The organism is Schinkia azotoformans (assembly GCF_035811335.1).
GTDB lineage: Bacteria > Bacillota > Bacilli > Bacillales > Bacillaceae_J > Schinkia > Schinkia azotoformans.
Genome location: NZ_JARSMD010000017.1, coordinates 115,343 through 171,278, shown reverse-complemented (window position 1 = coordinate 171,278; position 55,936 = coordinate 115,343). Strand labels below are relative to the sequence as shown.

Below are 55,936 nucleotides of genomic sequence, written 5' to 3'. Positions count from 1 at the left end.
ACGTGCCAATTAGCAAGTAAAATGCTTGAAGTCGTGAACGAAACCATCTCATCTTTACAAATTAATAAATGCAACCTGAACTATTTTCCAGCTATTGCCGCCGAGTACGAAATCGAAAGTGTCCCTTGTTTAACAATATGGGAGGATAGTCAGATTGTCGAAAAAATATATGCGTTTAAGTCCGTAACGTACGTCTATGATATTGTGAATAGCTACTTATAATTTTGTGTCCTTCATACGAGTGGTGAAGGGCTTTTTCGTGTTTGTGGAAAAAAGTTTTGGTCCCAGGGCACCTTAATTTATGTTATAAAGAGTGAAGCGGGAAAAATTCGAGTATACCCAAAAAATAAAAAGAGCATTCGAATGTATATAGGGATCGAGGTGGAAACATGAGGCCTTTACGTATAAAATCATGGTTCAAAAATAAGCTTTCAAAATCAGATGGGGAAATTGAAAATCTGGTTTTAAAAGCACAAAGCGGAGATGAGCGGATACGTCACAATCTTCTTGAGCAATACAAGCCATTTGTGAAAAAAGTCGTATCTAAAGCGTGCAAACGATATATTTCCGAATCCATGGACGAATATAGTATCGGTTTACTTGCTCTGAATGAGGCCATTGACCAGTTTAATCAAGAGCAAGGCGGTAAATTTCTATCCTTTGCAAGTATCGTCATTAATAGAAGGATAATCGATCATATTCGTAAAGAAAGCAGACATAATCATATCCTTTTTTCAGATGAAGAGGACGAGGAAGGTAATATTCAGGAAAATTATATAGAACGAAAAACCTCTTTAGAAAAATACGTCATGGAAGAAGAACGTAAAAAGAGGGTAGAGGAAATAAAAGATTATCAACAGCTGCTGTTTAGTTATGGAATCACCTTTGAGGTGCTAAGCAGCGAATGCCCGAAACATATTGATGCAAGGGAAAACGCCAAAATTGTTGCTAAAACGATTGCCGATGATGTCGGACTACGGGGTGCATTAGTAGAAAAAAAGCGGTTGCCGATTAAGGAGCTCGAAGAACGGGTCTCGTGCAGCCGAAAAACGATTGAACGGAATCGAAAGTATATTATTGCTATCGCTTTAATCTATATTGGAGAGTTTAATGCACTAAAATCATATATTGCACCTGAGTAGGGGGGGGACTCACACTAATGAATCAAGGAATTGTTATGGAGATAAAAAATAAAAAAGCGATTGTTTTAACAAAAGAAGGTGCTTTCGAAACAGTCTCTCTAAAGAAAGGGCAACATGTTGAAATTGGCTCGGAAATTGATATCCCAGTATCTAAAATATATTTCAACTCCAATACAAAACGGATTTCAACGATCGTAGCAGTCGCAGCCGTTCTTGTTTTATTCTTCACTCAATATCCGTTTTTACAGAATAGTAATTTAGCAGTAGCAGCCTATGTAGGATTAGACATTAACCCAAGCATCGAAGTTGGAGTTAATGAAAAGTTGAATGTTGTTGAGGTCATTCCAATTAATAATGATGGAAAAATAATCGTCGATCAAATCGCTGACGACTACCGCAATAGACCTCTATCCAAATTCATTGACGACACGCTTGAACTAGCAAAAGCGGATGGATATTTAACGGAAAATAAAGATGTTCTACTAACAACAACAACAATAAATAAGGACGCCCAAGTAGAAATCGAAGAGAAAGTGAATGTAATAAAAAAGGAAATTGAACAAAGAGGAGTAGTCGTCACTACATTAAAAGGTGACGAAAATACACGAAAAGAAGCGAAAGACTTAGGGGTTTCGACAGGCAAGTATGTGATTTACAAGGAATCTAAAGAGACCTTAACAATTGAGGAAACGAAAGAGTTATCAGTCACACAAATCTATGAAAAACTAGACAAGGGTAAAAAGCAAAAAGATATAGAAAAGAAGAACAGTAAAATAGAGAAAAATAATAAAGAAGAGAAAAATAATAAACAAGAAAAAATGAATAAAGAAACTAAAAATGAACAAAAAGCTGGCAATAAACAGTGGAAATTTGAGGATAAAAAGAACAATAGAAACATAGACAATGTCCCTGTCAAAGCTGATAAAAACACTGATCATAACAAGGAAAGTGATCTCAATAATGAGCCCCCCGGCAAAAGCAAGGTAAAGGAAAAGGAAAATAATAGAGGCTACGAGAAAGCGAACAAAAATAGAACTGAAGATGAAGACAAAGACAGTCCTCCTAGAAATGAAAAATATTATAATAAAATAATAGAATCCCGCGATGACCATTCATCAAAAAACAAAAAGGAGTACTCTGGAAAACACGAAGATTACCAAAGGTCCATCAAAGATAAAAAAGAAGATAAACAAGACGACAAAAAATCAACAGATAATGATAATAGAGATAAGCAAAAAGATAAATATAATGGCGACAAAAAGGAAAATTAGACAATATTTCCCGGTAAATAAAGACAAACATTACTATCGACAGTAAAGTTTGTCTTTTTTTGATGTTAAAAACTTTGTGATTGTCGAACTAATATTCAAGGGAAATTCCTGTCCATAGAGAATACGTAAAAGGAGGGGAAAATGCGTTGAATAGGGTGTGAAAAAATGGGAGAGAAGGAATTTAATAAAGCGTTGTTTGATTTTATTAGTTGCCTAAAGTATGCTTCTCATGTTGTGCCTTTACTGGAAAATGAAAGTTTATCAGTAAAGTTTTGTTCACCTGACTACAATGGGATTACGATGTTCATTAATAAACAGGATGTCTGGCTTGATTATAAAAATTCCGAGAGGCCGTCGTTAATCATTAGCGGTGATGTCTCGAGCCTATTAGAACTTGTAGAAGGCAGAACAAGGCTACAGGTTCTAAAAAAAAGAGGGGAAATAAATGTTAAAGGAAAGTTCCGCAACATTTTAAAATTGGAGTCGCTAATCTATTGTTGTTCATTTGCAAAAACTTCCTAAAAAGATTAAAAAAGTATTTGACACAGCCTAAAAACGGTGATAGGATTACGTTAATCAAATATTACAAATTTTATAAGTTTTCTTATCCAGAGAGGTGGAGGGACTGGCCCTATGAAGCCCGGCAACCGATTTTTTATAAAACACGGTGCCAATTCCAACAGAGTATATTGCTCTGAAAGATAAGTAGAGAGTTTGACTATAGACCCCTCTTCTTATCCGAAGAGGGGTTTTCTGATTTACCTAAACAAGACATTATTAAAAATAAAAAAGGGGTTGTTTGTAATGAGTGGACAAAAAAAATATCGTATTGAAACATTAGGAATTCATGGTGGATTACAATTAGATGAAGGGACTCGTGCACAAGGAACAGCTATCTACCCTTCTAATGCATATTTATTTAAAGATGCAGATCATGCTGCTAATTTATTTAATTTATCTGAGCCTGGCTACATATATACAAGAATTCATAACCCTACTTGCACTGTTTTTGAGGAAAGAATTGCTCTATTAGAAGGCGGAGTTGGAGCACTTTCTGTAGCAAGTGGTTCTTCAGCTATTACATTAGCAATTCTAAATATTGCTGGTGCTGGCGATGAGATTGTTGCAGCATCCAATCTTTATGGTGGAACTTACAATCTGTTTGCTCAAACATTACCGAAATACGGAATTACTGTGAAACTAGTTGACCCAACTGATCCAGAAAACTTCAAAGCAGCGATTACAGATAAAACAAAAGCCATTTTCGCTGAAACAATTGGAAACCCTAGCTTATATGTATTAGACATCGAAGCAGTGGCAAATATTGCCCACGCGGCAGGTATTCCTTTAATCGTTGATAATACTTTTGCAACACCATACCTTTTAAGACCAATCGAATTTGGAGCTGATATCGTTGTTCATTCAGCAACAAAATGGATCGGTGGAAATGGTACGACACTCGGCGGAGTCATTATTGATGGAGGAAAATTTAATTGGAATTCACCGAAGTTCCCAGGCTTTACCGAGCCGGACCCAAGCTATCATGGTCTAGTTTACGCTGAAGCTATTGGTGCAGCTGCTTATATTATTAAAGCTAGGGTTCAATTATTGCGTGACATTGGTCCGGCATTAAGTCCATTCAATGCATTCCAACTAAGCTTAGGTTTAGAGACATTACATGTCCGTATGAAAGAACATATCGCAAACACTAGAAAAGTAGTGGGATACTTACAAAACCATCCTGCTGTTGAGTGGGTATTATATCCGGAACTGGAAAATCACCCTTCACATGCTTATGTTTCAAAATACTTACCAAAGGGTGCTGGTTCAGTAGTTGTATTTGGAATTAAAGGTGGACGCGAGGCAGGAAGAACCCTAATTAATAACGTAGAGCTTTGGTCGCACGTAGCAAATGTCGGCGATGCTAAGAGCTTAATTATTCATCCTGCAAGCACTACCCATTCACAATTAAATGAAGAAGACTTGAAAAAATCAGGTGTTTCTGAAGACTTAATCCGTCTATCAATTGGTATTGAAAATATTGACGATATTTTAGAAGATTTAGAGCAAGCAATTGAAAAAGCAACAGGAGTTACTTCAAGCCTAACTAACGCTGCAAAATAGTAAAATATGATTAATAGATGGAAACAGTTAACATTGACATAAAGTGGTTATCCATGCTAAACTTTCAAACATGCTAATATTTTAATATAATAAATCTTTAAAACTCTTATCAAGAGAGGTGGAGGGATGTGCCCGATGAAACCCGGCAACCGTCAAGTGACATGGTGCCAATTCACACAGATGAGAGAAAGGAATCTACCAAGCCTTTCTGCCCGTCTGCAGAAAGGCTCTTTTATTATAGCTCTCTTTAAGTTATATTTTAGTATTATGAGTGTTGAAAGGTGTATAATAGCATTTGGAAGAAGGTGAACGTTTAGCATGATAACTCTTAAAAATGTCGAAAAGATTTTTAAAACAAAAAATGGTGAAGTAAGAGCTGTTGATCATGTTGATTTACAAATCAACCAAGGTGAAATCTATGGAATTATCGGATATAGCGGTGCCGGAAAAAGTACGTTAATTCGGTTATTAAATAGACTAGAACAAGCAACAGCCGGTTCAGTCGAAGTGGCTGGGCAGGATTTGACAAAAATAAGAGGGGCTAATTTACGAAAAGCTCGTCAGGAAATTGGAATGATTTTTCAGCATTTCAATTTATTATGGTCAAGAACTGTAAGAGAAAATATTGCATTTCCTCTTGAAATAGCAGGTGTAGATAAAGCTGAACGAATGAAGAGAGTAGATGAACTGATTAAGTTGGTTGGTTTAGAAGGCAGGGAAGATGCCTATCCATCGCAGCTAAGTGGAGGTCAAAAACAAAGAGTCGGGATCGCAAGAGCTTTAGCCAATCGCCCAAAGGTTTTACTTTGTGATGAAGCAACTTCTGCGTTAGACCCACAAACAACAGATCAAATCTTAGACTTACTTGTGGATATTAATAAAAAACTAGGGCTAACCATTGTTCTAATTACTCATGAAATGCATGTGATTCGCAAAATTTGTCACAATGTGTCAGTCATGGAAAACGGTAAAATTGTTGAGCAAGGGTCTGTCTTGGAAGTATTCCGTAAGCCGCAACAGCCGATTACAAAACGTTTTGTTAATCAAGTGACAGAGCCTGAGGAAACAAAAGAAACAATTGAACATGTATTAAAGAAATATCCAGATGGTCAAGTTATCCAGTTAACATTTGTTGGGGATGATGCTGAGCAGCCGCTGATCAATCAATTAATCCGTAAATTTACAATTAATATAAATATTCTTCAAGGGAAAATTTCGCAAACGCAGAGTGGTGCATATGGGACATTATTTATCCATCTTGATGGAAGTCCGGATGAAATCAAGGAAGCGATCACCTTTATAAGAAGTCATAAAGTTGATGTGGAGGTGATTGACCATGCTTGAGACATTACTTCCGAATGTAAAATGGCCTAAAATGTGGGAAGCGACTGTCGAAACATTATATATGACAGGTATTTCAGTATTTGCTACATTTATTATTGGAATAGTCCTCGGTTTGCTGTTATTTTTAACTGCGAAGGGTAATATTTGGGAGAATAAAACGATTAACTCGATCGTAGCTGCATTAGTCAATATATTTAGATCGATACCGTTTATTATCCTTATTATATTACTGATTCCTTTTACAAAGTTTTTAATTGGCACAATGCTTGGTGCGAACGCTGCCTTGCCAGCCCTTATCATTGGTGCAGCCCCATTCTATGCAAGGATGGTGGAAATCGCCTTACGTGAAATAGATAAAGGGGTCTTAGAAGCAGCGCGGGCAATGGGAGCAAAAACAAGCACAATCATTTTTAAAGTATTATTACCGGAGTCCATGCCGGCTCTTATATCAGGGATTACAGTAACTGCCATTGCCCTTGTCGGATATACAGCGATGGCTGGTGTTGTAGGTGCAGGCGGACTTGGAAACCTAGCCTATTTGGAAGGATTCCAACGCAATCATAATGATGTAACTATTTTTTCAACGATATTAATTTTAGTAATTGTATTTATCATTCAGTTTATTGGTGACGTAGTCACTTCTAAAATAGATAAAAGATAAAATAATAGGAGGCAAATTAGATGAAGAAACTATTACTTTTAGTTACAACACTTTTTGTAGTTTTTGCTCTTGCAGCTTGTGGTGGAGGCAATGCTAAAAAGGAAGAAGCAACTGGGGGAAACCAAGAAGGAACTGCTGAACAAACAGAAAAAACTGAATTAACTAAATTAGTTGTGGGTGCATCAAACGTTCCACATGCTGAAATTTTAGAAGAGGCAGAGTCTATTTTAGCTGAAAAAGGAATCGAATTAAAAATCGTTCCTTTCCAAGACTATATCTTACCTAATAAAGCGTTAAATGATAAAGAAATTGATGCAAACTATTTTCAACATATTCCATACTTAGAAGCGCAAAAGAAAGAATTTGGTTATGACTTCGTCAATGCTGGTGGTATTCATATCGAACCAATCGGTATTTATTCTAAAAATTATAAGTCACTTGAAGAGCTTCCAGAAGGCGCAAAAATTATTATGAGTAACTCGATCCCTGACCATGGCCGTATTTTATCGATGCTTGAAGAAAAAGGCTTAATTAAGTTAAAAGAAGGTATTGAAAAAACAACAGCAACTTTAGATGATATTATTGAAAATCCAAAAAAATTAAAGTTTGTTGCTGATGTAGAACCTGGTTTATTGCCACAAGTGTATAACAATGGTGAAGGGGATGCAGCGTTAATCAATGCTAACTATGCATTAGATGCTGGCTTAGACCCTGCTAAAGACCCAATCGCTGTTGAATCACCAGAAAATAACCCATACGTTAACGTGATTGCTGTTCGTAGCGGTGATGAAAGTCGTGAAGAAATCAAAACTTTAGTAGAAGTTTTACAATCACAAGAAATTGCTGATTTTATTAATGAAAAATACCAAGGTGCAGTTATTCCTGCAAAATAAAAAAGTAAAAATAGGCATGAGGATGTTGAAACTATCCTCATGTCTATTTGTGCTGAATGCATGTTTTATCGAATATTACAAAAACTAGAAGAAATAGTGGAAATATACTTTTTAAACATTTTAGTATAAAAAGTATCATTAACAAAATAACTCATGGTTGATAAGTATTATCTTTTGGTATAGAATTAGAATGAGAATAGATTGAGAATGAAAGCTCCTTTTATAAAAACGTTGTAAATAAAGGGACTAGTATAATATGGAGGTATTAAAATGTCATCTACTTTATCAATTAAAGATCTACATGTTGAGATTGAGGGAAAAGAAATTTTAAAAGGTGTGAACCTTGAAGTGAAGGGTGGAGAGATCCATGCGATCATGGGTCCAAACGGAACAGGTAAATCAACCCTTGCCTCGGCAATCATGGGACATCCCAAATATACGGTAACTAAAGGTAGTATAACATTAGATGGACAGAATGTGCTAGAGATGGCAGTAGATGAGCGTGCTCGTGCGGGCTTGTTTTTGGGTATGCAATATCCAAGTGAAATCACGGGTGTTACAAATTCCGACTTTTTAAGATCTGCAATAAATGCTCGTCGTGGTGAAGGAAATGAAATTTCATTAATGAAATTTATTAAGTCTATGGACAAAACAATGCAGTTTTTAGATATGGATATTAATATGGCTCAACGCTACTTAAATGAAGGTTTCTCTGGTGGAGAGAAAAAGCGAAATGAAATTTTGCAATTAATGATGTTAGAGCCAAAAATTGCTATTTTAGACGAAATTGACTCTGGTCTAGATATTGATGCGTTAAAGGTTGTTTCAAAAGGAATTAACGAAATGCGCGGAGAAAACTTTGGCTGTCTAATGATCACTCACTATCAGCGCTTATTAAACTATATTACACCTGATGTTGTTCATGTTATGATGCAAGGCCGTGTTGTTAAAACTGGCGGTGCTGAACTGGCTGAGCGTTTGGAAGCAGAAGGATACGATTGGATCAAAAAGGAACTAGGAATCGAAGACGAAACAGTGGAGACAGAAGCGTAATAGCAGTGAGGAGGAATTTTGATGACAGTCGAAACTAAACTTCCATACGATGCTGAGTATGTAAGTCAATTTTCAAAAAATCTTGGAGAACCTGAATGGTTAACAAATATACGTCTTGAAGCTTTGCAGAAAGTAGACCAATTACCACTGCCAAAAGCTGATAAAACAAAAATTGATAATTGGAATTTCACAAACTTCAAGCATGGTTTAAAAAATGAAAAAATACAATCTTTAGAGCAATTACCAGAAGAAATTAAAGCATTAATTAATAGTGATCAAGCACAAAAACAAAATTTGCTTATTCAACGTAATGGCTCGTTAGCATATACTGTTATATCAGAAGAACTTAAAAATCAAGGTGTTATTTTCACGGATATTGCTACAGCAGCTTCTACCCATGGTGAACTACTACAGAAATATTTTATGACAAAAGCAGTAAAAGTGGATGAACATAAATTGACGGCTTTACATGCTGCTTTAATGACGGGCGGTACTTTTATTTATGTTCCGAAAAACGTTGAAGTGAAAGAACCGTTGCAAGTTGTTTATTTGCAAGATGAAGACGTGGCACTTTTCAATCATGTCATCGTAGTGGCAGAGGATAATAGTGCTGTTACCTATATCGAAAACTATTTATCATTTAATGAAACAGAAAATGTTGCTAATATTATTGCTGAGGTTATTGCTGGTACAAATGCAAACGTTCATTATGGTGCTGTTGATCACTTGGCAACAGGAATGACAGCCTATGTGAACCGTCGTGGTGTTGTAGGTCGTGATGGACGTATTGAATGGGCATTAGGACAAATGAATGATGGCAATACAGTTTCTGAAAACATTACGAATCTAAAAGGCGATGGTTCCTATGCAGATTCCAAAACTGTGACTGTTAGCCGTGGCGAGCAAAAACAGAACATTACAACGAAAATTGTTCATTTCGGTAAAAACTCAGTAGGCAATATTTTAAATCATGGTGTAGTAAAGGACGAGGCTACTTCCATTTTCAATGGAATTGGTAAAATTGAGCATGGTGCAACAAAATCGAATGCTGAGCAAACATCGCGTATTCTGATGCTAAGTGAAAAAGCTCGTGGCGACGCAAATCCAATTTTATTAATTGATGAAGATGATGTAATGGCAGGACACGCAGCATCAGTGGGACGAGTTGACCCAGTTCAACTTTACTATTTAATGAGCCGTGGTATTCAAAAAGTGGAAGCAGAACGCCTAATCATACATGGATTCTTAAGACCGGTCGTTAATGAATTAGCGATTGAAAATGTAAAAAATCAGCTAGTTGAAGTGATTGAAAGGAAAGTTCGATAATGAATATTCAAGAAATCCGTAAACAATTCCCGATTCTTCACCAGCAAGTTAATAATCATCCGTTAGTATACTTGGACAGCGCTGCTACATCGCAAAAGCCGGTACAAGTTATAGAGGCGGTAGACCGGTATTATCGTGAATATAACTCTAACGTTCATCGCGGTGTACATACACTAGGAACTTTAGCAACAGACGGATATGAAGGCGCACGCGAAAAGGTTAGAAAATTTATTAATGCAAAAGCAGTTCAAGAAATTGTGTTTGTTCGTGGTACAACGACAGGAATCAATACTGTGGCTGCAAGTTATGCTCGTGCAAACCTGAAAGAAGGCGACGAGATCGTTATCACGCCAATGGAGCATCATAGTAATATTATTCCTTGGCAGCAGGTTGCTAAGACTTCGGGTGCAACGTTAAAGTATATTCCACTTCAAGAGGATGGTACGATTGCCTTAGCAGATGTTGAAAAAACAGTGACGCCAAATACAAAAATTGTTTCAGTCATGTACGTTTCTAATGTGCTCGGGACAATCAATCCAGTGAAGGAAATTGCGGCCATTGCTCATAAAAATGGGGCCGTTATGGTTGTCGATGGTGCCCAAAGCACGCCACATATGAAAATTGACGTTCAAGATTTAGATTGTGATTTTTATGCTTTATCTGGTCATAAAATGTGCGGACCAACAGGAATCGGTGTATTATACGGAAAGAAAGCTTTACTGGAAAAGATGGAGCCGATTGAGTTCGGTGGAGAAATGATTGATTTTGTTGATTTGTATGATTCAACGTGGAAAGAGCTCCCGTGGAAGTTCGAAGGTGGTACACCCATCATCGCAGGTGCGATTGGTTTAGGTGCAGCGATTGACTTTTTAGAAGAGATCGGAATGGATAATATTGCTGAGTATGAGCATAAGCTAGCACAATATGCGATGGAAAAAGTGGGTGGAGTGGAAGGTGTAACGATTTATGGACCGAAAGAAAGAGCTGGTCTTGTTACATTTAATATTGATGATGTCCATCCACATGATGTGGCAACAGTATTAGATGCAGAGGGAATCGCCGTTCGTGCGGGACATCATTGTGCACAGCCATTGATGAAATGGTTAAAAGTATCGGCAACTGCTCGGGCTAGCTTTTATCTATATAATACTGAAGAAGAAATTGACGTCTTTGTTAAGGCATTAATAAAGACAAAGGAGTATTTTGGAAATGTCCTCTATTAATAAAAATATTGATTTGGATTCACTGTATCGCAAAGTGATTATGGATCATTACAAGAATCCGCGTAATCGTGGAGTAATGCAGGATGAAAGTGATATTAAGATTAATATGAATAACCCGACTTGCGGTGACCGAATTCAATTGCAATTGAAGGTTGAAGATGGAATCGTAACGGATGTTAAATTTGATGGAGAAGGCTGTTCCATTAGTATGTCATCTGCATCCATGATGAGTCAGGCTATTAAAGGGCAAAAGATTGAAAAGGCCCTGCGGATGGCTGATGTTTTTTCAAAAATGATGCTTGGTGAAGATTATGATGATACTGGTTTGGATCTTGGTGATATCGAAGCGTTGGCGGGAGTTGCCAAGTTTCCGGCTCGTATCAAATGTGCGACATTATGCTGGAAGGCAATGGAGAAAGGTCTTCATGAACACGAAGATCATGAACATTAAGAATCAGCTTTTCTCTTACACCCAATTTAGGAGGGGATATTAAGATGGCAAAGAAAATGCCGGAGATCGGCGATTATAAATATGGCTTTAAAGATAAAGACGTTTCTATTTTCAGATCGAAGCGTGGATTAACAGAAGAAATCGTAACAGAAATTTCAAAAATGAAAAAAGAACCACAATGGATGTTAGATTTTCGCTTAAAATCTCTAGAATTATTTTACAAAATGCCGATGCCACAATGGGGCGGGGATTTAAGCGAGTTAAACTTCGATGAAATTACGTATTATGTTAAGCCTTCAGAGAAGTCCGAGAAATCTTGGGATGAGGTTCCTGAAGAAATTAAGAATACGTTTGATAAACTAGGTATTCCTGAAGCAGAGCAAAAATATTTAGCAGGGGTTTCTGCTCAATATGAATCTGAGGTTGTTTATCATAATATGAAGGAAGACCTTGAAAAACTAGGTATTGTTTTTAAAGATACTGATTCTGCATTAAAAGAAAATGAAGATATCTTTAGAAAATATTTCGGAACAGTTGTCCCGCCTGCAGATAATAAATTTGCAGCCCTTAATTCAGCTGTATGGTCTGGTGGTTCCTTTATCTATGTACCGAAAGGTGTAAAGGTAGATACACCGCTGCAAGCGTATTTCCGTATTAACTCTGAGAATATGGGACAATTTGAACGTACACTCATTATCGTTGATGATGATGCATCGGTTCATTACGTTGAAGGCTGTACAGCACCAGTTTATACAACAAACTCCCTTCATAGTGCGGTTGTAGAAATTATCGTTGGTAAAAATGCATACTGCCGTTATACAACAATTCAAAACTGGGCAAATAACGTTTTCAACCTTGTTACAAAGCGTACAACAGTTGATGCCTACGGTACAATGGAATGGGTTGATGGCAACATCGGTTCTAAGCTGACAATGAAATATCCAGCCTGTATTTTGAAAGGTGAAGGCGCACGTGGTCTTACACTTTCAATTGCGATTGCTGGTAAAGGACAGCATCAGGATGCTGGTGCGAAGATGATTCACCTAGCACCGAATACTTCATCCACTATTGTTTCTAAGTCCATCTCTAAGCATGGCGGAAACGTAACCTATCGTGGTGTCGTACACTTTGGCAAAAAGGCTGATGGCTCTCGTTCAAACGTTGAATGTGACACATTGATTATGGATAATAAATCAAAATCAGATACAATTCCATACAATGAAGTTCATACAGAAAATATTTCGCTTGAACACGAAGCGAAAGTTTCAAAAGTATCAGAAGAACAGCTCTTCTACCTAATGAGCAGAGGTATTTCAGAACAAGAAGCTACAGAAATGATCGTAATGGGCTTTATCGAACCATTTACACGTGAACTTCCAATGGAATATGCGGTTGAAATGAATCGTTTGATCAAGTTTGAAATGGAAGGGTCTATCGGCTAAACTAAATATGTTTAACCAATTAATGTAAGACTCGAGGCTAATCAAATAGCCTCGAGTCTTGTTATATTCATAAGGTAATAGGTGGTGAAGTATGATGGAATGGATTATTTTGTTTTTTCTTGGTTTGTTTTCAGGGGTTGTTGGGAGTTTAATTGGTTTAGGTGGAGGCATCATTATTGTGCCATCGCTATTGTTTCTTGGCACCTATACAGACTGGATTAGCAATGTAACGCCGCAAATTACGGTTGGAACCTCTTCGTTAGTTATTATTTTTACCGGTTTATCGTCGACGTTAATGTTTATGAAGCATAAAACAGTCGATTATATCAGTGGCTTACTCTTTTTTATTGGGAGTGCTCCAGGGTCAATAATTGGGGCGATGACGAACAAATATTTAAATGCGGAAGAGTTTAGTCTTTATTTTGGACTTTTTATGATATTTATTTCGTTTACTTTAATGATTCGGGGGAAATTGAAGCCTGTTTCCGCTTCTACGAGCCGCTTTAGGATTAGTAGAACGAATGTGGATGTAAAAGGGAATACAGATACATATAGCTTTAATATCTTTTTTGGAATTTTTATATCTTTCGTCGTTGGTTTTCTAGGAGGAATATTTGGAATTGGTGGTGGCTCATTAATGGTTCCGGCCATGCTGTTAATATTCAGATTTCCTGCGCATATTGCAATTGCAACATCAATGTTTCTTATTTTTCTTTCTTCAACAGTCAGTTCATATACCCATTTTACGCTTGGGAATATAGACTGGCTGATCGCGATTGCCTTAATTCCGGGCGCATGGATTGGAGCAAAATTAGGAGCGATTATTAATCAACATTTAAAAGCTGAAACATTGGTTAAAGTTTTACGTGTTACTTTAATTTTGATTGGCATCCGTTTAATTTTATAATCCTTGAAAAAAAGGACAGACACCCATACCAATTCTTCAAATGATCATAAATTGATTATGGAAAGGATGTGGTATTTGGATGATTAAAACGGAGCCTATTTTCATAAATGATCACCAATTTACAGCTATTACAATTGCGCTGCCGAAAACAAATTTTATGGCGGTGACAAGTGATAAAGGATATATTATGTGCGGTGCTTTAGATGTAGCTTTATTAAATGAAAAGCTGAAGGAGAGAGGAATTATTGCAGGGAGAGCAGTAGGGGTTCGGACGATTGAACAACTGCTAGAAGCACCTCTCGAATCTGTTACGATCGAAGCTGAAAATCGCGGTATTACAGTGGGAATGCAAGGCAAGGATGCTTTGCTTAAAATGATCTGAAATGCTTGACTGAAGTGTCTGAGTCTGTATCCAGACACTTTTTGTTTTCAGCAAAATTCGATAAAATTCTATTTCTTCCGACTAAATTTTGGTATGATAATAATCAGTGAGAAGTAGTATTGATTATTTTTTAGTTAGATAGGGGTATGGTAGTTTTATGAGATTATTATCAACAAAGTCATTACAAAGGAATATGACACTCGCCAAACCTATCTATAATGGAAAAGGGCAGGTTTTGGTAGGTGAGGGAGTACCGCTAACTCCTCGAATAATTGATCGTCTCATTGAGTTAGGAATAACGTATGTTTACATAAGCGACCCTTTTACAAATGATATCGAGCTAAAATCACCAATCTCAGAAAAAACTAAGAAAGAAGCATTTCAGACAATTGAACAGACATTTGAAGTTGTAAAAAGTGGAAAATCGCTTTCAAATGTATTTCTTTTCGAACAGCTTGGTAAAAAGTTTTCGTTTGTAGTTCAAGATATTTTGAATCAAATAAAAAATCATACAGATGTCATTTCGTTATTATCTGAAGTATCAGCTTATGATCATTACATATTCACACATTCATTGAATGTTACGATTTATAGCCTTGCACTCGGTGTAGAACTGAAGCTGCCAGAGCGGAAGCTAGAAGAGCTTGGAATGGGAGCCATGCTTCATGATGTGGGAAAGATGCTCGTTCCATATGATATTTTGACGAAACCCGGGAAATTAACAAATGAGGAATTTTACGTTATACAGAAGCATGCTGAAGATGGCTTTAATATTTTGAGGAATATTCCTAATTTGCCGTTAGTTGCTGCTCACTGTGCATACCAGCATCATGAGCGGATGGATGGAAGTGGATACCCAAGGTCATTAGTCGGGGAAGATATTCATTATTATAGCCGTATTCTAGCGATTACGGATGTATATGACGCTGTAACATCCAATCGAGTTTATCGTCAAGCATTGCTTCCACATGAGGGTCTGGAAATTTTATATGCAGGTGCAGGGACGAAATTTGATTTAACTATGATTGAAGCCTTTCGGAGATCCATTGCCGCCTATCCAACAGGGTTATCAGTTCACCTAAATGATGGCCGAAAAGGGATTGTTATTAGACAAAACACCGGCACAAGCGAAAGACCGGTGATTAGAATTATTGAAGATCATGGAGCCCGTGTGCAAACACCATACGAATTAGACTTACTGAAAGAACTCTCCGTTGTTATTGTTGAAACAGATACAACCTTATTAGGAAAAAATGAAATAGTCCCGCCTAAACAAACATAGATTGTTGTTAAGGGGGGATTTTTTTGGCTAAATTCAGGCGGCGTTTTCCTAGGAGAGGACCCTTACCTACTAAAACTGTATTTATTATAACGTTTGTTATCTTTACCCTTTTTACTTTTCAAGGGTTATGGATTATAAATAAAGGCATTGAACCGACGTTAATGAGTATTGCTGAAAGCAAGGCAGAGCAATTTGCAACGTTAGCCATTAACGAAGCATTAAGAGAAAAAATTGCAGAGAGTGATAAGCAAATTGAGGATTTAGTCATTATCGAGAAATCAGAGGACGGCAGAGTCTCAACTATCGGATGGGATACGGCGCAAATAAGAAATTTTTTATGGGAATCAACACAAGTAGTGCAAGATTATTTGCATGCAATTGAAAGAGGAGAAATTCCTCCGTCTCGTTTAACGGGGGAACATATAACAATGGATCAAAAAGGGATAATTGCAGAAATTCCATTGGGTCAAGCAACTGGAAATGTGTTATTGGCAAACTTAGGTCCAAAGATCCCAGTTCGGTTTTCAATGGTTGGTGAAGTAAATACAGATGTAAAAAATGAAATGACTGAATATGGAATTAATAATGTCTTAATAAAACTATTCGTTAATGTAATCGTAAAAATTCAAGTGATAATTCCATTTAAATCAAATATGATAACCGTTTCAACAAATATTCCAATAGATATACGAAATATCAACGGAGAAGTACCGTACTTCTACAATAGTGGTGAAGGAGGAGAACCCTCGATAGAAGCACCGCTGCCTTAATATTATATTAATTTTGGGGGACGGCTGACCGCAAAAGAATTGCGGCAGCCCCTATTTTATTCTAATATTAATTTATTTCTTCTTCCTTTGCTGTCTTTCCTGTCTCTCCCAGTTACGCAACGAAGGATACGGATCAAAGGACCATTCTGTCATGCCGTTATCTTTATAGATTCCGTAATGCAAATGTGGCGGGAACTTTCCAGATGTACCTGGAGGGCCATAGCCGGAACTTCCAACGTAGCCAATCACTTCGCCGGCTTCAACTAATTGGCCAGGCTTTAATTTACCCTCAAAACCGGATAAATGGGCATAGTAGTGATAATTATTATTTAGATCACGAATACCGACTCTCCAGCCGCCGTATTTATTCCAGCCTTTTAGCTCAATGACACCATAACTTGTAGACCGGACAGGGGTCCCGTACCCGGCAAAAATGTCAGTGCCTTCATGGATGCGAATGCCGCCCCATCCTCTTCTGTCGCCCCATGTGCTTCGGTAGGAATAATTCCATCTTAATGGTACCGGAAAAGCATGTTTATCCACAATGTCTAAACCGTATTTTTCAAATAAAAGAGCATTGTTTATGATAATACCGACAGCTTTGTCTCGTTTGTAATACTCCCAAAGCGCAATTTTTATATTCTTTTTATCAAAACCAAAGTCAGCTATATAATTGGCAAATGTAAATAAAACATCCTCGTCATCATTTTGGTCTGCTAATCCATCTCCATTTCCATCCAAGCCAATGCCTCCGAAAAACTGAATTGTCTTTGCGTTCGTATCATTTAATTCTGGGTTTAGAGGGCCAGCCCATTGTCGTGGAGAAAAATATATTCCAATAAACCCTTGTTCCTTAGGGATATCCTTTCGAGCACGCCGGGTGCTCCGTTCATATTGGTCGATGGCACCTAAGTAGTACCAAGGGATTTGCGTGATGGCTTCTACTTTTTTATATAAGGCTAATCTTTCGTTATAAATATCTTCGGGTTTCTTTTGTGTATTTGCTTTTGTAAGGTCTGGATCTATACTCAGGCAAAATAAAAGTAAGAGTATAAAAATGACAGTCCGCTTCACAACGTCAAATTCCCCTTTCGCAAATGAATTACTATTTATAGTTTGCAAAAAAACCAAAAATTAATAGGTGGAAAATGGAGTCAAATATTCGAAAAGTAGAAAAGGTGAGTGCATTATGGTAAATTGAACACTATACAATCTATCGTTTGGAGTGATGTAAGTGAAAGACAATCATGTTCCTAATAGAAAACCTGAATGGCTAAAAATTAAGTTAAATACAAATGAAAACTATACAGAATTAAAAAAATTAATGCGGAATAAAGAATTACATACAGTTTGTGAAGAGGCAAAATGCCCGAATATCCACGAATGCTGGGGCGAAAGAAGAACAGCGACCTTTATGATCCTTGGTGATGTGTGCACAAGAGCATGTCGATTCTGTGCGGTTAAAACAGGTCTTCCAACAGAAACGGACTTGGAAGAACCAAAACGGGTTGCTGAATCAGTGAAAGTGATGAATTTAAAGCATGTTGTCATCACAGCCGTTGCCCGGGATGATTTAAATGACGGCGGTGCATTCATTTTTGCTGAAACTATAAGGGAAATACGAAAAAGTTCGCCATTAACTTCAATCGAAGTTTTGCCGTCAGATTTAGGGGGAAATATCGAAAGCTTAAAGCTTTTAATGGACGCCAAGCCGGATATTTTAAACCATAATATTGAAACAGTTCGAAGACTTTCTGATCGAGTTCGTTCGAAAGCGAAATATGACCAGTCTTTGAAATTCCTTTATAATGCCAAACAATTTCAACCGAGTGTTCCAACGAAATCGAGCATTATGATCGGATTAGGGGAAACAACGGAAGAAATCATCGAAGCCATGACGGATTTACGGGCACATGATGTTGATATTTTGACGATTGGTCAATACTTGCAGCCGACGAAAAAGCATCTGTCGGTGGAAAAATATTATCATCCGAATGAATTTACCGAGTTGAAAAAGACTGCTTTTGAAAAAGGCTTCAAGCATTGCGAAGCCGGGCCGCTTGTAAGGTCATCTTATCATGCCGATGAGCAGGTAGAAGCAGCTGCTAAAAATGCTGAAAATAAAGAAAACTATGCCTGAGATATGGTGAAATAAGGGATAAGAGGTGAGAGGATGTTAATCAACGGGGTACAATATGAGCTCGTAGAGGATTACCGAAATGGATTTAATGAAGATGCGATCAAAGAACGTTACAGTGATATTTTAAATAAATATGATTATATTGTTGGTGATTGGGGTTATAATCAATTGCGTTTAAAAGGATTTTTTGATGATTCCAATCAAAAGGCAGCACCAGATACGAAAATTAGTACACTGTCCGAGTATCTGTATGAGTATTGCAATTTTGGCTGTGCGTATTTTGTTATAAAAAAATTAAAAAAGTAATAATTACACCTAAATATTCTGTATTTCATAAGTCGGATATTGCGACCGATCTTGATCGGACAACGTGATAAATTAATGATTTTATACAAACCACAAGTCTCTAAGCGTTAAAACCCGAATGTAGTCTTACTTCCTGAAATACCCAGATGTTCATTCGGGTTAGCTTAGAGGCTTGCTTTCTTGCAATTACTTTTGTATTGTCCGATCACAATTGGAAGCGATATTCGGCTTGTGGAATACCACTCCAACTTGATAATACATTTACGGTGTTGTATATGGCAGCTCGTGATCTGTATCTGGATCATCATGCGGTGGATGGGCACCGGGATATTGCCTTGGAGAATCTTGATGCATCGATTTGAATTCATAGTTGAAAGCACTATATCTACGCTGTCCTTCTTCCCAAGGAGTACTTTTCAGTTCTACCGGCTCATCCTGCCTAATTGGACAACCATAGGCCCCATCTGGAAATTCTTCTGCAGTCAAAAAATTCCTCATCGTTTCAACATTAGAAAAATCCGTATATTGCTCACGTTCTGTACCTTTTTTCTTCCAAAAACCCAAAGAAACCACCTCCTATAGATAGAATGGTCTATAAAAGATGGTTTCATGTGGTGAAACTTAATCCAATTTACTGTACTAGTTATACTGAAGTGATTTGCTTTAGAAAATGATGAAGCTCAGCTGCATCCTCTTCATCTAAATTGTAAATATGTTCAAGATACCCCGGTTCGTCTAAATCATCCTTCCCGATAATCGCAAAACGATGGCTTTGAATATCAAGAACTATATTTTTTCCGTAAAAACGGTCTGTTTGAATGACAGCCAAATCAAATCGTTGTTTAGATCCCATAAAACTTATAAATCGTGTTTTAGTTTCTTCAGTATCATCATATAGATAGAAAAAATCTGTAATGATAATCCCCTCCATTTTGATTCTTAGCTTACTGTGCTTTATTTTACAACAACAACCATCTCTTGTCGAAAATTAGTTGAAATAATGCTACAATAAAATATACATTACGATAAATTAGGTGTAGTAAAATGGTAAACCTATAAAAACAAATAATTTTTAAGAGGTGTATTGCGTTGTATTTTGTAGATCGTGAATTTCTCGAACAGCTATTGCAACATATTGAAAAAAATATTGCTATTTTAAAGGAAAATTCAAATTGGGATGGCCCCCTTGAAAAGCTTGCCCTTGAGCGAGTTGTGCATATTTTAATTGAGTCAATTTTGGATGTTGGTAATACATTAATTGATGGATTTATTATGAGAGACCCAGGCAGCTACGAGGATATCATTGATATTTTATTAGATGAAAAAGTAGTGAAAGCCGAGGATGAAGTTCCATTAAAAGCAGTCGTTGCTTTTCGTAAAATCCTGATTCAAAATTATTTAGATATTGATCATGATCAAATTTTACAGAGCTTAAAAGAAAATATTGTAAAAATTGAACAATTTCCTAATCAGGTCCGCATCTACCTTGAAAATGAATTAGGACCAATAAACGCTTTTAAAGCATAAAAATGTTAACAAAGTATTCAATATTATATAAATATAGAAGTTTAAAAATGTCGAAAAGTAAGCTATAATGAATTCAAGGGTGGTGATCTATAATGACTAGTAATACGTCTTCAACAAGAGATGAAATATTAACAATGTTAAAATTGAATAAACGTATGACAGTAACTGAAATGGCTAATCAATTGCAAATTACTGAGATGGCTGTTCGGAGACATTTAAATACGTTAGAAAAGGACCGCTATGTTGAAACTATTCTTGTTCGACAAGCAATGGGACGTCCTTTAAACATTTATCAACTTTCAGAAGCTGGAGAAGAACTTTTCCCACGAAACTATAAGAATATCATTCTAGAATTCATCGCTGATATTGAAGAATTAAACGGACAAGAAATGGTCGATCAACTGTTTGAACGACGTAAGGATCGGATGAAAGTGACCCTTATGAAGCGGATGGAAGGTAAATCATTGGAAGAAAGACTTCAAACTCTTGTTCAAATTCAAAATGACAACGGCTATATGGCTGATATCGAACAAAATGAAGATGGAAGTTTTGAAATGTCCGAGCATAATTGTCCAATAGCTTTAGTAGCCAATAAATATCAATCTGCATGCCATCGTGAGCTTGAATTATTTAAAGAAGTTCTTGGCACTGACAAAATTGTCAGACATGCATGCTTAAGTGATGGCGATGGAGCTTGTCAATATCATATTAAGAAATGATTTAACTTTATTCAAAGTTAAAGCCTTCGGCAGATTAAAAAGAGGCTGTCTTAAGAGTGTCCAGCAGACATGGATACCTTTGGGACAGTCTCTTTTTGCTTTTGTATTCAAACATTATATAATTTGTGTTAGGAGTGATTTTTTGAAAAAGTATAATGCTTATTTAATTGACCTTGATGGCACCATGTACCGTGGAGCAGAACGGATTGAAGAAGCTGTACATTTTGTTAAAGCGATACAAAAAAAGAACATACCTTATTTGTTCGTAACGAATAATTCATCGCGGCGACCAGACCAAATAGCCGAAAAATTAATATCCTTTGATATTCCTGCAACACCAGAGCTCGTTTTTACATCTAGTATGGCTGCTGCTAATTACATTGCAGATCAGAAGAAAGATGCCGCTATTTATATGATTGGTGAAGAAGGTCTGCAGCATGCCCTTCAGGAAAAACAGTTCACCTTTATTGAAGAAAACCCGGATTACGTTGTCGTTGGAATTGACAGGGATCTTACGTATGAAAAATTGGCAAAAGGCTGCTTGGGGATTAGAAATGGAGCTACTTTTTTGTCAACGAATGCAGATATCGCGATTCCAACAGAAAGAGGATTACTGCCTGGAAATGGCGCCTTAACCTCTGTTTTTTCGGTTTCTACTGGAGTGAACCCGATCTTTATCGGAAAACCTGAATCAATTATCATGGAGCAGGCTCTGCGCGTCCTCGGTGCAAATAAGGAAGAAACTTTAATGGTTGGTGATAATTATGATACCGATATTGCGGCCGGCATGAGTGCAGGTATAGATACATTGCTCGTCCATACAGGGGTGACCTCCAAAGAAAAATTGACCGAATATGAAACCCAGCCAACCTATGTAGTCGACTCTTTATCCGTATGGATTGATAAAATATAAAAGCTGTCTAGCCTCAGCGCCCAGCGACTCGTAAACTTCGCTAAATGGGCGCTTCGGCTTTTCGTTTTACTCCACATTTTTAGCTCGGTGTGCTAACCGGCTTGAGGCCGCCGCTGCAATGGCACCAACAATATCGTCCAAAAATGTATTGCAGACACCCTCATGGTGCTCATTAATTTTTTCTAATATTCCCGGCTTCTGCTTATCAATGTACCCATAGTTCGTAAATCCGATTGATCCGTAGACATTAATAATGGAAAATGCAATGATTTCGTCTACCCCGTAAAGACCTTCATCATTTAATAATGTAGTTAATAACGGCTCTGAAATTAGCTTTTTCTCTGCCAATATATCTAATTCAATTCCCGTTATGATCGCATTTTGAACCTCGCGTTTTGATAAAACACGTTCTATGTTCGCTAAGCACTCTTCTATTTTTAAATTCTCGTGGTATTTATTTTGTAAATAATATACTAAATCGGCGATATCTTTAAGTTCGACTCCGCGTTCCTTTAATAGCTCCCTTGCACGTTTTTCAATAGGGTCCATGTGTTTTTCATCCTTCATCATGTTTTTCACCTTTTCTTATCATAATATACGTTCATTTTGCTTTTTATGTTCATTATATACTTCTTAATTTTTCCAATGAGCAACAATTTATACTTACGGGTAAGCCTACATACATATTAATAAGGTATTAGAAAGGGGTGCTTGGAAATGATCGAAAGAGATCTATATGAACAATATCGATTGAATAGCTCTCAATTTATTAAGTATAAAAACTTTCAAGCTTTTCACGAAAATGGCAGTTTGTATGTGATCGTTCCGATTCCTGAAATAGAACGGGAGGAATTATTGGAACTGAAGCAAATAAGCGATTATTTGCAATTTCAAAAAGAAGATAGAATAGCCCATTTTGTCCCGACCGTTACACAAGAGTTGATTGGTTATATTAATGGTGAAAGCATCGCTCTTTTTAAGCTTCCTGATATAAATCATCGGAGAAGACTTTTCGGTGATGGCGAGGATTTAGCCAGATTACATCAGCTGGGGCGTTATTACCCATATCCACCACAAATAGCGACACGTCTAGGTCTATGGAAAACAATGTGGGAAAATCGCCTTGATCAGTTGGAAGAATGGTGGGGCCAAAGGATTCAAGGACTCCCGGAAAATCGTTTTGAGAAATTATTTTTTGAAACCTTTCCATACTATCTTGGTGTATCTGAAAATGCGATCCAATATGTTGCCGACTGTATGTGGGAGGACGCTCGCAAGGAGGCACAAATAGGTACGATTTGTTATGTGAAATATAAACCGCAAACCGATCCAGACAGAGTCATTTTCCCAACTGACCTAATTTTTGATCATCCAACACGTGATCTTGCAGAATGGATTCGATCCAAGTACGTAACAGGTGCAGACATGCAGGAAATAAGCAGCTTTTTAAATCAATACGAGCGGATTATGCCATTATCAATAGTAAGCTGTCGATTATTATTTGGCAGGTTATTATTTCCACTCTCCTATTTTGAGGCAGTTGAGGGATATTATTCAGCATCTACGGAAAAAAGAAAAATGAAATATGAAAAACAATTTTTTAGAGTATTAGATCAAGCAGAGGACTATGAACGATTTTTAAGTACATTTTCTAAAAATTTTGGTGGGGTTTCATCGAGAAATTTGCAAATTCCTGAAATAGAATGGCTTCAGGGTATAAAAGGTTAATTGAATTATGTTAATATTATAAAAGTAAGGAAAAGCTGTTGTCCAAAAATTAAGTAAAAACAACTCTTGTATTGAAAGGTAATTCCATCTATAATGTCCGTATGACAAAAACAGATGTATCGTGTATGTAGACATGTGGGAAGGGTGAAAATAATATGATTAAATCAATTTCTATCGGATTGCTAGGATTAGGAACTGTAGGAAGCGGTGTTGTTCAAATCGTTGAGCGCCACCAGGATAAATTAATTCATCAAATCGGATGTCCGGTTGAAATTACAAAAATTGTAGTAAAAAATTTGGATAAACAGCGTGATATTGAAATTGATCCATCTAAATTAACAACAGATCCGAATGAAGTCATTGAAAATCCGAATATCGATATTGTTGTTGAAGTAATGGGTGGTATTGAAGATACTAGAAACTACGTGGTTAAAGCACTACAGAATAAAAAACATGTTGTAACAGCGAACAAAGATTTAATGGCACTTTACGGGGCAGAGCTATTACAAATTGCTTCTGAAAATGGCTGCGACTTATTTTTTGAAGCTAGTGTTGCGGGCGGAATTCCGATAATTCGTAGTTTAGTAGACGGCCTTGCATCAGACCGGATTACGAAAATGATGGGGATTGTAAATGGAACAACCAACTACATCCTTACTAAAATGTCACAGGAAGGCCGTCCGTACGGTGAAGTATTAAAAGAGGCTCAAGAGTTGGGCTATGCAGAATCAGATCCAACAGCAGATGTTGAAGGTCTCGATGCGGCAAGAAAAATGGCAATTCTCGCTACTTTAGGATTTTCCATGCAGATCGATTTGGATGACGTAAAAGTCAGCGGTATTTCAAGCATAACAGAAGAAGATTTAGACTACAGTAAACGTCTCGGCTATACAATGAAATTAATTGGTATTGCCGATCGTGAAGAGGATAAGGTTGAGGTTAGTGTTCAGCCGACATTATTGCCTAATAATCATCCGCTCGCAACTGTTAATGATGTCTATAATGCTGTTTATGTTTGCGGTGAAGCCGTTGGTGAAACGATGTTCTACGGACCAGGTGCAGGTAGATTTCCAACTGCTACATCAATCGTATCGGATCTAGTTGAAGTAATGAAGAATATGCTTTTAGGTGTAAATGGAAGCAAATATGTTGCATCACAATTTAAAAAAAGCCTGAAATCTGATGAAGAAATTTTATCGAAATATTTCTTGCGTATCCATGTGCAGGATCGCCCAGGGGCTTTTGCGGCGATTACATCATTATTTTCAAGCTATAATGTTAGTTTTGAGAAAATTTTGCAATTACCTTTAAAAACGAAAGGTGTAGCAGAAATTGTTATCATCACACATCACGCTAATAAGCAAGCTTATAATGAAATTATGGAAAAACTAAATACATTAGAAGTTGTCCGTGGTGTAAAGAGCAGCTATCGAGTTGAAGGGGAAGAAGTACTTTAATGCCAGCAACACATCTTACTTTCTTAAAAATTTATCTGATGAACATATCCAAGGAGCTGTAACTTAATGGTAAATAATAAGGCTTTTAGAATAACTACTCCTGGCAGTACTGCTAATCTAGGGCCTGGCTTTGACTCAGTTGGCATGGCTGTAAATCGTTATTTAGTTTTAGATGTAACACCAAGTGATGAATGGAAATTCATTTCTAAATCAGAAGAACTTACTGGACTTCCAGAAGGAAAAGAAAATTTAATGTATAAAGTTGCTACCTCTGTGGCTGATGATTATGGCTTTGAACTTCCACCACACAGAGTTGAAGTTACGAGTGATATTCCACTATCAAGGGGACTCGGCAGCAGTGCGGCAGCCATTGTTGCCGGAATTGAACTTGCAAACCAAATTCTGAATCTTGATTTGTCCGCTGAAGAAAAGTTAAGAAGAGCAAGCAATATCGAAGGTCATTTGGATAATGTAGCAGCATCCTTATATGGCGGTCTTATCATCGGCAGCCATCGTGAAGATGGAACAGATATGGTTCATGCGGGCTTCCCTGACATCGATATGGTTGTCTATATTCCAGCCTATGAACTTGAGACCAAAAAAGCACGGAGTGTACTCCCGGAAACAATGGAGTTTAAAACAGCCGTGTTCGCAAGTGGCATTAGTAATGTGCTTGTAGCAGCATTGTTAACATCCAATTGGGAGCTGGCAGGGAAAATGATGGTGAAAGATTTATTCCACCAGCCTTACCGTGGTGAACTCATACCGGAGCTCGGAATGGTGTTTTCATTGGCGGATGAATTGGGCGCCTATGGTGTAGCGCTTAGCGGTGCAGGACCGACCATTATTTGCTTTGCACCAAAGGGCAAAGGTGAATCTATACAGAAGCACCTTCAAGAAAAGTTCCCAACTGCAAGAATTGAGACATTGAAAGTGGACCAATCTGGTTTGTCTATAGAAAAAAAAGAAAAAGCTGTCAAATGACAGCTTTTTCTTTTGATGTTGTGCATCATTGTCTAGCTCCAGCGCCTATCGCCTAGCAAACTTCAGGTCTCCTCCCTACGATAAGTCAACTAAGAATTGCTAACGCAATTCAAGTTTCCTTTATCTCAGTCGAAGTCCCTCCAGTTTGTACGGCGATGAGCAAGGCGCTTGCGCTTTTCTCTCTAAAATACTTGCTCTACTTCAACAATGCCTGGAACTTCCTCAACAAGAGCGCGTTCGATTCCAGCCTTTAATGTGATCGTAGAACTTGGGCAGCTCCCGCAAGCACCCATTAGGCGTAATTTTACAATTCCATCTTCTACATCTACTAATTCACAGTCACCGCCATCACGTTGTAAAAATGGACGCAATTTGTTTAAAACTTCTTCAACTTGCTGAATCATTGTATTGTTTTCACTCATTATAATCGACTCCTTCCTTACCTCCCTATTATAATTGTTGATAATTTAAAAAGCTATTCAAACAACTTGGGTTTTAGTAAAATAAAAAACAAGGGGGAGTTAATATGAGTCAACAAAATGTGCAAATAAAAGTTTACGGGAGTGAACATCCTTGTCCAAGCTGTCTGCATTCTCCTTCTTCAAAGGAAACGTTTGAATGGCTTAAAGCGGCCTTAACGAGGAAGTACCCTAAACAGTCCATAACAATTAATTATATAGATATTGAACAGCCGCCTTTTGAAAATGATCCGTATGTGGCATCTATTCAAAATGGGGATATTTTTTATCCGGCTGTTGTGATAAACGATGTCCTTGTTGGTGAAGGAAATCCTCAGCTAAAAACAATATTTGCAAAGTTGGAGAAACTGGGATATATATCGAAATAAGAAAACTAGTTCTATTTGTAGATTAGTTGTGAAAGAGGTCGTAATATGATTAACCCACTTATTGAATTTTGTGTCAGCAACTTAGCAAGTGGTGCACAAAAGGCTAGAGAAGTATTGGAGAAGGATCCGAATCTTGATGTCATTGAATATGGATGCCTTAGCTATTGCGGGAAATGTGCCCATACATTATTTGCTTTGGTTAACGGTGAGTTTGTTTCGGGTGAGACTCCAGATCAGTTGGTAGAAAATATTTATAAATATTTAGATGAAAATCCAATGTTCTAATTAGAAAAGCGGAAGCGCCTTGTTCATCGCCGCACAAACTGGAGGAGCTAGACAATGATAAAGCTTCCATCAATTTTCTGATGGAAGCTTTGTTACTTTTCTGTCATGCTTCGCTTTTCATCCCTTGCCGCATACCATTGTTGTCTGGCCAAGTTAACAACCTTTCTTTCATGGGTTTTATTTTGCATGTCGACGACCTTTGAAAAATGAGAGATTGCTTGGTCGTAACGTCCCAAACGCCGGTTTAATTCACCAATTAAATATAAAACACGAATTTCCGTCATATCCTCACTATTTCCATAGTAAGCGTCTAAATAGGCTTTATTTAAATGCTCCAATGTCAGTTCGGTAAAACGTTTTTCCTCGTTATGATTATTAATTTTCCGACAGAGCCAGGCAAGACGAAGTAAAAGGTTCGCAATAATAATTGATTTTTCCTTCTTTAGTGTGGCGCAATAGAATGCTAGTTTATATGTTTGGATCGCTTGACTTATAGATCTTTCATCACCAAAGTTATGGGGCACCCATTTGTCAGAGACGGCCTCCTGGATTGCTTCTTGAGTTCCTTCATAGAAGTATGTAGTAAATTGGTCAGTATAAGAATATCCGCAGGATGGACATACTTTGACAAAATAAAGAAGGGGACTGATATTTTCATCTTGATAATAGGGACAAAAATCAGTATCACTATGGTCGAGTTTGATAAATCGTGAACGAATCTTTTTTGTAGTAAATGTTGTTTTACAATTTGGGCATGTTTCTTTTTTATCATACAAAGGTGTTAATAACTCTTTTGCCATTCAAGTTCATCCCCTCATCATGATATAATCTAATAATTCTAATGTACCACTAATTGTATTCAGAAGGTAGGAATATGCGCGAAAAGAACTGCATCCAATTACCTTATAGACAAAAAAATAAGAAAAACAACGTAATTTCCCTTTTGGTAAATTACGTGTCTTTCAAAATTTAGAGAAACGGGGGATAAAAACATTATGGTCAATCAAACTATCTTTTATACATCCTTTCTAACAATTTTTTAAAAATGCCATATAATAATATAGATTAAGCAACATTTTTGTATTAAAAGTAGGAAATTAGTATACTGTTATCAACCAGATGAAAAGTTATACACAAACAAAAGGAGGTTAATCTCATGAATCTTACGATCACCGAGGCAGCTGCCAGTCATATATTCGGAATGATGAAAGAAGAAGGCAATGAAAACCTGTTTTTACGTATTGGTGTTAAAGGTGGAGGCTGCAGTGGTTTATCATATGGGATGGGGTTTGAACAAGAGCAGTCCGATGCTGATTTATTGTTGGAACAACATAACTTAAAAATTGTAGTCAATAAGGAAGATGCACCAGTGCTTGATGGAGTGAAAATAGATTACAAACAAAACATGATGGGCGGGGGTTTCACGATTGATAATCCCAATGCCATTGCGTCCTGTGGCTGTGGTTCGTCATTTAGAACTGCTGAACGTACTGGCTCACCAGAAGAGTGTTAAATCTAATCCAATAATGCAGAAAAGAGCTAAGGGTGCCTTAGCTCTTTTTTAACTCTAACTATTAAACATACTTGAAGAATGCATTGGCTGCACTTTTGCATCGGGATCAATGTAAGACTTTGCAATATTTACTGCTGTTGGTGCTTCCCCAAAGCCAGTGGCAATTAGTTTAATTTTTCCGTTATAAGTTGCAATATCTCCAGCTGCATAAATCCCAGGTATATTAGTTTCCATCCTTGAATTTACAACGATTGAATTCTTTTCGATTATTAGGCCCCATTCTTTAATGGGTCCTAATGATGACACAAATCCGTAGTTCACGATTAATGCATCGATATCAATTGTAACTTCTTCTTTTGTGTTAGCTTCTGCTAATACGATCTGCGTTATTTTTTCTCCATCACCAATTAATCGGAGCGGATTATATGGAGTTAATACATTCGCTTTAGAATTCACTAAATTTTCAACGCTGTGTTCGTGGGCACGGAATTTATCACGGCGGTGAGCAATTGTTACTTCACCCGCAATTGGTTCTAGCATCAATGCCCAGTCAACTGCTGAATCTCCCCCGCCTAATACGACAACGCGCTGACCTTGAAATTTATTCATATCATCAACAAAGTAGTGTAGATTTTTACCTTCATATTGGGCCGCATCATCAAGTTCGAGACGACGGGGCTGGAAGGCACCATTACCTGCTGTAATAATGATCGCTTTAGTAAAATGGACCTCAGAATTCGTTGTCAGTTTAAATGAACCATCCTCTAATTTTTCAACCTTATCAACAGATTGATTTAACGTAATGGCAGGTTCGAATTTTTTCATTTGTTCCTTTAATCGATCTATTAATTCCTGAGCGCGGATTTTCGGAAAGCCGGCTACATCATAAATATATTTTTCAGGATATAAAGCGGACAGCTGACCTCCTAATTGTGGAAGACTTTCAATTATTTTAACGCTCGCTTGTCTCATGCCAGCATAGAAAGCGGCAAACAAACCGCAAGGTCCCCCACCAATAATGGTGATATCATACACTTTAGGATCTTTTTTCATGCCATTCCCCCCTAGTCTAGTCTAGACTTACATATATTTTTATTCTAGCATATTTATAATGAAAATTCACAATATTTAGAAATACATTCAATCCAGAAAAGAAACAATTTTTGGCATAATATTTTTGAAATAAAATAGTTGATAAATGCATGAGAAAGGAATAATATGAATTCAAGAAGATATTGTTAAAAATTTGTTACAAAAAATCAACTTATTTGTGAACAACCAGTAAACTTTTGATGAAATCTTTCATATTATGTAATAATGAAAGATTTAATTTTAGATAAGTTTGTGAAAAAGGTAACAAGATTATAAAAATGTTATGAAATGCAAAAAATATAACTACTAAAATAAAGGTGGATGTGATTGTCTTGAAAAGACCAAACGTAGTAATTCTAGGAGCAGGTTATGGTGGAATCATGACTGCCGTAAATTTACAAAAAACTTTAGGGGTTAATGAAGCGAATATTACACTTGTGAACAAGCATAATTATCATTATCAATCAACATGGCTTCATGAAGGTGCTGCTGGAACGCTTCACCATGATAAAATTCGTATCCCTATTAACGATGTTATTCAACCAAGCAAGGTTAATTTTATCAAGGACACGGTAGTTGAAATAAAGCCTCAAGAGAAAACGGTAATCCTCGAAAAAGGGGAGCCTCTTTCCTATGATTATTTAGTAATTGGGCTGGGCTTTGAATCAGAAACTTTTGGAATAAAAGGTTTAAAGGAGTATGCCTATTCAATTACAAGCATTAACTCTGTCAGACTTATTCGTGAACATATCGAGGTTTGTTTTGCTCAGTATAATAATGAAGTTGAAAAGCGCGAGGAATTATTAACCATTGTTGTAGGTGGTGCGGGCTTTACCGGAATTGAATTCTTAGGAGAGCTTGCGAATAGAATTCCTGAGCTCTGTGACGAATATGATATTGATCGCAAAAAGGTCCGTGTTGTCTGCGTCGAAGCAGCTCCAACAGCCTTACCTGGATTCAACCAAGCATTAGTTGAATATGCTATGAACCATTTAGAGCAACGTGGCGTTGAATTTAAAATTGGAACAGCCATTAAAGAATGTACGCCAGATGGAATTGTTGTTTCAAAAGATGAAGTAGTTGAAGAAATAAAAGCGGCTACTGTTGTTTGGGCAGCTGGTGTCCGCGGGAATTCAATCGTTGAAAAATCCGGATTTGAAGCAATGCGTGGCCGTGTTAAAGTACAACCTGACTTAAGAGCCCCAGGTTATGATGAGGTATTTATCGTTGGTGACTGTGCACTATTAATTAATGAGGAAATTAATCGCCCTTATCCGCCAACCGCGCAAATTGCTATTCAAATGGCCGATACCTGTGCGGCTAACCTAGCAGCGTTAATTAGAGGAAAAGAGGGTGAATTGAAAGCATTTGTGCCGGATATTAAAGGCACAGTTTGCTCACTAGGTCACGATGATGCTATGGGTGTTGTCTTTGGCAATCATCAGTTATATGGAACACAGGCTTCGATTATGAAAAAGATGATTGATAACCGCTATCTGTGGAAGCTTGGCGGCCTTTCATTAGTTCTTAAAAAAGGAAAGCTAAACTTCTTTTGACTTTATTGATTGACGGCTCCCCCCACTTTAAGTAAACTAACTAATAGGTGTAGGGGAGGTATCTGTAGTGGGTATTCCACAGTTGCTAGTATCGATGTTATTATTTATTGTATTATTTTTGGGAATTGGTTTTATTTTAAATATGTTGCTCAGAACTTCATGGTTAATGGCTGTTGTTTATCCAATAGTTGTTATATTAATTGTTGATAAAATTCGCTTTTTTAAATATTTTACAGAACCAGCTGAATCATTTAAAAGGCTAGCAGATAACTTTTCTGCTTTAGGCGGGGCTGACGTCATTATTTTATCAAGTGGATTTTTAGGAGCCATTTTATCAGGAGTAGTCATTAAATTCTTACGTAAAAATGGATATCAAATGTTTTAAGGGACTGACGGTTTATGTCAGTCTCTTTTATTTTTGGGATAAATTAACACTCTTTTCTGTATATTTATTTTTCATTTTGGAAATAAATAGTTTAAGAGAGGAGTGGACATGAGTGAGATTTTGGAAACAAACACTAAAACGGACCATTATGACCTTTATGTTTATTGCGGCCTTATTGACTACTTTTCAATCTATATCAGGTGTTCAAGCAAAAGATTTTTCAATTTGGGAATGGTATCAAACGAAATTTGTTAAACAAGGTCCTGTAGTTTATGAAAACAAGGAGCATACTTCAAAGAAGTTATCATTAGGGAAAAAAGGATTATCAAGATATGTTGTTGAAAGAAAGGCAATTTCAAGTGAGTCAGTTGAAATGCCACAGAGCCTTGAAGAGGCTTTCGATTGGTCTAAGTACCCTTCACAAAAGGTGGTGGCAACTGGTTATACGGCGGGAGTTGAATCGACAGGCAAAGATGAAGATCATCCCGAGTATGGCATTACCTATTCAGGGGTGAAGGTTAAACGTGACCTTTATTCAACGGTTGCAGCTGATTTGGATGTCTTTCCAATTGGGACAATCCTGTTTATTCCTAACTACGGGTACGGGGTTGTTGCTGACAAGGGTGGAGCAATAAAAGGTCATAAGATTGATCTTTATTATGAAACAGTTGATGATGTTTACAATAAGTGGGGCAAAAAAGAAGTGAAAGTATATGTTGTTAAAAAAGGCGATGGCTCCCTTACGGAAGAGGAACTAGTTCGTTTAAATGAAGATCGGTCCATGCAAGTATTTAGACAGCAAATCATAAAAGGTTAGTATAAAAGAGCGAAAAAGCAGCATTCTAACTGAAAATAGAGTGCTGCTTTTTTTAATATAGAAGATAATACAAAAGTAAAGTTAATAAAATGCCGGTTAGTGCTCCGAAAAAGACTTCGATCGGCTTGTGGCCAAGTAACTCTTTCAGTTCTTTTCTTCTTTCAAAGCTCTCCTTTTTAGGCAGTGCTTTAGCCTCTTCCACGAATTTATTGAATTCAGCGACGAGCCAATTCAGAACAGTGGCTTGCTCCCCTGCATGGTATCGAATTCCAGTTGCATCAAACATAACAATGACTCCGAAAATGACGGAAATTGCGAACAGTGGTGAACTTAACCCTTCTTGTAGTGCAATCGCAGTCGATAAAGCTGTGACAGCACCAGAATGAGAGCTGGGCATGCCACCTGTGCTAGTTAATAAGGACCAATCGATCTTCTTTGTTGCAATTAATGATATCGGGACTTTAACGAATTGCGCGAAGAATATTGAAAAGAGTGCTGCCCCAAGCGGGAAATTAGAAAATAGCTCCATAATTTCGTTTCGTCCTTTCTTGGTTTCGCTTTTCTTAATTATATCATAATTCATGTTATTCATTCGAAATTTGCAATTGTTTTCTAATAATTGGATAATAAAAATGGAGGTGTCGAAAATGTTTAAAGTCGTGGAGGAATTGGCCTTAAATGAAGTGCAGGAAGCACTTATTATTGGTTTGTTTGAGCATCAAAAAGTTGAAGGAGTCATCAAGGAAATAGATGATATATTTGCTGGACAGTTATTCGAATTAATACGGAATGGGGAACTTAGCGGAAAGAAAAAAGTAATTTCTAAAATACATACATTAGGAAAAATCGGATTCAAGCGCATTTATTTTGTTGGACTTGGAAAGGAAAAGGAATTAAAGTTTTCCGACTTACGCGAATTGTTCGGCTGCCTAGTAAAACAGGTAAAGAAAGATCGATTATCAAGTCTTTTATTTGTGTTAGATACTTTTATAACAACTGAAATTGAGGAGCTTGATGCAGCCCATGCCCTTGGAGAAGCTGTGGCTTTGGCCGCTTATCAATTTGAAAACTATAAGAAAAAACCGAATATCCCTGATAAACGGATTGAGTCTGTTGATGTCTATTCTGGTGAAGAGGAAAGCGAAATTCGTGCAGCACTAACAGTTGGCTACACCTACGGTAAGGGTACGAATACAGCCCGTAATTTAGTCAATCTGCCTCCTAATATGCTGACTGCTTCTGATCTCGCTGATTATGCGGTTGGAATAGCCAATAAATATGGAATGGATTATGAAGTGCTTGAAAAGGCAGATATGGAAAAGCTTGGGATGGGGGCGCTTTTGGCAGTTAATAAAGGGTCCGTCGAACCACCCAAAATGATTGTCCTTAAATATCATGGTAAAGAAAAATGGGATGATGTTCTAGCGTTTGTAGGGAAAGGGATCACCTACGATACCGGCGGCTATAGCCTGAAACCCCGTGAAAGCATGGTTGGGATGAAAACGGACATGGGTGGTGCAGCGGCAGTCCTCGGGGCAATGGAAATTATCGGGGAGCTCAAACCAGATTTAAATGTTGTCGCGGTTATTCCTTCAACAGATAACGTCATAAGCGGCACAGCCTACAAACCAGATGATGTCATTATCTCCATGAGTGGTAAAACGATTGAAGTATTAAATACAGATGCAGAAGGCCGCTTAGCCCTTTCGGACGCGATTACATATGCAAAGCACCAGGGGGCAAATTATATTGTAGATATCGCAACGTTAACTGGCGGTGTCATTGTTGCCCTTGGCGAAGAAATAACTGGTGCCATGACCAATCATGAGGAATTTTATGAAGAGGTTTTGGAAGCTTCCCATGAAGCCGGGGAACCGATCTGGCTCTTGCCTTATTTTGAAATTCATAAAGAAAGAGTCCGTAACCATAGCAAAATCGCTGATTTAAGCAATTCCCCTGGACGTGAAGGTCATGCCATTATGGCTGGTGCATTTTTAGGGGAATTCGCCGAAGATACACCATGGGTCCATCTCGATATAGCCGGCACGGCAACATCCAAAAAAGATTATGATTTAGGGCCAGCCGGGGCAACCGGTGTCATGGTCCGAACACTGGCAACCTTAGCTGAAAGAATGGCGGATAAGGATTAGCACTTACGAAAAAATCGCCTTTGGTTGCACTCTTAAAGTGCTAAAACCAAAGGCGATTTTCAATCTATTCAGCTAACAGTCTCTTTCGCTAATGGATTTGATTTTTGGACTACAGCATAAATACGTGGTGACATTGCCCCGGCAAGAACGGATAAAATGATGTCTTTAGGCAGCGGAAACATCATCCAGCCCCAGGCGATAGCGTAACTAAAGTCATCTGGTGCATCCGCCCAAAGTTTATAAGCATAATACATCCAGTTCGTGCCGATCACATAATTGACGACCATACCGATTAAAGAAGCAGTAATAAAACGGCGCATCGTCGGCTTTTGGCCGTTTTCAATGATTTTACCAATAACATAAGCAACTAGAATATACGATAAAATAAAGCCAAAGGTCGGTTTAATTAAAATAGCGGCCCCGCCTGTAAATTGTGCAAATACGGGTGCGCCAGCAATGCCGACTAAAGTATAAACGATCATCGCTAAAGCCCCGATTCGACTTCCTAAAATCGCCCCGGCAAGGATCGCGAAGAAGGTTTGCAACGTGATGGGTACACCGCCTATGACTAAAAAGGATGCTGTATTAGCCCCAATCGCCATCAATGCAACGAATACCCCTACCATTGTTAAATCAATCGTCCTAAAACGTTTCATCCGTGTTCCCCTTTCAAAATTTGTTAATTTAATAATAGTATGGGGGTTGGATTATTGTCAACTTAAATTTATAATAGGTTAACAATAAAACGAAAAAATAAAAGATAGGGGATGGGCCCCTATCTCTCTGCTCATGCTAATTGAAAAATTCTTTATAACCATGTTGGTCTTTCTGTGCTTTAGAAAATTCACTTGAGAACTCTGTTGTCTCAATATTTGTTTGAAGACCATCATGGACCTTTTTTTTAGGAGTTTTCGACTTTTTTCCTCTTCCAGCATGTTCAGCCATCGTCTTCACCTCTTAAGTGAAATTTTGAAAACGCAGGACGTTTTCATCGATTCTAGTTTGTGAAATTGGGGCGACTTTATACTTTTAGAAAGTTAAAACTTTTTGCGACAACTACTGAAGTGTAAAAATATAAAAAGGGGGCATTATAATGATAGGTGGATCTATAGAGAGCAGAAAGAAGGGAGAGTCCCTCTCACACAGAAAAAGTGTCCAGCATTATTTTTTATCGATGCCAGACACTTTTTCTTCAGTCCTTCAAGCCGTTTGTTTATGATACAACTTATAATTTAAACGATTCAATAAAATATCAAGTTCTTGACTGCATTGTAATGTAAGCTTACTATTAATGCCGTAAGTAGCTGCATAATTGAACATTTGTTTTCTTTTTGTCTCTATCTGTTGTTGTAGTAACATAACGTTTCCTGTTACATTAGTCATTTGTTCTTCTCCCCGCAATTCCCTATAAAAATAGTACTGTTTACTGTAAATCTATTATTACATATTTTGAAAAATAATATAATAGCTTCGACAAAACTAGTCATAATGCACTATAAAAAATGAAAAAGTGGAATTATTCGCTGCAAACTTCTATAATAAAAACAAATATATATATATTATAAATAGACTTTGTGTCAAAACTATGACTATTTTGCTTTTAAAGTCGGTATTTACTGGGAAATAGTCTATAATTAGGGAAAGATATAACAAAAGGAATATTAAGAGGAGATGAGCGGGGAATGAATGACCATTCTGTTAAAGAACGCAATTTCACACCTATCATTGTATTGTTGACAATTGTAATCAATGCACTTGTAGCTTTTCTGTATTTTATGCCAAAATATGATACATTAAGCGATGTTGACTTAACGATTTTGCCGTTTTTGAATGCTGTGTTCAACAGTTTTACGTTTGTATTTTTGGTAGCAGCTTTAGTATCAATTAAACAAAAAAATATTAAACTCCATAAGCGCTTTATATTAGCAGCATTTACAACGACTGCCCTCTTTTTAGTATCATACGTAACCTACCATGGCATGGCTGAATCGACTGCTTTTGGCGGAGAGGGAATAATCCGATATGTGTATTATTTTATTCTATTAACTCATATCGTGTTATCGGCGGCCATTGTTCCGTTGGCATTAGTAACAGTTGCTAGAGGTTTCAATATGAAGGTTGAAAAACATCGTAAAATAGCACGTTGGACAATGCCGATTTGGTTGTATGTAAGCTTAACGGGTGTCCTTGTTTACATTATGATTGCACCTTATTACTAAACTAAACGTAAAAAAGCTGTAAGACAATGGTCCTACAGCTTTTTTACTTTATTTAGTGATATTATCACGTTAAATCCTTCCGACCCGTGACATTTCTACTAGGGCAAATACGATGTTGATCATTAGAATAGCGATCAAAACAGGAATGAAGTTTAATAGATTTGTTTTGCTGAACTTTGCCGAAATCATCCCAACCGCGTAGCCACAAACTAGTAATGCAATTAATGTGGCGAACATCATAATTGTATAAGTTACCGTCATCTTACCCTCTCCCTTTTAGGTATTAGTAATAATACCCTGCTTAGTAATATTATACGGCATTAAGGGCTTAATAAATTTGTCGATTTTGTGACAAGTGTTTTTGGCGGGACAGTTATTCCTTGATTTAATAGGTTTACAATAAAATTAACATAAAATATTAAAAAAGTTTTAAATAAATATTTTTAAAATACACATAATGACTTTTGTGGTATAATAATATGTCGTTTGTCTTATTCAATAAATGGCAGCAGTTCGAAAAATCCTGCTTTAAAAAACTAAGGAGATGAATATAAAATGAAAGAAAATTACTATTTGCCAAGATCCGGTCCAATGCCAAGACCAGGAAGTGTTGAGGAAAGCCGTGAAGTATTAAAGGGTGAAGCATTTCCAGCACCAAATGTACAACAAATAACATTCAGAGCAATGGAATTTACCGCTGTATGTCCCAAAACAGGGCAACCGGATTTTGGACGTGTTGAGATTTCCTATGTTCCGAATGAACTATGTATTGAATCTAAGTCGTTAAAATTTTATCTATGGTCTTATCGTGATCATGGTGCCTATTGTGAATCGTTGGCGGCCAATATTGCTGATGATATTGTTTATGCGATCAATCCGAAAAAGGTTGTTGTTACTGTTTACCAAACAGCCAGAGGCGGCATTGAATTAGAGACTCAAGCGATTAGAGAAAATTAAAAGGAGAACCATATCGGTTCTCCTTTTTTGCGCTTCTATGTTTAGCTCCAGCGCCTATCGCCTAGCAAACTTCAGGACTCCTCCAGTTTGTACGGCGATGAGCAAGGCGCTTGCGCTTTTCTATTTACCCTAAGTTTTTCATTAAGTTTGCCATTTCAATTGCCGCAACAGCGGTATCCCAGCCTTTATTTCCGGCTTTCGTACCGGCTCTTTCGATAGCTTGTTCAATATTTTCAGTTGTTACAACACCGAAAATAACCGGGATTCCTGAAGACATTCCTGCTTGAGATACACCTTTAGCAGCCTCATTGCAAACATAGTCATAATGTGTGGTTGCTCCACGAATTACAGTGCCCAAAGTAATGACAGCGTCATAATTTCCGGACTCAGCCATTTTTTTCGCCACTAGTGGCAGTTCGAATGCACCCGGTACCCAGGCAACGTCAACCGCATCATCATCAACGCCATGTCTTTTTAAAGCGTCCTGTGCGCCTGTTAGCAATTTTCCTGTAATAAATTCATTAAAACGTGATACGACGATCCCTACTCTAATTCCTGTCCCTACTAAATTACCTTCGAAAACTTTCCCCATGACGAATTCCTCCTAATTAGAATTTAAGCATATGTCCAAGCTTTTCATATTTTGTTTTTAAATAATTTGCATTTTCATTTCGTGCCGGTATTTGGATTGGCACGCGTTCTACAATTGTTAAATCATACCCTTCAAGACCAGCAATTTTGCGAGGATTATTCGTTAATAAGCGCATATTTTTAATTCCAAGATCTTTTAAAATTTGGGCGCCAATCCCGTATTCACGGAGATCTGGAGCAAAGCCAAGTTTCTCGTTTGCTTCAACTGTATCATAGCCTTCTTCCTGTAGTTTATACGCTCTTAACTTGTTTAATAAACCGATGCCACGCCCCTCTTGTCTCATATACAAAAGGACGCCTTTTCCTTCCTCTTCAATTTGCGAAAGGGCAGCGTGCAGCTGTGGTCCGCAATCACAGCGGTATGAACCGAAAACGTCGCCTGTTAAGCATTCGGAATGAACACGTACTAATACCGGCTCATCTCCGCTTACATCACCTTTCACTAGGGCAACATGTTCCTTGGAATCGAGAATATTGGAGTAGCCGTAGGCTTTGAATTCCCCGAATTCAGTTGGTAGGGTAATTTCAATTTCTCGTGTTACAAGCTGCTCTTTATGATTGCGGTACTTAATTAAATCCTTGATCATAATCATTTTCAAATTGAATTCATCTGCAATTTGACGGAGATCGGGAACTCTTGCCATTGTGCCGTCTTCTTTGATGATTTCACAAATAACACCAGCAGGCTCTTCCCCGCAAAGTCTCGCTAAATCCACCGCAGCCTCAGTATGACCAGCCCTTCGTAAAACACCGCCTTCTTTTGCAATTAACGGAAAAATATGACCGGGTCTTTTGAAATCACTAGCTTTTGAATTTGGATTAATTAATTGTTGGATCGTAGTTGCTCTTTCGAAAGCACTGATGCCTGTTGTTGATGTTTTATGATCAACACTGACAGTAAATGCGGTTCCATGTGGGTCCGTGTTTCGGTTAACCATTGGGACTAAATTAAGAGTGCGGGCTATCTCTTCAGATATTGGAGCACAAACAAGTCCGCGCCCGTGCTTAATCATAAAGTTGATTGTTTCAGGTGTTGTCTTTGAAGCTAATGCTACAAAATCACCTTCATTTTCTCGATCTTCGTCATCACAAACGATGACAACATTACCTTGGATAAGCTCATTAATGGCTTCTTCAATCGTATCAAACATGTTCCATCACTCACTTTCGTTACCTTTACTTATAGCCATTTTCTTCTAAAAAAGCTTTGGTAATTGTACCTCCCGTTTTGTTCATCCTGCCTTTTGATAAAAATTTTTCTATATATTTCCCTAAAATATCACATTCAATATTGACGATATCTCCAGGTGTTTTAGCACCAAGGATCGTTTCAGAAAGAGTGTGTGGGATAAGCGATATCGTAAATGATTTATCACTTAGACCAAAAATCGTAAGGCTTGTACCATCGACTGTGACAGATCCTTTAAGAAGCATATATTGCAGCAATTCCTCATTTACTTCAATTTCATAATAAACGGCATTGGATACAGGCTTCTTCGAAATGATTGTACCGATTCCATCAACATGGCCTGAAACGAAATGTCCTCCAAATCGCCCGTTAGCGGCCATTGCTCTTTCAAGGTTGACTTTAGATCCGTTGGTGAGATCCCGTAATGAAGTAGCCTTTACCGTTTCCGGCATTAAATCGACTGAGAATGTATGTTTATCAAAGGTCGTTACAGTAAGACAAACGCCGTTAACTGCAATGCTGTCGCCTAAGTGAACATCCTCTAGTATTTTAGGAGCTTGAATCGACATTTTAATTGCATCACCTGATTTTGTTATCGATTTAACTGTTCCCTTTTCTTCAACAATTCCGGTAAACATTTTACTCCTCCTTTCGGATAGGCTTTGAGATTATTTTTATATCCGGTCCGATTGTTTCGATGGATTTTATTTGTAAAGAAAGGACTTCGTTCATTTTTTCAAAGCCTTCCCCGCCAATAGATGTAGGTGCTGATGTCCCTCCAATTATTTTGGGAGCTATATAGGTAATGACTTGATTGATCGCTTTAGCCTTAATAAAGCTGCCGTTGATTTGTGAACCACCCTCAACAAATAGGGAGGTAATTCCTTTTTCAGCAAGAAGCTTCAGAACGTTATGAATGTTCAGTGTATCAAACGACATTTCAATGACCTGAGCTTGTTTTTCATTCATGGTCTGAATTTTCTCAGCGGCAGCATTTTTTCCAACGATAATCCATGTTGGTGCTTTGTTATCGTTTACTATTTTTGCACCCGGCGGTGTTCTTAAATTTGTATCAAGAATGATGCGAATCGGATTTTTGCCGCCTAATGGAAGTCTGGTTGTTAATTCGGGGTCGTCCTTTATAATTGTATTTACACCGACTAATATCCCATCATGCTGATGTCTGTATTTATGAACATCCAGTCTAGATTCTTCGCTTGTAATCCACTTGCTTTCACCTGAAACAGTTGCAATTTTTCCGTCAAGACTTGTCGCTGACTTTAATGTGACATAGGGCATCCCGGTTGAGATGTAGTGAAAGAATACTTCGTTTAGCTGTTCCGCTTCTTCTCGTAAAATGCCGACATCTACCTCAATTCCAGCTTTTCTCAGCTTTTCAATTCCCTTCCCAGCTACAAGTGGATTCGGATCAGTAGACGCTATAACTACTCTTTTCACTTCACTTTTTATTAAGAGATCAGCACAAGGGGGGGTTCGTCCATGATGACTGCACGGTTCTAATGTCACATAAATAGTAGCACCTTTTGCTTTATCTCCGGCCATATTTATCGCATGAACCTCAGCATGCGGTTCGCCCGCTTTCAAGTGGGCTCCCATTCCGACTATTTGGTTTTCTTTGACCACTACCGCCCCAACAAGTGGATTTGGGCTTGTCTGACCATTAGTGTTTGCTGCGAGCTCAATCGCTAATCTCATATAATCTTGGTCCGTCATCGTATCACCTTTTTCAGTGTAAATGCATAATTACTATTGTGGGTTGGTATTCCTGAACGAGCCTTTGCTCTTGCACTTTAGAGCAACAGCGAAGTGAAGGGATGCCAACCCACAATTCTCATACTAGGTTGTCCGATCACTTTAGGGAGCGATAATCGACTTATGGAATAATTGGCTATACAAAAAGACCCTTAGAATGATTTCCAAGGGTCTCGAAATAAACAAATAAATATGAAAGCCAAAAATAAGTACAGAAAATAAATGTTCAAAAATTGCGCGTCAAATAAAATACACCATAGCGTATTCCATGACAAATTGAACTATCTGCCTTTACATTCTCTTCTCCCATCCAGACTGTAACTGTCGGCCCTGGATTCACACCAGCTCCTGCCAATCAAATGCGCCTTGGCGTATTTGCGCCCAGCGGATATTATCGAGCTACCATGCTCGAAAAACTACCTTTAAAAATCTGAGGCATCCGCCGGAGGCTTTAACTTCATTTATGAAGTTATATGGCTCGCGGGCTTATTAGTATATGTACTACATCACCGCCGATTGGGAATTTCACCCGACCCCGAAGAAAAAATATTCAATTACTTATATTAACTATATCTTACCTTTATTAAAAATTACAAGTATTTTCGTTTCCTTCGTGATAATAAGTGTTTTTACAACGTAAATCGTCAGGATATACACTTTTGCTGTCTCTAAATGTCTGAATAATACGATGAGATGGGGGTGTTCAGTACTAGGTATTGTATGAATAATTAATATAGTACCAAGTAATAAAAGAAAGGAGTGAGAATGGTTGTTCCAAACACTTGTATGGAATGATAATATTTCTCTAAGTAACATTGATCGATTCGAAAAGTCAATCAAAAGGCTTCTTTACGCAAATTTAAACGGTCTTATTTTAAATCTTGAAAATGTATCTTATATGAATGAATGTGCCCTAGGCATTATTGCGGATTCAATTAAAGAAGCTAAAGAGATGAACAAGGAACTTGTGATTATTAATAATACAACAACAATAAGAACGATATTTGAGATTGTTCGTTTCTATTCAATTGTACAAGTGTTTTCATATGAGCGTGATGCGCTTCACTATTTGGAAGACTACTTTTCTTCGACAACACGGAAAGTAGTTTAACAAACGCCCCTTTATCACAAAAAATCCATAATTATTTTATCTTGTAAAATTAAAATTTGGTAGAATATAGATATATTTGATATATTGCATTTTTGATAAAGGGGCTAAAGAAGTTGTTAAATCATTCGAAAATGCTTTTACAAAATTTGCAAGATTCTTTTTCAGCCTACATAAATATGACCCTCTATATGACAGATCAGGATGGCAGTCCGATGACAAACATGTCTGGCATTTCTCCATTCGTGGAATTATTAGTTTACAAGCAAAAATTACCCTTTTTGAGTCAGTTGAAAAAAATAATCGTTGAATATCCTACTATAACAACTTGTGTAGTCATTGATGTGATGGGGTGCCCTGTTTATTCTGGTGTGAAGGGGTTATTAGTTCCGGTTATTATCGATGAAAAAATAATTAGTTACATATGGTGTTGGGCATATATTGAAGAAGGGGTTTCTGATTATGTAAAGGCAGGCATTAAACTTGATGAGCTGAAGGAAGATTGGAAGTATCCAATCTACCAGCTCCCGGTGTTGACTAACAAACAACTTCAGCAAAAAAAAGAACAGTTAATCAACATGGCAAGTATATGTGCGGAATTATTGAAATCTAAAAGGGAACTAGAACTCTTGAATGTCGAAGAGCATCTCTTAAACGCTGTAAAAGCTACGAATGTCCATTACTATCAATTACTAGAAATAATGAAAAAAAATGAAAACCTTGATTATGCCGGTATTGCTTCGTTAACAGATGAAACGGTCAAAATTAAAGCTTTTATCGGTCCTTTAGAAGACAGTATTATTGGATGTAGTTTTATAAAGGCTGGAACATTTTTTGAGGATGTTAGTTCCTGTAAAAGCATGAAATATTGGGAATACATTGGCTTTGACCCCAGGCTTTCATTTTTAATGATCAATGGAATAAGAACGGGTTGCTTTTTTTGTTATCCGATTCTAATTAATAATCAAGTTGGCGCGTTTCTTTTTGGGGGAAAAACAATAGAAAATAGACTGAGTCCCTATTCAATACGAAGAATAGGTATCGTAGGGTCAATCGTTGAAATGGGTATGAATAATGAATGGCTAAAAACACGAATTGACTTGCATTTAATGAAATTATCTATATTAATGGAAATCTCAAAGTCAGTGACAACCATTAAAAACGTGCAAGATATGCTGCTATTAATGACTAATATAGCGAACTCACTGGTACCATCCCATTTTACTAGTATTACAACGAAGTTCGGCAGTTTCGAATTCTTGAATGTAACAAATATAATCAACGACATGACGATTAAGGAATATTGCCAAAATCTTCACGATCAAACCTTTAAAACAGAAAAAACGAATGCTACTTATCGAAAATCGTCAAGAATACTTGAAAAGTATGAAACATTTATGATCGAATGTCCGATCTATATTGATGATTCGCTGTTTGGAATGATCAGTGTTTCGTTGCTGGAGTCGATTGGATTTAAGGAAGCTGAGGCCTATTTAAATAGTTTAAGCTCCATTTGCGGCCTGGCTCTCAAACCTTTATTGAAAAAGTTAAAGCAGAAACAAATAAAATCAATAGAGGTTGAAAAAGAATTCATCAAATCATCGCCGCTAATGGGACTGTTAACGGCCAGAGAGCTGGAGGTATTGAGGCTTATCGTCAGAGGTAGGAGTAATAAAGAAATTGGTGATGAGCTTTATATTAGTAAACATACAGTTAAAAACCATATATCCAATATATTAAATAAATTGGAGGTTAATGATAGGCGTCAAATCATTGCGGCTTTTTACTCATTAAATTACAAAAACTTTTGATAAAGGCAGTTGCTAACTAAGGCAAGTGTCTTTTTCTTTTTTTTTCTATAGGAAAACGATCCTAATTCTATCACAAACATGTGAACGAGGGGAAAGAAGATAGGAATGATAGGTAATGGTGCTGGTAAAATTTTCATTTTATACTAGATGTATACCAATTCGGGAGGTGATAGCGTGGATACTGCAATAAGCTTAAAGGCTGGTCAATATGTTGTTTTTTCTATTAATAAACAACTATGTGCACTAGCGATTGAGGAGGTGGTGGAAATCATTCGTGTTCAAACGATAACAGAGGTTCCCGGTATTAAAGAGTATATTTCTGGAATGATCAATTTACGCGGGAAGATCATTCCTGTTATTCATCTACGGAAAAGATATCATATGGAGGGCGAACCATTTACGAAAAAGAACAGAATTGTCATTGTCGAGGAGGATAGCGAGGATATCGGATTAATTGTAGATGAGGTTGTTATGGTTACTTATATTGAAGAGCAAGATTTGGAACCGACACTCGAAATGTTTAATACGTTAGAAAAAGGGTGCTTTAAAGGTTTTGCTAAAGTAAAAGACGAGTTAATTGGCATTTTAAATAAAAACAAAGTACTCTACCCTGATTTGGAAATGGGGGTGGCCTATAATGAGTGAATTTGATATATCAGCCTACCTTGGTGTTTTTTTGGATGAGGTTGATGAGCAGCTTCAAATTTTAGAGGAAGAGGTCCTTCATCTTGAACAGGATGGTGAAAACCTTCAAACCATACAGCGAATTTTTAGAGCAGCCCATACTTTAAAAGGGTCATCGGCAGCAATGGGCTTTGACAAAATGAAGGAACTTACGCACAAGGTCGAAAATTTATTTGATCTCATCCGTAATCAACAACTACAAGTGAATACGGATATTATTAATGTAATTTTTGAATCAATCGATTTTATTAAAGCTTTGAAGGAAGCTATCCTTAATGGAACTATCGAAGCAATTGATATTTCTCCAGTCGTTAATAAATTAGAAAAAGTAAAAGATTCAGCAGGAACTATGGAAGATTTTAGACCTGCCAGTAAAGAAGAAGAACACCTACCACATATTGATGATGTATTTTATCCCGAAGTAATTTTAGATGTTTATCAGAAAGATATAGTTGAAAAGGCTTTTGAAACAGGTTTTCAAGTGATGGCTATTTATGTCAGTATAAGACAAGATGCAATGTTAAAATCTGTAAGAGCATTTTTGATTCAAAACAATTTAAAAGAAATCGGAGAAATCATCGCCGCCTTTCCGCCACCAGAGATTATTGAAGATGATGCTAAATTCAAAGGGAGTTTAGTTTATCTTATCATTACCAATGCCACTGAACATGAAGCCATTCAAATTGTTAATAATATTTCAGATATTTACTCAGTTAATCTGACAAAAATTACGAAAGCGAACCTCGCTAAATTTGTTGAAGGAAATAAAATGGAATTTTCTGAGACAAAACAAGAGGTAGTCATCACTAGTAATCCAAAAAACGATGCCAAGATCAAACAAACCGTTCGTGTTGATGTGGAACGGCTCGAGCATTTGATGAACTTAGTCGGAGAACTTGTCATTGACCAGACAAGATTAGCCGATGTCCGCAGCCGGCTGGAAGACCGCTATTCAAATGATGTGGATATTGAATTATTCAGTGAAGTCGGGAATCACTTAGGACAAGTGATTAGCGAACTTCAAGAAGGCATGATGAAAACGAGAATGCTGCCGATTGAGCAATTATTCAATCGTTTTCCCCGTATGGTTCGGGATTTAGGTCAAAAGGCCAATAAAGAGATTGATTTTGTTATTGAAGGGAAGGAAACCGAGCTTGACCGTAATCTGATTGAAGAAATTGGTGACCCTATCATTCATTTACTCCGAAATGCGATTGATCATGGAATTGAAGACCCAAATGAGCGGGAAACAACAGGGAAGTCAAGGAAGGGACAAGTGTTATTAAAAGCTTCCCATGAGGAAAATCATATTGTCATTACGATTTCTGATGACGGGCGTGGTATTGATCCTGAAAAGATAAAAACATCAGCTATTAAGAAAGGCCAAATAACGAAAGAAGAAGCAGATAATATGAGCGATAAAGATTTAAGCTTCCTTATCTTTAGATCTGGAGTATCAACCGCCAGAAAGGTTACTGACATATCAGGTCGTGGTGTAGGGATGGATATAGTCAAGAGTCATATCGAAAAATTAAACGGACTCGTTGATATTGATTCAACCGTTGGTAAGGGTACAACCTTTACCATTAAACTGCCACTCACATTAGCGATTATTCGTTCATTACTTGTAAAAATTGGAGATAAAGAATTTGCCATCCCGCTCGTCAATGTACAGGAAATTGTCCGTTTGAACCAACATGAAGTAAAAACGATCAAAAATCAAGAGGTTGGTGTTGTCCGTGATCGTGTACTTCCGTTAGTGAGAATGCACAAGCGTTTAGGTGTTAGTGAAATAAAACTGGCTGGCACAAAGCGGATTTTCGTCATCGTTATCGGGTTAGCGGAGAAACGTGTTGGACTTGTCGTTGATAAAACATTGGGCAATCAAGAGATCGTGATAAAGCCTTTAGGTAAATACATTGGCACACCAAAGTATATTGCAGGTGCAACAATCATGGGTGATGGCAAGGTAGCGATCATTCTCGATACAGGGGCGATCGTTCGTGAAGAAGGTACAAAGGATATGATAAACGAAGAACTTAACTTTAAAAATGCAAAACGGCATGAAGAAATCATTGAGCTTGCAACCTTTAAGCTAGGGATGGAGGAGTATGGCATCGAAATTGATCGTGTGAAAGATATTATCACTGTACCGCCGATCACTAGAATTATGAATGCACCACATTCCGTTCTTGGAATGATTAATCTTCGCGGAAAGTTAATTCCGGTCATGGATGTAAGAGAGCGATTCGGGATCAATAAAACGGATTTAACTAGAAAATCAAGAATAATTGTGGTCGAATTGGCTCAGGAATTAATCGGTATATTAGTAGATAAAGTTACCCAGGTTTTAAAAGTAAACAGAGATACGATTGAAGCACCAATAGACTCTAACAACCAAATTGATGAGAAGTATATTCGTGGAATTAGTAATTTGAAAGATCGATTAATCATTCTATTAGATTTAGATCTTATTTTAGATATGGGGGAGCTTAAAGCTATTTCAAAGCTTACGGAAGAAAATAATAGGGTCTAATCAAAATGATCAATGGGAGGGATCTTCACTATGAAAAGCTTGCGGTTAAAAATATTAAGCGGTTTTGCAGTTATCCTTTCATTACTATTAGTTTTATCGGTCGTTAGTTATATTCAAACAAGTAAGTTTAAGGGACAAGTTGAGGAGGTACTGGGGCATGAATTGGACAAGCTATTAAACTGGGAAGAGTTGAATTATAGTGTGGCAAGAAGAACTGCCAATATACGTGGATATTTATTGACTGGGAATCAGGATTATTATACAGAATTTGAACAATTAACGAATGAAAGTAAAATAGTTCAGGAAAATTTATTAAAACAAGATATCACTACTGAAGATAGAACTATATTCGATAAAAGTGCAATATGGGATGAAGAAATATATTCACTTTTTGAATTATATAGGGAAAATCCTGAAGAAGCCATTAAACAAAGTGGCAATGTTCGAGACCTTACTAAGGAATTATGGGCTGATTTTGAAGGGGCTGCTGGTAAAACTAGAGAAAAGATGGATGATTTAGAAGAACAAATAAAGAAAAGTGGTAACTCCTTAATTATGATCACAACGATCATTAGTGTATTCGGTATCTTGCTAGGAACCGTTATCGCTTTATTTCTAGCACAGAAAATTACCGGCCCAATTCTGGAAATCGTCAATCGCATTAAAACAGTAGCAGTTGGAGATTTATCAGGGGATACATTAGTGACGAAATCAAAGGATGAAGTTGGACAGCTGGTGAAATCAACGAATGAAATGGTTTTATCTCTAAGGAATTTAATTGGTAAGGTCACTGAAAATGCGATGAGTCTTGCCGCCAGCTCAGAAGAAATATCAGCAAGCACTGAGCAAATCGCTTCGGGGAGCGGACAGCAGGCTAACGATGCCGCCGCCTCCTCAGAGATGGTGAAAGAGGTGGCTAATGCTATTAGAAATGTTTCACAAAATGCCGAAGCAGCTTCAACCGGGGCTGATCAAACAGTCAATGCTGCTGAGGAAGGCGGTCGTGTTATCAGGGATACAGTTGCTGGGATGGCTGACATAAGTCAAAAAATTGGCGATCTTTCTTCTAAATCAGTGCAAATTGGTGAAATTGTGGAAGTGATTGATGATATTGCCGAGCAAACAAATTTACTTGCACTTAATGCAGCAATTGAAGCTGCACGTGCTGGTGATGCTGGAAAAGGCTTTGCCGTTGTAGCCGATGAAGTTCGAAAACTGGCAGAACGAAGCGGCAAAGCAACAAAGGAAATTTCAGAGTTAATTTTTTCTATTCAAAAAAACACGGAAGATTCAGTGGCAGCTGTTGCAGCTGGAAATGAAACCGTGGCAACTGCCGGAGATACATTTGACCATATCGTCAAGTTAACGAAAGAAGCTGCTCTAAAGATTGCTGAAATAGCAGCGGCTGGTGAGGAGGTGGCGGCCCAATCTAATGAAGTATTACTTGCTGTTGAAAATATAGCTTCCGTATCAGAGGAAACTGCAGCGGGTATTCAAGAAACAGCTGCAACAGCGACTGATTTGGCGAAAATGGCTGAAAGCCTTACACAGCTTGCGGCAACATTCAAGCTGTAAAAGTTTTTCTATAAAATAAGTATATTTTGTGACATTCGAGGAGGTAGGAAAGGATTTCTCTTACTTCCTCTATAATTTATAATATTGTGGGCGTTGTAATGAAAAATACACAACTCTAGTAAGGTGAATGGTCATGAATAATTATGAGGAAGAATTAAAACTGCTAGTAAAAAAAGCAGATGATATTTCCCGCGCAATGGATATGACTGACGAAATTGCCAACAAAATGGGTTTCATTCATTACGATAGATTATTTTTGCGACTTGTAACGGAAGAAGCCTGTATGAATGCCTATGAATATTGTCAAAAAACAAATCAACAAGGCTTTTGGATCTGCTGGGATCATAATCATAAGGACTGCCTTTCGATTTTCATAAAACATCGTGGGAAAAAATTTGCGATTACCCCAATGAACGGGACCAATCGTGGTCTTAGAGGAAGGGGGTTGCATTTAATTGTAAATTTAATGGACTATGTTCAAGTTCAAGGGTGTGGGGAGTATGTCGAGCTGGTTATGACAAAATGTATAACCCAAAATCTAAAAGAGGGGATTGGATATTAATGATATTCACTTCTAATGATCAAGTGATTCTATTAACCTGGGAAGACGATATTACATTAAGAAATAATACGAGCTTTAAAGACACAATGAAAGAATTAGTAAAATCAGATTCTAAACAATTATTATTATGTCTAGAAGGGGTACAGTATTTAAATAGTGGGGCTTTAGGTGTAATTGCTGATTCCGTTATGGAAGCGAGGAAGTACCAAAAGGAGCTTGTTGTCGTGGCAACGCAAAACTCTGTCAAAGAGATTTTTAATATCGTTAAGTTTGGTTCTTTTATAAAACTATTTGATTCAAAAGAAGAGGCTTTACAATTTTTCAAGCGTGATCAACATGAATAGCCTCCCAACCTCAGTCGAACAACAGCTCCAATTAGCTGCTAAGGTGTTTAAATATTCAATAGAAGCCATTTTTGTAACAGATTTAAAAGGCAGCATTCAAATCGTTAATAGTTCATTTGAAAGAATAACTGGTTATTCTGCTGAAGAAGCAGTCGGCCAAAATCCGAGGATTCTAAAATCTGGGAAACATCCGATTGAATATTATCAAGAAATTTGGGTTTCTCTTGAAAAAAACGGGCAATGGCAGGGCGAGTTTATCAATAGAAGAAAAAACGGCGAACTATATTTTCAGAGGACAACAATTGCGACGATCAAGGATAAAGACGAAAAACCAATAAGCTATTGTGCGATTTTTAGTGATGTTACAAAAGTGAAGGAAGCAGAACGCAAACTAATCTCTGACTTGAAATTGGCAAGGCAGCTGCAAAAAAGTGTTTTAAGTAAACCGATAAAAAATGAATTCATTCATATTGATGGCACTTATCTGCCGTCGGCTGAATTAGCCGGTGATATGTATGCTTGGTATCAAATCGATGATCATAGATATGGCGTTATTTTATTTGATATCATGGGCCACGGGGTTGCCTCATCATTAGTCAGCATGTCAATCCGGTCTTTATTAAGGGGGATTATTACAAGTTCAATCAAACCGGCAAAGTTATTTAACGAACTCAATCATCATATGCGTGTATTGTATCAACAAAATGAAAGGGAGCAATCCTACTTTTTCACAGCAATATATGTTCTAATCGATGTTAAAGAGAGAATAATAGAATATTCGTCTGCCGGTCATCCGCCTGCATTTGTAATTCAAGAAGGTGGAGGTGTGGACCTTTTAGATGTTGGATGCCCACCGATTGGCTTACTTCCTGAGTTAATTATTGAGACAGGAACGATTCCACTGAAAGGAAGGAGCCAGCTTTTCTTGTACACAGATGGTCTTATAGACTCCTTAGGCAAAGAAACTTCCCAAAACATAGAAAAACTGAAAAGGCTAGTCGTAGGTTTAAAAGATTTAGATAGTACACATTTCTTGGAAATGGTGTTGGAGCATACAAGTAGTAAAGATGGTCAATTTGAAGATGATGTAACGATGGTGGCGATTACGATTAACTAATGTAAAGGGGCTGTCTCAGGGCAGCCATACCTGGAGTAAGCCCCCTTTTCCATTATTTAAAGTATTCTTTCTTCAAGCTTTCAAAAATTTTAAGCGATTGTTTTGCCCAGTCACTATCTGTATTTTTAAGCTCCGTGATTTGGTCATCAACGACCTTTTTCAATGACTCATAATACTCCGGCATTTCATCCTCATATAGTTTAACTTGTGTCTTCGGAATATTCGTTTGTTCATTTAGAGCTAATGCTCTTCTTTCATGGAAAAATAAAACATCCGATTGTCTTGGCGCATGCAGATCACCTTGAAGTGGATGCTTTAAAACAGCTTTGACACGAATCGTAATATGCTGCGGCTTGATTGCTGTTACCTCGCCAATATATTTTCCGGTTTTATAGATTCCTGTAACGATTTGGCCGATTTGGTACTCTTCAGACATTAGTTTAGTCCCCCCACGACGAGAAATTTTGACAGACCCTTGCTAAAAATCTTATCATATATAAAGTGATAAATAAAAATGAAAGGTAGAGATAAGATGAAAAAGATATTCTTTTATACAGTAATGGTTATTTTGATTGCGGTCATGACGGCTTGTGGTGGAAATGAAGGAGATAAAAATACAGCTACAGAAAATGATGCTGCAAAAAACGGATCAGAAACTGCTGGTGAACAAACAGAAGCCAATGGGCAAGAAATTACAGCCTTGCCGCAGTTTGAACCAGTTAGTGATGAAGAGCCAGTGGTGACAATGAAAACAACAATGGGCGATATTGTCATTAAGCTGTTCCCTAAACAAGCACCAAAGGCTGTTGAAAATTTCATCACACATAGTAAAGACGGTTATTATGATGGTTTAACCTTTCATCGGGTCATCAGTGACTTTATGATCCAAGGTGGCGATCCAAATGGAAATGGTACTGGTGGCGAAAGTATTTGGGGTGGTCCGTTCGAAGATGAATTCGCTCCGGAATTAGCAAATTTCCGCGGGGCTTTGTCAATGGCTAACAGTGGATCGGATACAAATGGAAGCCAGTTTTTTATTGTTCAAGCAGGTCCAGATACAGTTGATGAAGAATTATTAGAACAAATGAAACAGGCCGGTTTCCCGGAAATTGTCGTTAATAAATACAAAGAAGTTGGGGGAACACCTTGGCTTGATCATGTACATACCGTTTTTGGACAAGTAATCGAAGGTATGGATGTTGTAGATAAAATAGCTAGCGTTAAAGTCAATTCAACATCAAGTGCACCACTTGAGTCAGTTATTATCAATGAAATTGTTGTCAATGATAAATAATTCGAATTTTTTTGAAGGGGCCATATGCAGTTGTGGTGCCCTTTTTCTTTGTTCTTTTCATAATGTCGTAAATCTGTAATAAAACTTATGTGTCCAAGCAGGATTCCGGGCGTAAAATAAGAATATGAATTAAGATATTTATTTTAATAAGGTGGTTTGGATGGAAGGGTCGAAAATGTTAAATGAAAAATTAAGAGAGGTTATTAATAAGTGGGACCCTTTAGGGCTTGGACCAGGTGCTTATGAAGTGGAAGTAGTCGATATTATTCAAGCTGTCCATGAGATTGATGATCTAAAGTATTTGGCAAAAAGAATTCAATTTATTTATGAATTTTCATTTGAGGAATCAATTCCTCTACCTGAATGTCAAAAGGTTGCAAGAAGAATGCTGTTATTAAAAGAAACAAGCCCATATGCAGTATAAAAGAAGAACGAACCTAGTAAGGTAAGTTCTTTTTTTATTCAAATTTTCTTTTTTGATTCTTCACATTTAATGGATATGATGGTATGTAGTAGAAGATTGGCGGTGAAACGAATAATGATTCGCATGCTGTTTTTATTATTTTTATTAATTGGAGTCGCATTTTCACTACAGCCTGCTGCAAATGCGGAAGAAGAAATTGTCGTCAAACCGGGTGATAGTATACAGAAGGCGATTGCTCAAGTACCAGAAGGCTCAACGATTTTGGTGAAAAAAGGACAGTATAATGGCAGCTTATTAATAGAAAAATCGGTTCAATTAATAGGTGAAGAAGGTGCAATTATAGCGGGCGATGGGAGCGGCAACGTTATTGAAGTGAAAGCTCCCAATGTCATAATTGAAAATTTCATAATTGAAAAGAGCGGGAAAAGGGGTACTGACGCCGGAATTTGGGTGGAATCCTCTAATAATCTGATCAAGGATAATGTGTTTAAAGAAATTTATTATGGTATTTATATTCAAAAAGGACGGTTTAATCGAATAATTGATAATCAAATTACCGGTTATGATGGTCATTTTTCACAGAAAGGGAATGGTGTCCATTTATTTTACGCTGAAGAAACGGAGTTAACAGGGAACGTCATTCGGCAGGTTCAGGACGGTATTTATTTTGATTTTGCAAAAGATAGCACTGTAAAAGGAAACAAAGTAGAAGGGTCCAGGTATGGATACCATGTTATGTATGCCAAGAAGGGTCTTTTAAACGATAATATTTCAACCAAAAACATTACCGGGGTCATGATCATGGATGCGGAAGATTTCGATATTACCGATAATGTAATAAACGAGAATTTAGATTATCGAGGTCATGGCATTTTGATCTTTGATTCAGACCGAATCAACATTATAAATAATCGAGTCACTTTTAATAATACCGGTTTAAGCCTGCAGGATGCTAGAGATTGTAAAATTGAGAGCAATGTTTTTGCCGGAAATTATATTGGCTTGGATTTAAAGGATAAAAATGAACGGAATACGATGATTAACAATAATTTTATCGGGAATATTGTGCAAACGAAAATCTTTACATCTGTTGAGCCGATGGATTTAAATGGTCAAGGAAATTATTGGGATGATTACAGCGGGATGGATTTAAATGGGGACGGGATCGGTGAAATTCCGTATGAGTCCGGCAAATTGTTTGATAAATTGGTAGAAGAAAATCCAATGCTGCAATTCTTTTTTGAAAGTCCTACGATCAAGCTCTGGTCCTCGATTGAAAAGATCTTTCCGGCCTTTTCAGGTGAAAAAGGAATGGATCGTTACCCCTACACCCAACCTGTTCAATATGAGGCTGATAAGACTGGACTTGATGCAGAGCGAAATTGGCTAGCTGGTTTAATTGGTATCGTTATGGTTAGTCTGGGAATAACTATTTTTTACCGTGGGAGGGTTTTATGATGGAAAAAATAATGAAGCGAAGCGAGTTACATTTGCTATTATTGTTGGCATTTTTACTATTTGTAAGTGCGTGTGGAAGTAAAGCAAGTTATGAGCCGAGAGCAGTCAATCCGGAAATTGATGCCTGTGAGGTTTGTAATATGTCTGTTGCTCATGAGGATTTCGCCACGCAGTTAATTGAAACGGATGGAACGGTTCATATGTTTGACGATATTGGCTGTATGGTGAAGTACTTACATGGTGAAGGCAAGGACAAAGAGGTTGGAGCAACCTATGTAAGAGATTTTGAAACGCTTGATTGGGTTCCTTTTGAACAGGCCTACCATGCGTATCACCCAGAGTTTTGGACTCCGATGGCATACGGAGTTGTCTCTTTTGAAACTAAGGAGCAAGCAGAATCCTATGTTGAAAAAGAAGGAAAAGGTGAAGTGCTAGATTATAATGGCTTGGAAAAAGTAAATTGGGTCATGCAGGGTCATTAATTCTAATGTCAAGTGCCAAACAGAAGGAAGTGATTAAGAAATGAATATGCTAATGATAGCAAGACATGAATTAAAGGTAATTTCCCGAAGCAAATGGGTCTTCAGCTTTACCATTTTATATACAGTGCTTGCGATTACGATCGTGTTATTCGGCGGCAGTGCAGAAGAAGCAGGGTTCACTGGCTTTAACCGTATGGCTGCAAGTCTATTAAATTTATCTCTGTTTCTTGTTCCGCTATTAACTCTATTAATTGGCAGTACTTCCCTTGCCGGAGATAAAGAGGATGGAAGCTTAACCCTTTTATTTACGTATCCAATTCCAACTTCGCGCATATTAGTAGGAAAATTCATTGGGTTACTAGTAACATTGTTTGCCGTCATAACATTCGGCTATGGTGCCGCTAGTTTGATTCTATTTTTTAGTAAAGCAAGTGTTTCGCTCCACTTTTTCCTATTGTTTTATGGATTTACGATGCTGCTAATGGTCTTATTTCTTGGTCTCGCCATGCTCCTTGGCGTGCTTTCATCAACGAGGTTTCAAGCTTTAGGTTTCAGTCTAATTTTGTGGGCAGTGACAGTTTTGTTTTATGAATTTGTCATTATGGGCTTAGCAATGGTCATTGGTAAACAAGCGATTCTAGCGATGTTTACCACCTCCATTTTATTAAATCCGGTGGAATTAATTCGGGTATGGACAATTATTTCATTGGATAGCGGTTCAATCTTTGGACCTCATTTATATGATTTAACCGTTTGGAGTGAAGGGAATATCGGTCAAATTGTTTTTGCTTTAACCGCCATTCTTTGGGTCCTCATTCCGATTTTGATTTCAAATAGTATATTAAAACGGGGGATCAATCATGGAGCATAATTTGATGGTTGAAGTCAATGACTTAAGCAAAATCTATAGTCCTTCTAATAGAATTGAGCATATTAATTTTGAAATTACGAAAGGCGAATGTTTCGCCCTATGTGGTGGTAATGGAGCAGGAAAAAGTACCGTAATTCAGATGATCATTGGCAATGTGAAGCCATCGTCAGGAACGATCAAGCTGTCAGGGA

65 protein-coding genes and 4 riboswitches (2 of these 69 cut by a window edge) are annotated in these 55,936 nt (G+C 37.4%); of the genes, 48 read left to right on the top strand and 17 right to left on the bottom strand.

Going from position 1 to position 55,936, the window contains the following annotated elements; all coding sequences use genetic code 11:
* The 17 genes from P9E47_RS10640 to yunB form a co-directional block, all read left to right on the top strand.
* A protein-coding gene (locus P9E47_RS10640) for a thioredoxin family protein (protein WP_003330868.1) crosses the window boundary here: on the top strand, nucleotides 1-222 show its 3' portion. The gene continues 87 nt to the left of window position 1, outside the view; 222 of the gene's 309 nt are visible here — the last part of the coding sequence; its start codon lies beyond the left edge, outside the window; the stop codon is at nucleotides 220-222.
* A gap of 167 nt (nucleotides 223-389) precedes the next feature.
* The gene (gene sigI, locus P9E47_RS10635) at nucleotides 390-1,142 is read left to right on the top strand and encodes an RNA polymerase sigma-I factor (protein WP_003330869.1); all 753 of its coding nucleotides are present in this window, start codon (nucleotides 390-392) and stop codon (nucleotides 1,140-1,142) included.
* Nucleotides 1,143-1,159: 17 nt separating this feature from the next.
* Nucleotides 1,160-2,413: an anti-sigma factor domain-containing protein gene (locus P9E47_RS10630; RefSeq protein WP_326163396.1), complete on the top strand. Its 1,254-nt coding sequence runs from the start codon at nucleotides 1,160-1,162 to the stop codon at nucleotides 2,411-2,413.
* 165 nt (nucleotides 2,414-2,578) lie between these two features.
* Nucleotides 2,579-2,935 carry a hypothetical protein gene (locus P9E47_RS10625; RefSeq protein WP_326163395.1) on the top strand — a complete coding sequence of 119 codons (357 nt, stop codon included), beginning with the start codon at nucleotides 2,579-2,581 and terminating at the stop codon, nucleotides 2,933-2,935.
* Between the two features lie 79 nt (nucleotides 2,936-3,014).
* A riboswitch (SAM riboswitch) is annotated at nucleotides 3,015-3,121 on the top strand.
* A gap of 96 nt (nucleotides 3,122-3,217) precedes the next feature.
* On the top strand, nucleotides 3,218-4,537 hold the full coding sequence (locus tag P9E47_RS10620) for an O-acetylhomoserine aminocarboxypropyltransferase/cysteine synthase family protein (RefSeq protein WP_326163394.1): 1,320 nt from the start codon (nucleotides 3,218-3,220) through the stop codon (nucleotides 4,535-4,537).
* A 103-nt stretch (nucleotides 4,538-4,640) separates the two neighbouring features.
* Nucleotides 4,641-4,724: riboswitch (SAM riboswitch) on the top strand.
* A gap of 131 nt (nucleotides 4,725-4,855) precedes the next feature.
* The gene (locus tag P9E47_RS10615; protein WP_003330873.1) at nucleotides 4,856-5,881 is read left to right on the top strand and encodes a methionine ABC transporter ATP-binding protein; all 1,026 of its coding nucleotides are present in this window, start codon (nucleotides 4,856-4,858) and stop codon (nucleotides 5,879-5,881) included.
* Entirely contained in the window at nucleotides 5,874-6,542 is a 669-nt protein-coding gene (locus P9E47_RS10610) for a methionine ABC transporter permease (protein WP_003330874.1), read from the top strand. The genes P9E47_RS10615 and P9E47_RS10610 overlap by 8 nt, the downstream gene beginning before the upstream one ends.
* 20 nt (nucleotides 6,543-6,562) lie before the next feature.
* Nucleotides 6,563-7,435 (top strand): MetQ/NlpA family ABC transporter substrate-binding protein, encoded by an 873-nt coding sequence (locus P9E47_RS10605; RefSeq protein WP_003330875.1) that lies wholly within the window; start codon nucleotides 6,563-6,565, stop codon nucleotides 7,433-7,435.
* A 270-nt stretch (nucleotides 7,436-7,705) separates the two neighbouring features.
* Nucleotides 7,706-8,488 carry a Fe-S cluster assembly ATPase SufC gene (sufC, locus tag P9E47_RS10600; RefSeq protein ID WP_003330876.1) on the top strand — a complete coding sequence of 261 codons (783 nt, stop codon included), beginning with the start codon at nucleotides 7,706-7,708 and terminating at the stop codon, nucleotides 8,486-8,488.
* Nucleotides 8,489-8,509: 21 nt separating this feature from the next.
* Nucleotides 8,510-9,814, top strand: coding sequence for a Fe-S cluster assembly protein SufD (gene sufD / locus P9E47_RS10595; RefSeq protein ID WP_003330877.1), 1,305 nt, complete (start codon nucleotides 8,510-8,512; stop codon nucleotides 9,812-9,814).
* Nucleotides 9,814-11,037, top strand: a complete 1,224-nt coding sequence (locus P9E47_RS10590; RefSeq protein WP_326163392.1) for a cysteine desulfurase — start codon at nucleotides 9,814-9,816, stop codon at nucleotides 11,035-11,037. Before sufD ends, P9E47_RS10590 begins: the two co-directional genes overlap by 1 nt.
* Complete coding sequence (sufU, locus tag P9E47_RS10585) at nucleotides 11,024-11,488, top strand: Fe-S cluster assembly sulfur transfer protein SufU (RefSeq protein ID WP_003330880.1); 465 nt, start codon at nucleotides 11,024-11,026, stop codon at nucleotides 11,486-11,488. The genes P9E47_RS10590 and sufU overlap by 14 nt, the downstream gene beginning before the upstream one ends.
* Before the next feature lie 44 nt (nucleotides 11,489-11,532).
* Entirely contained in the window at nucleotides 11,533-12,930 is a 1,398-nt protein-coding gene (gene sufB / locus P9E47_RS10580; RefSeq protein WP_003330881.1) for a Fe-S cluster assembly protein SufB, read from the top strand.
* A 94-nt stretch (nucleotides 12,931-13,024) separates the two neighbouring features.
* Nucleotides 13,025-13,837: a sulfite exporter TauE/SafE family protein gene (locus tag P9E47_RS10575; protein ID WP_003330981.1), complete on the top strand. Its 813-nt coding sequence runs from the start codon at nucleotides 13,025-13,027 to the stop codon at nucleotides 13,835-13,837.
* A gap of 79 nt (nucleotides 13,838-13,916) precedes the next feature.
* Nucleotides 13,917-14,219: a YunC family protein gene (locus P9E47_RS10570; protein ID WP_003330982.1), complete on the top strand. Its 303-nt coding sequence runs from the start codon at nucleotides 13,917-13,919 to the stop codon at nucleotides 14,217-14,219.
* A 157-nt stretch (nucleotides 14,220-14,376) separates the two neighbouring features.
* The gene (locus tag P9E47_RS10565; protein WP_003330983.1) at nucleotides 14,377-15,501 is read left to right on the top strand and encodes an HD-GYP domain-containing protein; all 1,125 of its coding nucleotides are present in this window, start codon (nucleotides 14,377-14,379) and stop codon (nucleotides 15,499-15,501) included.
* A 23-nt stretch (nucleotides 15,502-15,524) separates the two neighbouring features.
* Nucleotides 15,525-16,271: a sporulation protein YunB gene (gene yunB, locus P9E47_RS10560; protein WP_003330984.1), complete on the top strand. Its 747-nt coding sequence runs from the start codon at nucleotides 15,525-15,527 to the stop codon at nucleotides 16,269-16,271.
* Nucleotides 16,272-16,343: 72 nt separating this feature from the next.
* On the opposite strand, the gene P9E47_RS10555 is transcribed toward yunB, so the two are convergent.
* Complete coding sequence (locus P9E47_RS10555) at nucleotides 16,344-17,345, bottom strand: M23 family metallopeptidase (protein WP_003330985.1); 1,002 nt, start codon at nucleotides 17,343-17,345, stop codon at nucleotides 16,344-16,346.
* 160 nt (nucleotides 17,346-17,505) lie between these two features.
* Between P9E47_RS10555 and lipA the strand changes: the two genes are divergently transcribed.
* The gene (gene lipA, locus P9E47_RS10550; protein ID WP_326163390.1) at nucleotides 17,506-18,411 is read left to right on the top strand and encodes a lipoyl synthase; all 906 of its coding nucleotides are present in this window, start codon (nucleotides 17,506-17,508) and stop codon (nucleotides 18,409-18,411) included.
* 33 nt (nucleotides 18,412-18,444) lie between these two features.
* On the top strand, nucleotides 18,445-18,717 hold the full coding sequence (locus P9E47_RS10545; RefSeq protein ID WP_003330987.1) for a YutD family protein: 273 nt from the start codon (nucleotides 18,445-18,447) through the stop codon (nucleotides 18,715-18,717).
* Between the two features lie 261 nt (nucleotides 18,718-18,978).
* Here P9E47_RS10545 and P9E47_RS10540 read toward each other — a convergent pair whose 3' ends face one another.
* A complete protein-coding gene (locus P9E47_RS10540) occupies nucleotides 18,979-19,215 on the bottom strand; it encodes a hypothetical protein (RefSeq protein ID WP_051015788.1) in 237 nt (78 codons plus the stop codon).
* A gap of 145 nt (nucleotides 19,216-19,360) precedes the next feature.
* The gene (locus tag P9E47_RS10535; protein ID WP_003330988.1) at nucleotides 19,361-19,648 is read right to left on the bottom strand and encodes a DUF3055 domain-containing protein; all 288 of its coding nucleotides are present in this window, start codon (nucleotides 19,646-19,648) and stop codon (nucleotides 19,361-19,363) included.
* A gap of 158 nt (nucleotides 19,649-19,806) precedes the next feature.
* Here P9E47_RS10535 and P9E47_RS10530 point away from each other — a divergent pair, with 158 nt between their 5' ends.
* The 3 genes from P9E47_RS10530 to P9E47_RS10520 all read left to right on the top strand — a co-directional run bounded on the left by P9E47_RS10530 (nucleotide 19,807) and on the right by P9E47_RS10520 (nucleotide 21,876).
* Nucleotides 19,807-20,244 (top strand): DUF86 domain-containing protein, encoded by a 438-nt coding sequence (locus tag P9E47_RS10530; RefSeq protein ID WP_003330989.1) that lies wholly within the window; start codon nucleotides 19,807-19,809, stop codon nucleotides 20,242-20,244.
* Nucleotides 20,245-20,336: 92 nt separating this feature from the next.
* Entirely contained in the window at nucleotides 20,337-20,963 is a 627-nt protein-coding gene (locus tag P9E47_RS10525; RefSeq protein WP_003330990.1) for a helix-turn-helix transcriptional regulator, read from the top strand.
* A 142-nt stretch (nucleotides 20,964-21,105) separates the two neighbouring features.
* A complete protein-coding gene (locus P9E47_RS10520) occupies nucleotides 21,106-21,876 on the top strand; it encodes a TIGR01457 family HAD-type hydrolase (protein WP_326163388.1) in 771 nt (256 codons plus the stop codon).
* 66 nt (nucleotides 21,877-21,942) lie between these two features.
* On the opposite strand, the gene P9E47_RS10515 is transcribed toward P9E47_RS10520, so the two are convergent.
* A complete protein-coding gene (locus P9E47_RS10515; protein WP_003330992.1) occupies nucleotides 21,943-22,443 on the bottom strand; it encodes a phosphatidylglycerophosphatase A family protein in 501 nt (166 codons plus the stop codon).
* A gap of 150 nt (nucleotides 22,444-22,593) precedes the next feature.
* Here P9E47_RS10515 and yutH point away from each other — a divergent pair, with 150 nt between their 5' ends.
* The 3 genes from yutH (at nucleotide 22,594) to thrB (ending at nucleotide 26,045) form a co-directional block, all read left to right on the top strand.
* Nucleotides 22,594-23,604, top strand: a complete 1,011-nt coding sequence (yutH, locus tag P9E47_RS10510) for a spore coat putative kinase YutH (protein WP_326163386.1) — start codon at nucleotides 22,594-22,596, stop codon at nucleotides 23,602-23,604.
* Between the two features lie 155 nt (nucleotides 23,605-23,759).
* The gene (locus P9E47_RS10505) at nucleotides 23,760-25,061 is read left to right on the top strand and encodes a homoserine dehydrogenase (RefSeq protein ID WP_326163385.1); all 1,302 of its coding nucleotides are present in this window, start codon (nucleotides 23,760-23,762) and stop codon (nucleotides 25,059-25,061) included.
* A gap of 66 nt (nucleotides 25,062-25,127) precedes the next feature.
* Nucleotides 25,128-26,045 carry a homoserine kinase gene (gene thrB, locus P9E47_RS10500; RefSeq protein WP_003330995.1) on the top strand — a complete coding sequence of 306 codons (918 nt, stop codon included), beginning with the start codon at nucleotides 25,128-25,130 and terminating at the stop codon, nucleotides 26,043-26,045.
* Nucleotides 26,046-26,227: 182 nt separating this feature from the next.
* Here thrB and P9E47_RS10495 read toward each other — a convergent pair whose 3' ends face one another.
* Entirely contained in the window at nucleotides 26,228-26,467 is a 240-nt protein-coding gene (locus P9E47_RS10495) for a NifU family protein (RefSeq protein ID WP_035192388.1), read from the bottom strand.
* 104 nt (nucleotides 26,468-26,571) lie between these two features.
* Between P9E47_RS10495 and P9E47_RS10490 the strand changes: the two genes are divergently transcribed.
* Together P9E47_RS10490 and P9E47_RS10485 are read left to right on the top strand one after the other, a co-directional pair.
* Complete coding sequence (locus P9E47_RS10490) at nucleotides 26,572-26,892, top strand: DUF1462 family protein (RefSeq protein WP_326163383.1); 321 nt, start codon at nucleotides 26,572-26,574, stop codon at nucleotides 26,890-26,892.
* Nucleotides 26,893-26,937: 45 nt separating this feature from the next.
* Entirely contained in the window at nucleotides 26,938-27,177 is a 240-nt protein-coding gene (locus P9E47_RS10485; RefSeq protein ID WP_003332773.1) for a YuzB family protein, read from the top strand.
* Between the two features lie 92 nt (nucleotides 27,178-27,269).
* On the opposite strand, the gene P9E47_RS10480 is transcribed toward P9E47_RS10485, so the two are convergent.
* Nucleotides 27,270-27,977: a DUF2225 domain-containing protein gene (locus P9E47_RS10480; RefSeq protein ID WP_003332774.1), complete on the bottom strand. Its 708-nt coding sequence runs from the start codon at nucleotides 27,975-27,977 to the stop codon at nucleotides 27,270-27,272.
* A 356-nt stretch (nucleotides 27,978-28,333) separates the two neighbouring features.
* Here P9E47_RS10480 and P9E47_RS10475 point away from each other — a divergent pair, with 356 nt between their 5' ends.
* Complete coding sequence (locus P9E47_RS10475; RefSeq protein ID WP_003332775.1) at nucleotides 28,334-28,690, top strand: HesB/IscA family protein; 357 nt, start codon at nucleotides 28,334-28,336, stop codon at nucleotides 28,688-28,690.
* A gap of 54 nt (nucleotides 28,691-28,744) precedes the next feature.
* Here the strand turns inward: P9E47_RS10475 and P9E47_RS10470 are convergent, their stop codons facing one another.
* Complete coding sequence (locus P9E47_RS10470; protein ID WP_003332776.1) at nucleotides 28,745-29,743, bottom strand: NAD(P)/FAD-dependent oxidoreductase; 999 nt, start codon at nucleotides 29,741-29,743, stop codon at nucleotides 28,745-28,747.
* 371 nt (nucleotides 29,744-30,114) lie between these two features.
* On the opposite strand from P9E47_RS10470, the gene P9E47_RS10465 reads away from it, so the two are divergent.
* The 3 genes from P9E47_RS10465 (at nucleotide 30,115) to P9E47_RS10455 (ending at nucleotide 32,540) form a co-directional block, all read left to right on the top strand.
* On the top strand, nucleotides 30,115-31,338 hold the full coding sequence (locus tag P9E47_RS10465) for an NAD(P)/FAD-dependent oxidoreductase (protein ID WP_407697180.1): 1,224 nt from the start codon (nucleotides 30,115-30,117) through the stop codon (nucleotides 31,336-31,338).
* A 67-nt stretch (nucleotides 31,339-31,405) separates the two neighbouring features.
* Nucleotides 31,406-31,723, top strand: a complete 318-nt coding sequence (locus P9E47_RS10460; RefSeq protein ID WP_003332778.1) for a YuiB family protein — start codon at nucleotides 31,406-31,408, stop codon at nucleotides 31,721-31,723.
* Between the two features lie 112 nt (nucleotides 31,724-31,835).
* The gene (locus P9E47_RS10455; RefSeq protein WP_003332780.1) at nucleotides 31,836-32,540 is read left to right on the top strand and encodes a 3D domain-containing protein; all 705 of its coding nucleotides are present in this window, start codon (nucleotides 31,836-31,838) and stop codon (nucleotides 32,538-32,540) included.
* Nucleotides 32,541-32,592: 52 nt separating this feature from the next.
* Here the strand turns inward: P9E47_RS10455 and P9E47_RS10450 are convergent, their stop codons facing one another.
* The gene (locus P9E47_RS10450) at nucleotides 32,593-33,069 is read right to left on the bottom strand and encodes a divergent PAP2 family protein (RefSeq protein ID WP_003332781.1); all 477 of its coding nucleotides are present in this window, start codon (nucleotides 33,067-33,069) and stop codon (nucleotides 32,593-32,595) included.
* Nucleotides 33,070-33,187: 118 nt separating this feature from the next.
* On the opposite strand from P9E47_RS10450, the gene P9E47_RS10445 reads away from it, so the two are divergent.
* The gene (locus P9E47_RS10445; protein ID WP_326163381.1) at nucleotides 33,188-34,690 is read left to right on the top strand and encodes a leucyl aminopeptidase; all 1,503 of its coding nucleotides are present in this window, start codon (nucleotides 33,188-33,190) and stop codon (nucleotides 34,688-34,690) included.
* Nucleotides 34,691-34,758: 68 nt separating this feature from the next.
* Here the strand turns inward: P9E47_RS10445 and P9E47_RS10440 are convergent, their stop codons facing one another.
* The 3 genes from P9E47_RS10440 to P9E47_RS10430 form a co-directional block, all read right to left on the bottom strand.
* A complete protein-coding gene (locus tag P9E47_RS10440; RefSeq protein WP_326163380.1) occupies nucleotides 34,759-35,346 on the bottom strand; it encodes a biotin transporter BioY in 588 nt (195 codons plus the stop codon).
* A gap of 136 nt (nucleotides 35,347-35,482) precedes the next feature.
* Nucleotides 35,483-35,635 (bottom strand): hypothetical protein, encoded by a 153-nt coding sequence (locus tag P9E47_RS10435; protein WP_157382172.1) that lies wholly within the window; start codon nucleotides 35,633-35,635, stop codon nucleotides 35,483-35,485.
* A gap of 255 nt (nucleotides 35,636-35,890) precedes the next feature.
* Complete coding sequence (locus tag P9E47_RS10430) at nucleotides 35,891-36,073, bottom strand: aspartyl-phosphate phosphatase Spo0E family protein (RefSeq protein WP_003332784.1); 183 nt, start codon at nucleotides 36,071-36,073, stop codon at nucleotides 35,891-35,893.
* Nucleotides 36,074-36,372: 299 nt separating this feature from the next.
* Here P9E47_RS10430 and P9E47_RS10425 point away from each other — a divergent pair, with 299 nt between their 5' ends.
* Entirely contained in the window at nucleotides 36,373-36,909 is a 537-nt protein-coding gene (locus P9E47_RS10425; protein ID WP_003332785.1) for a DUF420 domain-containing protein, read from the top strand.
* Between the two features lie 69 nt (nucleotides 36,910-36,978).
* Here P9E47_RS10425 and P9E47_RS10420 read toward each other — a convergent pair whose 3' ends face one another.
* Nucleotides 36,979-37,170 (bottom strand): hypothetical protein, encoded by a 192-nt coding sequence (locus P9E47_RS10420; RefSeq protein WP_003332786.1) that lies wholly within the window; start codon nucleotides 37,168-37,170, stop codon nucleotides 36,979-36,981.
* Nucleotides 37,171-37,411: 241 nt separating this feature from the next.
* Nucleotides 37,412-37,455: riboswitch (PreQ1 riboswitch) on the top strand.
* Nucleotides 37,456-37,464: 9 nt separating this feature from the next.
* Here P9E47_RS10420 and queF point away from each other — a divergent pair.
* Nucleotides 37,465-37,866, top strand: coding sequence for a preQ(1) synthase (gene queF / locus P9E47_RS10415; protein WP_003332787.1), 402 nt, complete (start codon nucleotides 37,465-37,467; stop codon nucleotides 37,864-37,866).
* A gap of 124 nt (nucleotides 37,867-37,990) precedes the next feature.
* On the opposite strand, the gene ribH is transcribed toward queF, so the two are convergent.
* Genes ribH through ribD form a run of 4 tightly spaced genes read right to left on the bottom strand, consistent with a single transcriptional unit; the run spans nucleotide 37,991 to nucleotide 41,440 of the window.
* Nucleotides 37,991-38,458 carry a 6,7-dimethyl-8-ribityllumazine synthase gene (ribH, locus tag P9E47_RS10410; protein WP_003332788.1) on the bottom strand — a complete coding sequence of 156 codons (468 nt, stop codon included), beginning with the start codon at nucleotides 38,456-38,458 and terminating at the stop codon, nucleotides 37,991-37,993.
* Between the two features lie 16 nt (nucleotides 38,459-38,474).
* Nucleotides 38,475-39,668, bottom strand: a complete 1,194-nt coding sequence (locus P9E47_RS10405; protein ID WP_326163378.1) for a bifunctional 3,4-dihydroxy-2-butanone-4-phosphate synthase/GTP cyclohydrolase II — start codon at nucleotides 39,666-39,668, stop codon at nucleotides 38,475-38,477.
* Between the two features lie 25 nt (nucleotides 39,669-39,693).
* A complete protein-coding gene (gene ribE, locus P9E47_RS10400) occupies nucleotides 39,694-40,344 on the bottom strand; it encodes a riboflavin synthase (RefSeq protein ID WP_326163377.1) in 651 nt (216 codons plus the stop codon).
* Between the two features lies 1 nt (nucleotide 40,345).
* Complete coding sequence (gene ribD / locus P9E47_RS10395) at nucleotides 40,346-41,440, bottom strand: bifunctional diaminohydroxyphosphoribosylaminopyrimidine deaminase/5-amino-6-(5-phosphoribosylamino)uracil reductase RibD (protein ID WP_003332792.1); 1,095 nt, start codon at nucleotides 41,438-41,440, stop codon at nucleotides 40,346-40,348.
* 333 nt (nucleotides 41,441-41,773) lie between these two features.
* Nucleotides 41,774-42,026, bottom strand: a riboswitch (FMN riboswitch).
* 222 nt (nucleotides 42,027-42,248) lie between these two features.
* Between ribD and P9E47_RS10390 the strand changes: the two genes are divergently transcribed.
* The 8 genes from P9E47_RS10390 (at nucleotide 42,249) to P9E47_RS10355 (ending at nucleotide 51,216) form a co-directional block, all read left to right on the top strand.
* Nucleotides 42,249-42,590 carry an STAS domain-containing protein gene (locus tag P9E47_RS10390; RefSeq protein WP_003332793.1) on the top strand — a complete coding sequence of 114 codons (342 nt, stop codon included), beginning with the start codon at nucleotides 42,249-42,251 and terminating at the stop codon, nucleotides 42,588-42,590.
* Between the two features lie 113 nt (nucleotides 42,591-42,703).
* The gene (locus P9E47_RS10385) at nucleotides 42,704-44,398 is read left to right on the top strand and encodes a response regulator transcription factor (RefSeq protein WP_003332794.1); all 1,695 of its coding nucleotides are present in this window, start codon (nucleotides 42,704-42,706) and stop codon (nucleotides 44,396-44,398) included.
* 174 nt (nucleotides 44,399-44,572) lie between these two features.
* Nucleotides 44,573-45,043 carry a chemotaxis protein CheW gene (locus P9E47_RS10380; protein WP_003332795.1) on the top strand — a complete coding sequence of 157 codons (471 nt, stop codon included), beginning with the start codon at nucleotides 44,573-44,575 and terminating at the stop codon, nucleotides 45,041-45,043.
* Nucleotides 45,036-47,618 (top strand): chemotaxis protein CheA, encoded by a 2,583-nt coding sequence (locus P9E47_RS10375; RefSeq protein ID WP_326163376.1) that lies wholly within the window; start codon nucleotides 45,036-45,038, stop codon nucleotides 47,616-47,618. Before P9E47_RS10380 ends, P9E47_RS10375 begins: the two co-directional genes overlap by 8 nt.
* A 30-nt stretch (nucleotides 47,619-47,648) precedes the next feature.
* Nucleotides 47,649-49,193, top strand: a complete 1,545-nt coding sequence (locus tag P9E47_RS10370; RefSeq protein WP_035192363.1) for a methyl-accepting chemotaxis protein — start codon at nucleotides 47,649-47,651, stop codon at nucleotides 49,191-49,193.
* 133 nt (nucleotides 49,194-49,326) lie between these two features.
* Nucleotides 49,327-49,755, top strand: coding sequence for an ATP-binding protein (locus tag P9E47_RS10365; RefSeq protein WP_003332799.1), 429 nt, complete (start codon nucleotides 49,327-49,329; stop codon nucleotides 49,753-49,755).
* A complete protein-coding gene (locus P9E47_RS10360; protein ID WP_003332800.1) occupies nucleotides 49,755-50,099 on the top strand; it encodes an STAS domain-containing protein in 345 nt (114 codons plus the stop codon). The genes P9E47_RS10365 and P9E47_RS10360 overlap by 1 nt, the downstream gene beginning before the upstream one ends.
* Nucleotides 50,092-51,216 (top strand): SpoIIE family protein phosphatase, encoded by a 1,125-nt coding sequence (locus P9E47_RS10355; RefSeq protein WP_003332802.1) that lies wholly within the window; start codon nucleotides 50,092-50,094, stop codon nucleotides 51,214-51,216. Before P9E47_RS10360 ends, P9E47_RS10355 begins: the two co-directional genes overlap by 8 nt.
* 52 nt (nucleotides 51,217-51,268) lie before the next feature.
* Here P9E47_RS10355 and P9E47_RS10350 read toward each other — a convergent pair whose 3' ends face one another.
* Nucleotides 51,269-51,652 (bottom strand): kinase-associated lipoprotein B, encoded by a 384-nt coding sequence (locus tag P9E47_RS10350; protein WP_003332803.1) that lies wholly within the window; start codon nucleotides 51,650-51,652, stop codon nucleotides 51,269-51,271.
* Nucleotides 51,653-51,748: 96 nt separating this feature from the next.
* On the opposite strand from P9E47_RS10350, the gene P9E47_RS10345 reads away from it, so the two are divergent.
* From P9E47_RS10345 to P9E47_RS10320, 6 genes are all read left to right on the top strand, one after another.
* Nucleotides 51,749-52,510 carry a peptidylprolyl isomerase gene (locus tag P9E47_RS10345; protein ID WP_157382173.1) on the top strand — a complete coding sequence of 254 codons (762 nt, stop codon included), beginning with the start codon at nucleotides 51,749-51,751 and terminating at the stop codon, nucleotides 52,508-52,510.
* A 175-nt stretch (nucleotides 52,511-52,685) separates the two neighbouring features.
* Complete coding sequence (locus tag P9E47_RS10340) at nucleotides 52,686-52,934, top strand: DUF1871 family protein (protein WP_407697179.1); 249 nt, start codon at nucleotides 52,686-52,688, stop codon at nucleotides 52,932-52,934.
* A gap of 102 nt (nucleotides 52,935-53,036) precedes the next feature.
* Nucleotides 53,037-54,392 carry a nitrous oxide reductase family maturation protein NosD gene (nosD, locus tag P9E47_RS10335; RefSeq protein WP_233276047.1) on the top strand — a complete coding sequence of 452 codons (1,356 nt, stop codon included), beginning with the start codon at nucleotides 53,037-53,039 and terminating at the stop codon, nucleotides 54,390-54,392.
* Complete coding sequence (locus P9E47_RS10330) at nucleotides 54,389-54,874, top strand: nitrous oxide reductase accessory protein NosL (protein WP_326163375.1); 486 nt, start codon at nucleotides 54,389-54,391, stop codon at nucleotides 54,872-54,874. Before nosD ends, P9E47_RS10330 begins: the two co-directional genes overlap by 4 nt.
* A gap of 40 nt (nucleotides 54,875-54,914) precedes the next feature.
* Entirely contained in the window at nucleotides 54,915-55,745 is an 831-nt protein-coding gene (locus tag P9E47_RS10325) for an ABC transporter permease (RefSeq protein ID WP_326163373.1), read from the top strand.
* Nucleotides 55,735-55,936, top strand: partial view of an ABC transporter ATP-binding protein gene (locus tag P9E47_RS10320; RefSeq protein WP_326163372.1) — the 5' portion only. 545 nt of this gene lie beyond the right edge of the window; 202 of the gene's 747 nt are visible here — the first part of the coding sequence; the start codon lies at nucleotides 55,735-55,737; the stop codon falls past the right edge of the window. Before P9E47_RS10325 ends, P9E47_RS10320 begins: the two co-directional genes overlap by 11 nt.

Excerpts from the sequence above, each read along its gene's own strand:
- sigI (WP_003330869.1), top strand. The coding sequence starts at position 390 with ATGAGGCCTTTACGTATAAAATCATGGTTCAAAAATAAGCTTTCAAAA.
- P9E47_RS10630 (WP_326163396.1), top strand. The coding sequence starts at position 1,160 with ATGAATCAAGGAATTGTTATGGAGATAAAAAATAAAAAAGCGATTGTT.
- P9E47_RS10625 (WP_326163395.1), top strand. The coding sequence starts at position 2,579 with ATGGGAGAGAAGGAATTTAATAAAGCGTTGTTTGATTTTATTAGTTGC.
- P9E47_RS10620 (WP_326163394.1), top strand. The coding sequence starts at position 3,218 with ATGAGTGGACAAAAAAAATATCGTATTGAAACATTAGGAATTCATGGT.
- P9E47_RS10615 (WP_003330873.1), top strand. The coding sequence starts at position 4,856 with ATGATAACTCTTAAAAATGTCGAAAAGATTTTTAAAACAAAAAATGGT.
- P9E47_RS10610 (WP_003330874.1), top strand. The coding sequence starts at position 5,874 with ATGCTTGAGACATTACTTCCGAATGTAAAATGGCCTAAAATGTGGGAA.
- P9E47_RS10605 (WP_003330875.1), top strand. The coding sequence starts at position 6,563 with ATGAAGAAACTATTACTTTTAGTTACAACACTTTTTGTAGTTTTTGCT.
- sufC (WP_003330876.1), top strand. The coding sequence starts at position 7,706 with ATGTCATCTACTTTATCAATTAAAGATCTACATGTTGAGATTGAGGGA.
- sufD (WP_003330877.1), top strand. The coding sequence starts at position 8,510 with ATGACAGTCGAAACTAAACTTCCATACGATGCTGAGTATGTAAGTCAA.
- P9E47_RS10590 (WP_326163392.1), top strand. The coding sequence starts at position 9,814 with ATGAATATTCAAGAAATCCGTAAACAATTCCCGATTCTTCACCAGCAA.
- sufU (WP_003330880.1), top strand. The coding sequence starts at position 11,024 with ATGTCCTCTATTAATAAAAATATTGATTTGGATTCACTGTATCGCAAA.
- sufB (WP_003330881.1), top strand. The coding sequence starts at position 11,533 with ATGGCAAAGAAAATGCCGGAGATCGGCGATTATAAATATGGCTTTAAA.
- P9E47_RS10575 (WP_003330981.1), top strand. The coding sequence starts at position 13,025 with ATGGAATGGATTATTTTGTTTTTTCTTGGTTTGTTTTCAGGGGTTGTT.
- P9E47_RS10570 (WP_003330982.1), top strand. The coding sequence starts at position 13,917 with ATGATTAAAACGGAGCCTATTTTCATAAATGATCACCAATTTACAGCT.
- P9E47_RS10565 (WP_003330983.1), top strand. The coding sequence starts at position 14,377 with ATGAGATTATTATCAACAAAGTCATTACAAAGGAATATGACACTCGCC.
- P9E47_RS10545 (WP_003330987.1), top strand. The coding sequence starts at position 18,445 with ATGTTAATCAACGGGGTACAATATGAGCTCGTAGAGGATTACCGAAAT.
- P9E47_RS10540 (WP_051015788.1), bottom strand. The coding sequence starts at position 19,215 with ATGAGGAATTTTTTGACTGCAGAAGAATTTCCAGATGGGGCCTATGGT.
- P9E47_RS10535 (WP_003330988.1), bottom strand. The coding sequence starts at position 19,648 with ATGGAGGGGATTATCATTACAGATTTTTTCTATCTATATGATGATACT.
- P9E47_RS10525 (WP_003330990.1), top strand. The coding sequence starts at position 20,337 with ATGACTAGTAATACGTCTTCAACAAGAGATGAAATATTAACAATGTTA.
- P9E47_RS10515 (WP_003330992.1), bottom strand. The coding sequence starts at position 22,443 with ATGAAGGATGAAAAACACATGGACCCTATTGAAAAACGTGCAAGGGAG.
- yutH (WP_326163386.1), top strand. The coding sequence starts at position 22,594 with ATGATCGAAAGAGATCTATATGAACAATATCGATTGAATAGCTCTCAA.
- P9E47_RS10505 (WP_326163385.1), top strand. The coding sequence starts at position 23,760 with ATGATTAAATCAATTTCTATCGGATTGCTAGGATTAGGAACTGTAGGA.
- thrB (WP_003330995.1), top strand. The coding sequence starts at position 25,128 with ATGGTAAATAATAAGGCTTTTAGAATAACTACTCCTGGCAGTACTGCT.
- P9E47_RS10495 (WP_035192388.1), bottom strand. The coding sequence starts at position 26,467 with ATGAGTGAAAACAATACAATGATTCAGCAAGTTGAAGAAGTTTTAAAC.
- P9E47_RS10490 (WP_326163383.1), top strand. The coding sequence starts at position 26,572 with ATGAGTCAACAAAATGTGCAAATAAAAGTTTACGGGAGTGAACATCCT.
- P9E47_RS10485 (WP_003332773.1), top strand. The coding sequence starts at position 26,938 with ATGATTAACCCACTTATTGAATTTTGTGTCAGCAACTTAGCAAGTGGT.
- P9E47_RS10480 (WP_003332774.1), bottom strand. The coding sequence starts at position 27,977 with ATGGCAAAAGAGTTATTAACACCTTTGTATGATAAAAAAGAAACATGC.
- P9E47_RS10475 (WP_003332775.1), top strand. The coding sequence starts at position 28,334 with ATGAATCTTACGATCACCGAGGCAGCTGCCAGTCATATATTCGGAATG.
- P9E47_RS10470 (WP_003332776.1), bottom strand. The coding sequence starts at position 29,743 with ATGAAAAAAGATCCTAAAGTGTATGATATCACCATTATTGGTGGGGGA.
- P9E47_RS10450 (WP_003332781.1), bottom strand. The coding sequence starts at position 33,069 with ATGGAGCTATTTTCTAATTTCCCGCTTGGGGCAGCACTCTTTTCAATA.
- P9E47_RS10445 (WP_326163381.1), top strand. The coding sequence starts at position 33,188 with ATGTTTAAAGTCGTGGAGGAATTGGCCTTAAATGAAGTGCAGGAAGCA.
- P9E47_RS10440 (WP_326163380.1), bottom strand. The coding sequence starts at position 35,346 with ATGAAACGTTTTAGGACGATTGATTTAACAATGGTAGGGGTATTCGTT.
- P9E47_RS10435 (WP_157382172.1), bottom strand. The coding sequence starts at position 35,635 with ATGGCTGAACATGCTGGAAGAGGAAAAAAGTCGAAAACTCCTAAAAAA.
- P9E47_RS10430 (WP_003332784.1), bottom strand. The coding sequence starts at position 36,073 with ATGACTAATGTAACAGGAAACGTTATGTTACTACAACAACAGATAGAG.
- P9E47_RS10425 (WP_003332785.1), top strand. The coding sequence starts at position 36,373 with ATGAATGACCATTCTGTTAAAGAACGCAATTTCACACCTATCATTGTA.
- P9E47_RS10420 (WP_003332786.1), bottom strand. The coding sequence starts at position 37,170 with ATGACGGTAACTTATACAATTATGATGTTCGCCACATTAATTGCATTA.
- queF (WP_003332787.1), top strand. The coding sequence starts at position 37,465 with ATGAAAGAAAATTACTATTTGCCAAGATCCGGTCCAATGCCAAGACCA.
- ribH (WP_003332788.1), bottom strand. The coding sequence starts at position 38,458 with ATGGGGAAAGTTTTCGAAGGTAATTTAGTAGGGACAGGAATTAGAGTA.
- P9E47_RS10405 (WP_326163378.1), bottom strand. The coding sequence starts at position 39,668 with ATGTTTGATACGATTGAAGAAGCCATTAATGAGCTTATCCAAGGTAAT.
- ribE (WP_326163377.1), bottom strand. The coding sequence starts at position 40,344 with ATGTTTACCGGAATTGTTGAAGAAAAGGGAACAGTTAAATCGATAACA.
- ribD (WP_003332792.1), bottom strand. The coding sequence starts at position 41,440 with ATGACGGACCAAGATTATATGAGATTAGCGATTGAGCTCGCAGCAAAC.
- P9E47_RS10375 (WP_326163376.1), top strand. The coding sequence starts at position 45,036 with ATGAGTGAATTTGATATATCAGCCTACCTTGGTGTTTTTTTGGATGAG.
- P9E47_RS10370 (WP_035192363.1), top strand. The coding sequence starts at position 47,649 with ATGAAAAGCTTGCGGTTAAAAATATTAAGCGGTTTTGCAGTTATCCTT.
- P9E47_RS10365 (WP_003332799.1), top strand. The coding sequence starts at position 49,327 with ATGAATAATTATGAGGAAGAATTAAAACTGCTAGTAAAAAAAGCAGAT.
- P9E47_RS10360 (WP_003332800.1), top strand. The coding sequence starts at position 49,755 with ATGATATTCACTTCTAATGATCAAGTGATTCTATTAACCTGGGAAGAC.
- P9E47_RS10355 (WP_003332802.1), top strand. The coding sequence starts at position 50,092 with ATGAATAGCCTCCCAACCTCAGTCGAACAACAGCTCCAATTAGCTGCT.
- P9E47_RS10350 (WP_003332803.1), bottom strand. The coding sequence starts at position 51,652 with ATGTCTGAAGAGTACCAAATCGGCCAAATCGTTACAGGAATCTATAAA.
- P9E47_RS10345 (WP_157382173.1), top strand. The coding sequence starts at position 51,749 with ATGAAAAAGATATTCTTTTATACAGTAATGGTTATTTTGATTGCGGTC.
- P9E47_RS10340 (WP_407697179.1), top strand. The coding sequence starts at position 52,686 with ATGTTAAATGAAAAATTAAGAGAGGTTATTAATAAGTGGGACCCTTTA.
- P9E47_RS10330 (WP_326163375.1), top strand. The coding sequence starts at position 54,389 with ATGATGGAAAAAATAATGAAGCGAAGCGAGTTACATTTGCTATTATTG.
- P9E47_RS10325 (WP_326163373.1), top strand. The coding sequence starts at position 54,915 with ATGAATATGCTAATGATAGCAAGACATGAATTAAAGGTAATTTCCCGA.